The sequence below is a fragment of the Amycolatopsis plumensis genome (assembly GCF_042652605.1).
Taxonomy (GTDB): Bacteria; Actinomycetota; Actinomycetes; order Mycobacteriales; family Pseudonocardiaceae; genus Amycolatopsis; species Amycolatopsis plumensis.
On sequence record NZ_JBHSJY010000001.1, the window covers coordinates 9,050,681 to 9,104,932 of the forward strand.

Genomic DNA, 54,252 nt, shown 5'->3' on the forward strand with positions numbered 1-54,252 from the left:
GCGATGTACGACCCGGGCCGGTACGCCGCGCTCGGCCGCGGCGCGTCGCAGCAGTACCTGCCGACGCTGGTGTCGTTCTGCCCGCCGCACTGGCCGGAGCGGCGCAAGCTCGAGGTCGCCGAGATGATCCTCGCGACGCTGCGCGGTTTCCTGGTGGATCTGCTGACCAGCCCGGACGGCGAAGGCGCGGAGGCCGGCGTCGCGGCCCTGCTGCGGGCGGTCGAACGGGAGGAAGCGGCTCCCTGAGCCTCGACAGTTTGCGAACCACGTGGTTCACTTCTGCCCGGGGGGGGACGTCACTGGGAGGCTGGCATGCAGGTCGCGCTGTCCGCGGGCACCGTCGAGTACACCGACACGGGCGGGACGGGTCCGGCCGTCGTCTTCGTCCACGGCCTCCTGATGGACGGCTCACTCTGGGACGGCCCGGTCGCCGCCCTCGACGGCCTGCGCTGCGTCGTCCCGACGCTGCCGTTCGGCGCGCACCGGCACCCGATGCGGGACGGCGCCGACCTGTCGATGCGGGGACTCGCGCGGTTGCTCGGGGAGTTCCTGGAGCGGCTCGACCTGCGGGACGTCACCCTGGTCGGCGTCGACACCGGCGGCGCGCTGGTGCAGCTGCTCATGACGGAAGACGCCCCGCGGGTCGGCCGGGTCGTGCTCGCTTCATGCGACGCGTTCGACAACTTCCCGCCCGGCCTCACCGGCAAAACGCTGTTCCTGGCCGGGAAACTGCCGCCCCGCCTGTTCGGCGTGTTCGTGCAGCAGCTGCGGCTGCGCGCGGTGCGGCGGCTCCCGATCGCGTTCGGGTGGCTGACGAAGCGCGGGGACGCGGCCACGGCCCGCTGGCTCCGGCCGCTGCTGAGCCAGGCCGGCGTCCGCCGCGACACGGTCCGCGTCCTGCGGGCGGCCGCCGCGACACCGGACATCCTCCGGGAAGCGGCCGAACGGCTCCCAGGCTTCGACCGGCCGGCGCTGGTCGTCTGGGCCACCGAAGACCGCGTGATGCCGCTCGAGCACGGCCGCCGCCTGGCGGCCCTGCTGCCCAAGGGGCAGCTCGCCGAGGTGGCCGACAGCTACACGCTGCTGCCGCTCGACCAGCCGGTGGAGTTCGCGCGGCTGGTCCGGGAGTTCACAGCCGGCTGAGGCCGTGCAGGATGCGTTTCATCAGGTCCATGCTCGGCCGGTTGCCGTTGCCCTTCTTCGCGGTGTGCACGGCGACGAGCCCGCGGTCGGCGAGGTCGGAGAGCAGGACCCGCGCCACGCCGAGCGGCAGCCGCCGCCGCGCGGCCACCTCGGCCACGGACTGCGAAGTGCAGCACAGCACGCAGATTTCCGACTCCTCCGCCGTGCTGTTGCGCGTCATGGCCCGCCCGCGCGGCGTGGTCGAGACGAGCGTCTCGACCGGGAGGTCGCGCGTCGGGCGCGTCCGGCCGTGGGTGCGGAAGTACGGACGGACAAGCCCCGCCGCCCCTCCGTCTTCGAGCGCGGTCCCCCAGTGCACAGCCAGCTCCTCACGGCGATTAATCCTTGTAGGCGATTATTCGACACCGTGATCGACTCCACCGCAATCGTCCGAACAGGCTAACGGACGGTAAACTGCAGGTCGGAGCAGCGCCGTTGACCGACACCACTCCGAGGGAGGAAGGTCATCCAGGCGGATTATCAGTGTTCTGACAACTCCGCCGGCTTCGGCGCCTTCCGGCGGCGGACCCGCAGCCTGCGCAGCCAGGCCCGCGCGGCGGCGAACTCCTGCTGGACCTCGGCGATGCGTGCGCGGAGGTAGGCGTCGGAAATCATCTCGGGGCTCCCCTCGGTCGTCCGTGCCGTCACGGTGCGCGGGGGCCGTTGGGGAAATCTTGAACAGACCTTGCCAGGGTGTCGCGGATCCGCTACGCCTGAGGCGAGGGAGGGTGGCGTGGTGGATTTGCGGGTGCTGGGGCCGGTCGAGGTCCTGGCCGGTGGCACCCGGCTCGACATCGGGCACGCGCGGCAGCGTGACGTGCTGGCGGTGCTGCTCCTCGACGTCGGCCGGGCGGTCCCGGTCGACCGCCTGGTCGACCGCGTGTGGGGCGAGCGGCCGCCCCGGCAGCCGCGGAACTCGCTGTACGCCTACGTCTCGCGGCTGCGGACGCTGCTGGGTGCGCTGGACGGCGTGACGATCGAGCGGGAGAGGGACGGCTACGTCCTCGTGGCCGACCCGCAGACGGTGGACGTCCACCGGTTCGAGAGCCTCCTGCAGCAGGCGAAGAAGACAACGGACGACCACACCGCGCTCGCCCTGTACGACGAAGCACTGGCGCTCTGGCGCGGGACGCCGCTCAGCGAGCTGGACTCGCCGTGGGTGGCCGAGGTCCGCGCTGCCCTGGAGCGCAAGCGGGAGACGGCCGTGCTCGACCGTGACGACCTGCGGCTGCGCACCGGCGCCCACGCCGCCGTGCTCGCCGAGCCTGCCCCGGACGCCGGCGAACGGGCGGCGGCCCAGCGGATCGAGGCGTTGTTCCTCGACGGGCGTCCGGCCGACGCGCTCCGGGAGTACGAAGAGGTCCGGTCGCGCTTGGCCGACGAGCTCGGCGCCGACCCGGGTCCGCGGTTGCGCGGCCTGCACGAGCGGATCCTGACCGGCGGCGGCCCGGAACCGCGGCAGCTCCCGGCCGCGGCGCCGTCGTTCTCCGGACGTGCGGCCGAGCTGGCGGCGCTCGACCGCCTGCTGGCCCCGGACGGCGCGGTCGCGGTGATCTCCGGCGCGGGCGGCCTCGGGAAGACGTGGCTGGCGGTGCGGTGGGCGACCGACCACGCGAGCCGGTTCCCCGACGGCCAGCTGTACGTCGACCTGCACGGCTTCGACCCGGCGCACGAGCCGGTGCCGGCCGAGCGCGCGGTCCGGGGGTTCCTCGGCGCGCTGGGTGTCGCACCGGCGTCGCTCCCGCCGGAGCCGGACGGGCAGGCGGCGCTCTACCGCAGCCTGACGGCCCGGCGCCGGCTGCTGATCGTGCTCGACAACGCGCAGGACACCCGGCACGTGACGCCGTTGCTGCCCGGCGGGTCGTCGTGTTCGGTCCTCGTCACCAGCCGGCACGAGCTGGGCGGCCTGCTCACCACGCACGGCGCTCGCGCCTTGCCGCTGCGCACCCTCGACGAGGGCCAGGCGCGGGAACTGCTGGCGCACCGGCTGGGCGCCGCCCGCTTGGCCGCGGAACCCGAGGCGGTGCAGGACATCCTCGCCCGGTGCGGCGGAATGGCGCTGGCGCTGGCCATCGTCGCGGCGCGCGTCGCGGCCCACCCGGACCGGCGGCTGGCCGCGCTGGCGGCCGAGCTGCGCGAAAGCCGGCTGGACGCCCTGGACACCGGGGAGCTGACGGCGAGCCTGCGCGCGGTGTTCGACGCGTCCTATCGTGCCCTGCCCCCGGCCGCCGCAACGGCCTTCCGCCTCCTCGGCCTGGTCCCCACCGAGGACATCGGCCGCGCGGCCGCGACGGCCCTGCTCGGCGACGCGCGGGCAGTGCGCGTGCTGTGCGCGGCCCGCCTCCTGGAGGAACACCAGCCGGGCCGTTTCCGCATGCACGACCTGGTCAAGCTGTACGCGGCCGAGCTCGTCGCCGCCGACGACCCCGCCACCCGCCTGGCCGCGTCGACCAGGCTGTTCGACCACTACCTGAGCTGGGCCTCGGCGGCGATGGACCGGTTTTCCCCGCACGAGCCCTACGTGCGCCCGCGGGTGGACGGCCCGCGTCCCGACTTCGCGGAAGTCCAGTCCGACCGAGCCTGGCTCGACGCCGAGCGGGCGTCGATGCTGGCGTTGGCGACGAGCGCCCCGGAGGCGCTGGCGGACCACGTCGTCCGCTTGGCAGCAACGCTGTGGCGCTACCTGTACGTCGCGGCGCACCACAACGAGGCGCTCACCCTCCACACGACCGCCCTCGCGCTGGCCACGCCCGGCACGAAGGAGTGGGGCTTCGCGCAGCACGCGGTGGGCATGACCTTGATCTTCCTGGGCCGGTTCGACGCGGCCGCCGCGCATCTCGAGCAGGCGCTTCCCCTGGCGTTGCGGCTTCGGAACGATCTGCTGGAGAGCATGACCCGCAACAGCATCGCCACGATCGAGGACATCCGAGGCCGCCGCCCGGAGGCTCGCAGGCAGTACGACGCGGCCTTGGCCGCAGCGCGCCGGACGGGGTATGCGCTGCTGGAGGGAATCGCGTTGTGCAACATGGGAGAGCACCACCGCTGGTGCGGCAACCACCAGGAGGCGGCGAAGTACCTGCACCAGAGCGGCCGCATAGCGGAAGACCTCGGTTCAGCAGGCCTGGGTGGTCCGGTGTTGGCGGCGCTGGGCAGCGCGTATGCGGGGTTGGGCCGCCCGGAGGACGCTGACGCGTATTTCCGCCGTGCGCTGGAGTACGCCCGAGAGGGCGGAAACACGAACCTCGAGGTGACGGCACTGAACGACTTCGCGGCGACGAAGTCTGGTTCTGAGGCGATTCCGTTGTACGAGAAGGCTTTGGCGCTGGCGCGCCGGGCTGGTCACCTTCGTGAGCAGGCCTTCGCGCAGCACGGGCTGGGAGTGGCGCACCGGGCAGCGGGGAACGACGCCGAGGCCGTGGCTCACCTGGAGGCGGCTTTGGTGGCGTATACGGAGTTGGGGGCGCCGGAGGCCGAGGAGGTGCGCGCCCTGCTGGCCGAGAGCTGAGGCGGTGGCTGCCTTCATCCGGCCAGGTACGCCGCCACCCGGATCCGCAGACCGCGGATGTGCGGCAGCGCGATGGTGAACGCCGTCGCCGGGCGATAGCCGGGCCACGGGTCGCCGTGGGTGCAAGGGCCGGCGAAGTAGACGAAGCCGTCCTCATCGTCGTAGCGGCCCGGCGTCCAGACCGCCGTGTCACCCTCGTGACGAGCCCGGGCGATCCAGTAAGCCTCATGCTTCATGACACGCCTCAGCTGCCCGGCGAACCCCGCCAACTCCGCTTCCGGCAGGCCGAGACCGCGTCCGCTCCACACCCGGGGCGTGCGTTCCGACGTGCGTGCCGGGCAGCCGAACGTGACTGCCGTGGCCGTGTACTGCCGGGTCCAGCGGGCGTTTTCGGGGCCTGCGCGGCGAAATCGGGTCCGCCGGTGAGTTCCAGCGTCATGGGGGAACGATGGTCGATCAAGCGGTGACGGGTACCGCCGCGCGGGTGTCGACGACGGCTCACATGCTGTATACAGTATCCAGTAGCCTGGCAGAGGAGGCCGCTTTGTACACAGTCACCAACCCGGCGACGGGCGAGCTGGTCGACGAGATCCCGAACGCGGCCGACGCGGAGGTCCGCGTCGCGATCGATCAGGTGCACCGCGGGTATGCGGCCTGGCGGGCCCGGCCGGTCGCCGAGCGGGCCGCGATCGTGCTGCGTGCGGCGGAGCTGTTCGCCGAACGCGCGGACGAGCTCGCCGCGATCATGACCCTGGAGATGGGCAAGCGGATCAACGAAGGCCGCGGCGAAGTGGGCGTCGTCGCGGACATCTTCCGGTACTACGGCGAGCGCGGTCCGGACCTGCTGGCGGACGAGCCCCTGACGCTCCGCGGCGGCGAGGCGGTGCTGACGAAGGAGCCGATCGGCGCGCTGCTGGGCGTGATGCCGTGGAACTTCCCGTGCTACCAGGTCGCCCGGTTCGTGGCGCCGAACCTGGTGCTGGGCAACACGATCCTGCTGAAGCACGCGTCGATCTGCCCGCGGTCGGCGGTCGCGATCGAGTCGGTGCTGCGGGACGCCGGGGTGCCCGCGGACGCGTACGTGAACGTGTTCGCGTCGAGCCGTCAGGTCCCGTGGATGCTCGCGGACCCACGCCTGGCCGGGGTGTCGCTCACGGGCAGTGAGCAGGCGGGCATCTCGGTGGCGGCCGAGGCCGGCCGGAACCTCAAGAAGTGCGTCCTGGAACTGGGCGGCTCCGACCCGCTGATCGTCCTGGACACCGACGACCTGGACGAAACGGTCAAGATCACGGCCACGGCCCGCATGCGCAACGGCGGCCAGTCCTGCAACGCGCCGAAGCGCATCATCGTCCTGGGCGAGCTGTACGAGGAGTTCGCCGACCGGTTCGCCAAGCGCGTGACGGAGTACTACGTCCCGGGCGACCCGGCGGACCCGTCGACAACCCTCCCCCCGCTCGCCTCAACGTCGGCGGCCGACGAAGTGGCGGGCCAGATCGAGACAGCGATCCGCGAAGGGGCAACCCTGCGCGCGGGCGGCCGCCGGGTTCCGGGCCCGGGCGCGTATGTGGAGGCCACGGTCCTGACGGACGTGACACCGGAAATGGCGGCGTACCACGAGGAGATCTTCGGCCCGGTGGCGCTGCTGTTCTGCGCGTCGTCGGAAGCCGAGGCGATCGAGCTGGCGAACGACACGCCTTTCGGACTGGGGGCGAGCGTGTTCGCCACCGACCGAGCGCGCGCGGCGCGTGTGGCGCGGGGGATCGAGGCGGGGATGGTGTACGTGAACAAGTCGGGCGGGTCGGAGGCGGATCTGCCGTTCGGGGGGATCAAGCGGTCGGGGATGGGGCGGGAGCTGGGAGCTTTGGGTATCGAGGAGTTCATGAACAAGAAGCCCATCCGGCTCTGACGGGTTAGCCTGGCCGCCGCTCAGTGAGTCGGCTAGGAGCCTCCGATGAAAGACGAGTACGCGCACCCTCGCGCGGGTATCGAGTTCGACTGGCTCGCAGTCGACTCCTCCGGCGCTCTTGCCGTGCTCACTTCCGCCGGCTACGGCCCGGTTCCCAAGGCAGTCAGCGAGCACGCTGAGGCCGTCGACGCGGCGCTGGAACGGATCAACACCTGGCCCCAGGTGGGTGACTCCATCAGTCAGCCCAGCGAAACCGGTGATTACACCGACTGGCGGGATCTCGCGGCCCGAGGCTTCTACGCCTACGACTGGAAGGACTCATCCGGGCCGTACGTACGGCTCGCAGTACCCACGACACCGCTCACAGTCGACAACCTGACTGACACAGGGATCATGCAGATCGTCGTCCTGGCCAGGTTCACAGTCGACTTCGCCTCGGCCACCCGGCTTACCCTCACCGACCTGGACGACGATTGCCGCACATGACTTGCGGCAGGCGCCGCATCGGTCCGAGATATACCGTCGACCGGAGGTGACCTTCAGATGAAACCAGCCACCGCCGGCGCGATCGCCGCAGTAGTCAGCGGCATCCCCTCGACCGCCCACGCGCTCCTCACCGGCACCGACGTCCTGGCGGCCACCAAAGCGGCGGGCACCCTCCTGCCCGGCCGCCGCAACCGGCCCGGCATCGCCGCCGGGCTGATCGCGCACCTCCTCGTCTCCGCCGCCTGGACCACGGTGCTCACCGCGCTCTCGCGGCGCCACCCGCTCAGGGCCGGTGGTGGCGCCGCCGCGGGACTGGCCATCGCGGCGCTGGATCTCGGGATCGCGGCCCGCGCATACCCCGCCGTGCGGGTGTTGCCGCGCGGGCCGCAGATCCTGGATCACCTCGTGTTCGGTACCGTCGCCGGCGCGCTGCTGGAACGCACCCGTCAGGAAACGACTTCGACGACGTCACCCGGGTGCAGCGAGTTGTAGAACGTCACCGCGGCGTCGTGCGAAAGGTGCACGCACCCGTGGGACTTGGCCTTCAGGCTGCCCTGGTGGAACGCGACCCCGGTGGTGGTGAAGAACACCGAGTACGGCATCGGCCCGTTGAACTGCTTGCTGTAGTGGTCGATGTCCTTGTACTGCACGTGGAACTTCCCCAGCGGGGTCGGGTACTTCGGCAGCCCCACGGTGATCGGGACGCCGCCGTAGGTGACGTTCCCGGCGCCGTCGGTCAGCCACGCGGTATTCGAACTGCGCTGGACGCAGGCCTTCGCTTCGGCACTGCACGGCGTCGACGCCGCTTCGGCCGTACCCGCGAACGCCACGGTCCCCGCCATCGCGGCGACCCCGCCCAGAAGTGCGATCATCCTCCGGTTCATCGTGTGCCTCCCGTTGTCGTTCGGCTACCCAACGAGAGTGCCCACTCGGGCGATCTTCGAATCACTCCTGGGGCTGCGAAAGCCGAAGGAACTCAGTCTGCTCCCGGTCGTAGCGGCGAGTCAGGCCGTTTCCGTAGCGGTCCCACCAGTTCTGCGTGTGGCCGCCCTGGGTGGTCGTCGTCCCGCCGTAGACCTGCCGGTCGTACTCGACGCGGGCGTCGCGGAACTCCTGCTGGAACTGCTCCGGCGTCAGGCCCTGGACGTGCTGGATGGTCGCGTCGCTCAGCGTCCGGGAGCTGCGCACGATGTCCTCGCCCGCCATGTGGTTGAGGATCGCGCGCACGCCGCCGGCGCCGCGCATGTGCGCGCCGGACATGATCGCCGCCTGGGTGCCGGGATCGGTGAAGTTGAGCGCGCCGGCCGTGCGCGCGTTCGCGGTCATCAGGTCGGCGACGACCGCGCGTTCCTCGGCGCTGCCGATCCCGTACTGCTCGCGCGCGGCGATGATCCGGTCGTAGCCGTTGTGCATGTTCTGCCGGAAGCCGTAGGCCTCGGGCACGCCCCCCTGCTCCCCCGTCGCGCCTTCGGACCGCATGATCGAGTCGACGACCCGGGGGTCCAGCTGCTGCGGCGCCGCCACGGCGGCGGCACCTCCCCCGGTCTGCCCACCGCCGCCGTAGGCCTGGGCGACGTCGGAGTCGGCGGCGCGGTAGCCGTCCGCGGCCGTCTGGACGTTCTGGTTCACGTTCGTCAGGAGGTGCAGCAGTTTCTGCAGGGCGCTGCCCAGCGTCGAGTGCAGGGCCGAGTTCGCGGCCGCGACGCCGCTGCCGATCCCGGCGAAGGACAACGCGTCGAGCACCAGGCCTTCCAGGTCGCGGGTGGCCGAGAGGAAGGACGACCCGACGTCCTCGACCGCGCGGACGACCGACCCCATCTCCGCCGTTTCGGCGCGGTAGGCCCCGGCACTCATGGTTTGCTCCCTCCGGACACCGGCTGTTCGCGTCGAGGGTTCCCCACCGCGCCACCCCGGTCCACGGCCGAATTACCCACTGGTCACGGCAGGACTGCCCACACCGGCGCTAAGGTCGGGAGATGAGCAAACCCGACGGCGACCCGAACGTGGTCGAGGGCGAGATCGTCGACGACACCCCCACCGCGGCACTGGCGATCCCGTCGCCGCCGCTGCCGGACCCGGACTACAGCGAGGGCGGCGTGCCCAGCTTCGACTTCGTCCGCGACAAGATCGAAAACCGGTACACCAGCTCGCTCGGCTCGGTCGACGTCGCCGGCCTCGGCACCGAGAACACCGCCGAGGCTCTCGACAAGAAGATCGCCGACCGCGACCAGGCGGCGAAAGACCGGCTGGCCGAGATCCGCCGCTCGATGCGCGGCGAGTGAGTGTCGGTGAGTGACCGCCCGCTCACCGGCTCAGCCGTGATCATGGCCGGCGAGGCCCCTACGTCCTTGCCGCGCCGGTGGCGGCCGGAGTTTCGAAATGGGGGATTCCCAGCCGCCGCACGATGACCTCGCTGGCGTTGCGTCCGCCCGATTTCCGCACGAGAACCACCAAGTATTCGAAGTAAACGAGGAAGCCGACCGGCGCGTCTACCGGGCACACGCGTTCCCGGTAAACGCGTTCCGCCACGATGTAAGGCTGCAGCAGGTACCAGACGCGCATGATATGCGTCCCCAAGGCGCTCACGATGACGTCTTTCTCTATCATGCCGAAAGCCAGGAGAACGCCCAAGTAGTCAAATAAGTAACAAACCGTATACACGCTGTCGCGATATTTCGACGACAGGGCTTCGATCCCCTCTCGCTCGGAAGGTTCCTCGTCTATTCCGGCCAGCACCGTGGTCAAGTGCCCACGGAATTCCACCGAGCGGACCTGCTGAAAGATTTCAGTCGTCACACGGAGAGAATTCGCCTTGAGCAAAGACCGACTGTTTCGACGGGTGGCCCAGATTGCCACCCCGACAGCGCCGATAGAAGCCATCAGGGAAATCCAGGAGACCAGGATGTTCATCATCGACCGACCCCATCTCGTGCAGCACCACATCTGATCACCAGTAATCGACGGCAAGCTCGAAAAGTAAAGAAGGATGCCGGATTCGTGATGAAACAGTCCTGACCTCGACACTCAAGCAACGGGCACAAGGTACGTAGGGTTTCTCTTCGCAAGTTTCGGAGGCACAGCGCGCGTCGTGCAAGTGTTAGGATGCTTTCTTGCAGGACGGGAATCCCACTGCGGGTTCCCGTCGACCGGCCCTCACGCAGCTCAGAATGAGGTCCCATGGCTCCCACGCAAGGTCCGATCGTGCCGCGCCGCCGGATCGCGGACACGCTCAGGAGCCTGCGCGACGAGTCCGGGCGCACTCTCGAAGAGGTGGCCGAGGCGCTGCTGATCTCGACGTCGAAACTGTCCCGGTTCGAGAACGCGCAGGGCAGCCCGCAAGCCAGGGACGTCCGCGACCTGATCCGCTTCTACGGCATCGAGGACACGCAGCTGGCCGAGCGGCTGATGCGCTGGGTGAAGGCCTCCGGCAGGCAGGGCTGGTGGACCGATTACTCGCAGATCACGGCAACCCCCGGGCTCGACGCCCACCTCGCCTACGAGTCCGAAGCGACGGTGGCTCGGATCTACACGATCCCGCTGCTGCCGGTGCTCCTGCAGACCCCGGACTACGCCCGCGCCCAGTACTCGACGCACGAACCGTGGTGGTCGGCCGAAGAGGTCGACCGGCTCGTCGACCTGCGAGAGCACCGCAAGCACGTGCTCGCCGAGCGCGAGGACATGGAGCCGCTGCGACTGGTCGCGGTGACCCACGAGGCCGCCCTGCGGCAGTTCGTCGGCTCCCGCGAGATCATGCGCGCCCAGCTGGACCACCTGGTCGAACGGTCGGCCGCGCCGAACATCGAGCTGCGCGTCTTTCCCTTCGCCCATCCCCCGCTGTTCTCGATGAGCTGCATGTACGCCTACTTCGAGTTCGAGAACGAGCTCGACCGGGACATCGTGCACATCGAAACCCACGCCGGGTTCCGGCACATCGAGACGGCCAAGACGGTCGAGTACTACCGCGGCTACCACGACGCCCTCGTAGCCGCCTCGCTGGAGCCCGACGAGAGCCGCGCACTGATCCGCGAAGTTCAGGCGGCGCAGTTCAGGTGACGTTTCACCAGGTGAAGCAGCCGCGCACCGGCCTGTGACGTTACGATGACGCTCAGCAAGGCAGCCAGCGCACCTCGACCGGCTGGTAGGCGACGATCGTCGCCAGGCGGTCCGGGAACACCGGGACGCGCTCGACCAGCCGGGTGCGGCGGACCACCCGCTCGACGCCGGTCCCGGGCGGGGCGACGAGGCATCCTGACAGGCCCCGGTCGCGGCAGCGGTCGAACGCCTCGAGCAGGCCGCGGACGCCGCCGTCGGAGAGGAAGTCCAGCCGGCCGAGGTCGATGACCAGGAGCCGGGGCCACGGCAGTTCGCACACGGCGGTCTCGAGCACCGTCGCCCAGCGCAGCAGCGTCGTGATCCCCGGCTCACCGCGCATCTCGACGACCAGCACGCCGGCGGAGCGTTCCGAGGCGATGTCGTCGCGCATCGCGCCTCCCGGGAGTCATCCCGTCCCGGGACCATCGTCCCACGTGACGTCAGGCTTCCGTAATACCCGCATGGAATCATCGGGAGTCCGGGACAGTTGTAACGGTCGGTAGCACCGCACGAGAAGAAGGAGTGACGCCGTGACCACGTCAACCGAAAGGGCCGTCCTGGCCGGCGGCTGCTTCTGGGGCATGCAGGAGCTGTTCCGCCGCCAGCCCGGGGTGATCTCGACCCGGGTCGGTTACAGCGGCGGCGACGTCCCCAACGCCACGTACCGCAACCACGGCACGCACGCCGAGGCCATCGAGGTGATCTACGACCCCGCGCAGACCACGTTCCGCGACCTGCTCGAGTTCTTCTTCCAGGTGCACGACCCGACGACGAAGAACCGCCAGGGCAACGACATCGGCCTGAGCTACCGCTCGGCGATCTTCTTCGAGAACGACGAGCAGAAGCGGGTCGCCGAGGACACGATCGCCGACGTCGACGCGTCGGGGCTGTGGCCGGGCAAGGTCGTCACCGAGGTCGCCCCGGTGGGTGACTTCTGGGAGGCCGAGCCGGAGCACCAGGACTACCTGCAGCGCATCCCGAACGGGTACACGTGCCACTTCGTGCGCCCGGGCTGGAAGCTCCCGAAGCGCGAGAAGACCGCCTGACCTTCAGCACCCCGAAGGCCCCTTCGCCATCCGGCGAAGGGGCCTTCGTCGTCTCGGACGCAGGAAAGATCGTCCGAACGGCGGTGATCTTCCTTCAGTACACAATGGACAGTGAACACGTGGAATCCCAATAGCGTTGAATGTCCTATTTGGGACGTATTGCGACATGCCGATAAGACCGTACGTTCGTCGCTTGTTCACGAGCCTTCCACCCCGGATGCTGATTTTCGCTAAGCCGCACCATTTTTCCCCGTCGTCCCCGTTCTCGGCCCGGCTCGACCCCGGGCCGGTTCGCCCTGCCCGGAGGAGATCCTTCGATGCAACTGAGACGTCCATTCGTCTTGGCCGCGAGCGGCGCCCTCATCGCCGCGGTGTGCACGACCACCACCGCCCAGGCCCAGCCCACCACCCCGAACGCCGTCCCCGACGCCCAGACCCTGGCCGTGTCGGCGGCGGCCGGGCTCGTGGCGAGCCGTCCCGCCGCGCTGCACGCGAGCGCGGACGACGTTTTCGTGGCCCAGAAAGCGATTTCCGCTACCAACGGGCTGAAGTACATCCCCTACGAGCGCAGCTACAAGGGCCTGGCCGTGGTGGGCGGCGACTTCGTCGTCGCCACCGACTCGACGGGCCAGGTGCTCGGCACCTCCGTCGCGCAGGACCAGACGATCAACCTCGCCACCACCACGGCGAAGGTCTCGAAGGACGCCGCCGAGGCGACCGCCCGGCAGCAGCTGTCCGCGGTGGACAGCGTCAGCCCCGCGCAGCAGGTCGTCTACGCCCTCGGCACGCCGACGCTGGCCTGGAAGAGCACGGTCGTCGGCCGCGACGCCGAGGGCCCGAGCCGGCTCGACGTCATCGTCGACGCCGCCACCGGGAAGGTGCTCAAAACCCAGGAGCACGTCCTCAACGGCGACGGCACCAGCGCGTGGAACGGCCCGAACGGTGCACCTCGACACCACGCACTCGGGCAGCACGTACTCGATGAAGGACCCGACGATCACCAACACGTCCTGCCAGGACGCGGCCAACAACACCACCTTTAGCGGACCGGACGACCTCTGGGGCAACGGCACCGCCAGCAACCGCGAAACCGGCTGCGTCGACGCGCTATTCGCCGCCCAGACCGAGAACAAGATGCTCTCGCAGTGGCTGGGCCGCAACGGCTTCGACGGCAACGGCGGCGGCTGGCCGATCCGCGTCGGCCTCAACGACCAGAACGCCTACTACGACGGCAGCCAGGTCCAGATCGGCAAGAACACCGCCGGCGGCTGGATCGGCTCGATCGACGTCGTCGCGCACGAGCACGGCCACGGCATCGACGACCACACCCCGGGCGGCATCTCCGGCGCGGGCACCCAGGAGTTCGTCGCGGACGTCTTCGGCGCCTCGACCGAGTGGTTCGCGAACGAGCCGGCTCCCTACGACCAGCCGGACTTCCTCGTCGGCGAGCAGGTGAACCTGGTCGGCTCCGGCCCGATCCGCAACATGTACAACCCGTCGGCGCTGGGCGACAAGAACTGCTACGACAGCAGCGTCCCCAACGGTGAGGTGCACGCGGCCGCCGGCCCCGGCAACCACTGGTTCTACCTGCTGGCCGAGGGCACGAACCCGAGCAACGGCCAGCCGACCAGCACCACGTGCAACAACTCCACCATCACCGGCCTCGGCGTCCAGACCGCGGTGAAGATCTTCTACAACGCGATGCTGCTCAAGACCTCCAGCAGCTCGTACCTGAAGTACCGCACCTGGACCCTGACCGCGGCGAAGAACCTCTTCCCGGGCAGCTGCACCGAGTTCAACACCGTCAAGGCGGCGTGGGACGCGATCAGCGTGCCGGCGCAGTCGGCCGACCCGACCTGCTCGGCGACCGGCACGGTCACCGTTTCCAACCCGGGCAACCAGTCGACCGTGACCGGCGCTTCGGTCAACCTGCCGCTGTCGGCTTCCGGCGGCACCGCGCCGTACACCTGGTCGGCCACCGGCCTCCCGGCCGGCCTGTCGATCAACGCCTCCACCGGCACGATCTCGGGCACCGCGACCACCGCGGGCACCTCGAACGTCACGGTGACGGCGAAGGACAGCGCCAACCGCACCGGCTCGGCGTCGTTCACCTGGACCGTCGGCACCACCGGCGGCTGCTCCGGCCAGAAGATCGCCAACGGCGGCTTCGAGTCGGGTGCTTCCAGCTGGACCGGCGACACCGGCGCCATCGGCCAGTGGGCGTCCTCGGGTGAGGCGGCGCACGGCGGCACGTACAGCGCCTACCTCGACGGCTACGGCTCGACCCACACCGAAGCCGTCGCCCAGTCGGTGAGCATCCCGGCGGGCTGCCACGCCAGCCTGACGTTCTACCTGCACATCGACACCGCGGAGACGACCACCACCACTGCCTACGACAAGCTGACCGTCACCAACGGCAGCACGACTCTGGGCAGCTACTCCAACCTGAACAAGGGCACCGGGTACACGCTCAAGACGATCGACGTCTCGTCGGCCGCCGGTGGCACCCTGGCGCTGAAGTTCAGCGGCACCGAAGACAGCTCGCTGCAGACCTCGTTCGTCATCGACGACGTGGCCGTGACCCTGAGCTGAAGCTGAACCACTGATCCGAAGCGGGGAGACCACGCGGTCTCCCCGCTTCGGCGTTTCCGGAGCAGAATCGGCGGATGGACACCGAAGAGCTGCGCGCGACACAGGCACCGCTGAAGGACAAGTACCGCGAGCGGCCGGAGAGCGCGCTCGTCACGCTGCACGCCGACGCCGAACTGGACGGCCTCGGCATCTCCTGCAAGGTCGAAACCGGCCGCGCGGTCGTCGAGGCCGGCCTGCACCCGGCCACCGGCGGCGACGGCACTCTCGCCTGCTCGGGCGACATGCTGCTCGAAGCGCTCGCCGCCTGTGCGGGGGTGACGTTGCGGGCCGTGGCGACGTCGCTGGGTCTCGCCGTCCGCGGCGGGCGCGTCCGGGCCGAGGGCGATCTCGACTTCCGCGGCACGCTGGCCGTCGCCAAGGACGCGCCGGTGGGCTTCCGGGCCATCCGGCTGTCGTTCGACCTGGACACCGACGCTTCCGAAGAGCAGCTCGCCACGCTGAAGAAGCTGACCGAGCGCTACTGCGTCGTGTTCCAGACGCTGCGGACGCCGCCGGAGTTCGCCGTCACGCTCGCCGCGAACCAGGGATAAACCCGGAGGACAAACCGGGCAGCTTGGCCTAGCTTGTCGGGGTCACGTGAAGGGGGAGCCGACATGCCACAGCCGGAGCCGGACACCGCCGTCCGGGTACGCGGGCTCGTGAAGACCTACGGCTCGACGCGCGCGCTCGACGGCGTCGACCTCGACATCCCGGCCGGGCAGGTGCTCGGCCTGCTCGGCCCGAACGGCGCCGGCAAAACCACCACCGTGCGCATCCTGACCACGCTGCTGCGCCCGGACTCCGGATCGGCGTACGTGGCCGGGTACGACGTGCTGGCCGAGCCGGACGAGGTGCGGCAGCGGATCGGGCTGTCCGGCCAGTACGCGGCCGTCGACGAGAACCTCACCGGCTTCGAGAACCTCTACATGGTCGGACGGCTCTACGGCCGCAAGAAGGCCGCGGCCCGCTCGCGAGCCCGCGAGCTGCTCAGCCGCTTCCGGCTCGAGGAGGCCGCCGACCGGCCGGCGAAGGGCTACTCCGGTGGCATGCGCCGCCGGCTCGACCTGGCCGGCGCGCTGGTCGCGGAGCCGACCGTCGTCGTGCTGGACGAGCCGACCACCGGCCTCGACCCGGGCGGCCGGCTCGACACCTGGGCGGTCATCAAGGAGCTCGTGGCCGACGGCACGACCGTGCTGCTGACCACGCAGTACCTCGAAGAGGCCGACCACCTCGCCGACTCCATCGTGGTGATCGACCACGGCCGGGTCATCGCGCGCGGCACCGCGGACGAGCTCAAGGCCCAGATCGGCGGGGAGCGCCTGGAGCTGGTCGTCGCGTCGGCGCAGGACCTGCCGGCGACGCTGGAGGTCCTGCGCGAGGTGGGCACCGGCGAGCCGTCCGGTGACGGTCACACGCGGCGGGCCGAGATCCTGGTCGACACCGGGCCGAAGGCGCTGATCGAGGCGTTGCGGCGGCTCGACTCCCACGGCATCACGGTCCAGGACGTCGGCCTGCACCGCCCGACCCTGGACGACGTCTTCCTGTCCCTGACCGGCCACGGTGCTTCGGCTGAGGAGGCCGCGAAGTGAACGCGATCGCCAAAGGCATCTCCGACGGCGGCATCGTCACGTGGCGCAACCTGGTGAACGTGCGCCGCAACCCCGACTGGCTGATGGCGGCGACGCTGCAGCCGATCATGTTCGTCCTGCTGTTCGCCTACGTCTTCGGCAACGCGATCGGCGGCGAAGCGGGCGGCGCCGCGTACCGCGAGTTCCTGATCGCCGGCATCTTCGCCCAGACGGTGGCGTTCAACTCGGCGTTCACGGTCATCGGCTTCGCCAACGACCTGCAGAAGGGCATCATCGACCGGTTCCGCTCGCTGCCGATGTCCCGCATCGCGGTGGTCCTCGGCCGCACGACGTCGGACCTGGTCGTGAGCGTGGTGGCGCTGGTGGTGATGTCGGCGTGCGGCCTGCTGGTCGGCTGGCGCATCCGCGGCAGCTTCTGGGACGCGCTGCTCGGCTACCTGGTGATGCTGATGTTCGCGTGGGCCCTGTCCTGGGTCGGCGCGCTGATCGGCCTGGCGGCGCGCAGCGTCGAGGTGGCGCAGAGCGCGGGGCTGATCTGGATGTTCCCGCTGAGCTTCATCTCCTCGGCGTTCGTCCCGACGGACACGCTCCCGGCGTTCCTGAAGGCGATCGCGGACTGGAACCCGTTCACGGCGGTGATCAACGCGACGCGCGACCTGTTCGGCAACCGGTTCGGGGCGCCGCCGACGGGCTGGCCGGCGGAGCACGCGGCGCTGTACGCGATCCTGTGCTGCTTGGCGATCATCGCAATCTTCGCCCCGCTGGCCACGGCCCGGTACCGCCGGGTGGCGAGCAAGTAGGCGTTCGCCGCAACGCAATGAATGACTCATTCCTGGCGTCCGACGCCAGGAATGAGTCATTCACTGCACCCGGCCGACCGGTGTCAGTCCTCTTCGGACAGCTCCACGATCGGGATCACCCGCTTGGCCTTCCGCGCCTTGGCCTGGTGGTCGGCCAGGAACGGGTAGTGCTGCTCCAGTTCGGCCCACATCCGCACGTAGTCCGCGCCCAGCAGGGGCAGCGCCTCCGCCTCGAACTCGCGGCCGTCGACCTCCACCTTCACCCGCGAATCCTCCGCGAGGTTCAGGTACCAGTCCGGGTGCTTCGGCGCCCCGATGTTCGACGCCACCACCAGCAGCCGGTCGCCGTCGCGGTGGTACATCATCGGGACCGTGCGCGGCTCGCCCGAGCGGCGGCCCGTCGTCGTGAGCAGGACCAGCCGCTCGCGGTGCATGCCCTCGACCTCACCGCCCGCCCGGAACTGCTCGATCACGCGACGGTTCGTCGCCCGCACGTCGGCGGTGTCCACGGTCACTGGTCGTAGTAGCGGGTCGGCGGGGGCTGCTGCTGCGGGTACTGCCGGGTCGGCGGCGGCGCCGCGCTCTGCTGGGTGCGCCGCCGGTGCAGCGTGCGGGCGCTGGCCGCCATGCTGTTCACCACCGCGGCGATGACCAGGCCGATCACCAGGTTGATCACCGCCGTGGCGATCTTCGCGCTCGGTGCGACCGTCAGGGTCAGCGGCAGCACCACCGCGATCAGCGTGACCAGCACCATGATCCAGCCGAAGAACTGGGACGGCGCCGGCGTCGCCACGCTCAGCAGGTGCATCAGCCCGGTGGCGAGCAGGGCCACCGCGGCGGCGACCAGCGCGTACGTCGTGGTGCTCGCGTTGCCCCAGACGCCTTCGCCTTTTGGGGCGAGCACTTCGACCTCGAAGATCCCGCGTGCGACCAGCAGCCCGACGACCGCGAGCAGGGCCGCGACCACCGCCGTCGCCACGCCGCCCGCCCACAGGCGGCGCGCGTCGATCCCCGGGCGGACGTCCTGGGGCTGGTTCCCGTAGTAGTCGGACATCAGAGCCTTCCTGGGTCGGCTGCGCCTCTCCCCGCGATTGTCCCCCGTTTCGGCCCGGTCCGCGATTTGCGCTGGAGTGCACTCCAGCTCGTAGCGTCGGATTCATGACCACCGCACAGCACAAGATCGGTTCGGGCTTCGGCGCCACCACCACGGCCGCCGAAGCCGTCGCAGGCGTCGACCTCACCGGGAAGCTCGCCGTCGTCACCGGCGGGTACTCCGGGATCGGCCTCGAAACCACCCGCGCGCTGACCGGCGCCGGCGCCCACGTCGTCGTCCCGGCCCGCCGCCGCGAGACCGCCGGGGAGGCGCTCGCCGGGATCGGGAACGTCGAGGTCGACGAGCTGGACCTGGGCGACCTCGAGAGCGTCCGCGCGTTCGCCGACCGGTTCCTGGCGACCGGGCGGCGGATCGACCTGCTCATCGCCAACGCGGGCATCATGGCCTGCCCCGAGACCCGCGTCGGGCCGGGCTGGGAAGCCCAGTTCGCCACCAACCACCTCGGCCACTTCGCGCTGGTCAACCGGCTGTGGCCGGCGGTCGCCGAGGGCGCCCGCGTGGTCTCGCTGTCCTCGCGCGGTCACCACTACTCGCCGATCCGCTGGGACGACGTCCAGTTCGAGCACGGCTACGAGAAGTGGCAGGCCTACGGCCAGGCGAAGACGGCGAACGTGCTCTTCGCCGTCCAGCTCGACCAGCTGGGCGCGGAGAAGGACGTCCACGCGTTCGCGCTGCACCCCGGCGGCATCATGACGCCGCTGCAGCGGCACCTGCCGCGGGAGGAGATGATCGAACGCGGCTGGATCGACGAGGCCGGGAACGTCCTGATGCAGTTCAAGACGCCCGAGCAGGGCGCCGCGACCACGGTCTGGGCCGCCACCTCGCCCCAGCTGGCCGGGCTCGGCGGGCTGTACCTGGAGGACTGCGACGTCGCCGAGCTCGCGCCGGAGGACGCCGAGGGCCTCGCCGCCTCGGGTGTCCGCCGGTACGCCGTCGACCGCGAGCAGGCCGCGCGCCTGTGGACGCTGTCGGCCCAGCTCACCGGCGTGGACGCGTTCGCGCGGCCCTGACTGTCACGCCGGCGGGCCCCCGGACGATACTTTCTTCGTGATCTTCCGACGTTTGCCGTCCACCGTGCCGGGGTACCTGGCGCCCGTGGCCGACGAAGCCGGGAGAACGGGGCGCCCGCCGACTGACGACGGGGCGGAGGTCACCCGTGGCCGTTACGCGATGGGGGAATTCACCATCACCCCGCGCAGCGCTCTCGACGACGAGCGGCCGCCGGGCCTGCTGGGCGGCCGCTACGAAGTCGGCAGGCTGATCGGCAGCGGCGGCACCGCCCGCGTCTACCGGGCCTACGACGTGCGGCTGACCCGCGAGGTCGCCGTCAAGATCTACGACCGCGACGCGGTGGCGCTCGACCAGCGGCGCCGGCTGCGCGAGTTGACCATCCAGGGCAGCATCAGCCACCCGGGCGTGGTGGCGCTGCTGGACAGCGGCACCGAGAACGGCCGGACGTACCTGGTGATGCAGCTCGTCGAGGGCGAGAACCTCGCCGAGCGCCTGCTGGGCGGCCCGATGCCGGCCGCGGACGTGACGGCGCTGGCCGACGGGCTCGCCGAGGCACTGGCGCACGTCCACGCGCAGCGGATCGTGCACCGCGACCTGAAGCCGGCCAACGTGTTCCTGTCCGCGGACGGTCCGCTGATCGGCGACTTCGGCATCGCCCACGCCCTCGACACCACCCACATCACCGGTACCGGCCTGATCCCGGGCACGGCGGCGTACCTGGCGCCGGAACAGGTGTCGGGCGAGCCGGCCGGCCCGCCGGCGGACGTGTACGCGCTGGGCTTGATCCTGCTGGAATGCCTGACGGGCCAACGGGAGTATCCGGGCACCATGGTCGAGGCGGCCATGGCGCGGCTGACGCGACCGCCGCGGATCCCGGACGACGCACCGGCGACGCTGGCGTACACGCTGCGCCGGATGACGCAGCGCGAACCCGCCGACCGGCCGACGGCCGCGAAGGTCCTGGACATGCTGCACGCGCCGCCGCCGACGTTGCCGTGGAGCAGAACGCAGCGCAGTCCGCGCTGGCGCCGCCGCGCGGTCCCGGTGGCGGGCGCTGCGGGAGGCGACCTGGCATCGGCTGCCGGTTCAGCGGGACACGCGACCACCCTTGGCCCGGCTGGCGGCGACCCGGCGTCGGGTGCCGGTTCAGCGGGGCAGGCGACCGCCCTCGGCCCAGCGGGCGACCCGGCGTCGGTTGCGGGGCACGCGAGCGCCCTCGGCCCGGCCGGCGGCGACCTGGCATCGGCTGCCGGTTCAGCGGGGCACGCGAGCGCACTCAGCCCAACTGGCGGCGACCTGGCATCGGCTGCCGGTTCAGCGGGGCACGCGACCACCCTCGGCCCAGCTGGCGACCCGGCGTCGGTTGCGGGGCACGCGAGCACCCTCGGCCCAGCTGGCGGCGACCCGGCGTCGGTTGCGGGCCACGCGACCGCCCTCGGCCCAGCTCCCGCGGCGGGCGACGCCCCGGCAACGGTCGCCGGTTCCGCACAGCACGACACGACCGCCCTCAGCCCCGCTCGCGGCGCGCTGATCCCCGCCCCGGCGGTCGGCGCGCCCCTGGTTCCCAGCCCCACCCGCCGAGGCGCAGCCGTCGCTTCTTCCCCGGCCGAGAACCCGAACCGCCGCCGGTGGGCCGCCGCGGCCGGGCTGACGGCCGCCGCCGTGGCCGCCGCGGCCGCCATGGTGCTGTTCGAGCAGGAAAGCGGGACCGGTTCCCCCGCTCAGCCCGCGGTGAACCCGCCCGCCGCTTCCGCCACGCCCGCGTCGTCCACCCCGCTCGCCGACAGCGGCACCGCGCCGCACTCCGGTTCCGATTCGCGGCCGGGCACCGGCGGGCCGGAGCCGCTCGAACCCGCCGCCGTCACCCACGAGAACCCGGCCACGACCGCGCAGCCGCCCGCCGCCGGGCCGCCGTCCCAGGCCGGGCAGCCGCCGAAACAGGACAAGCCGCCGAAGACCGATCCGCCCGGCAAGACCAAGGGCAAGGGTCCCGGCCACGACTCCTGAGCGGGACCTCCGGCGCGCGGATCCGGGCCGAACGGCCCTGGTGCGGAAAACGGCCGGGAATGGCGGGTAATTCGATTTCGTGAATTGGGACTCGAACCAATAACGACAGGTAACCGGGAGCCGGTCCGGCCCGACTGACTCCACGGTGCCGCCGCCGGGAATCCCCTCCCGGCTGGTTCGACGAACATTCCCGGAGGTCTGGATGAGTGTCCACGCTGCCCTCGCGCGGCCGGTTTTCCGCACACCGAGCGGCCGGCACGCCAAGCCCCGTCCCGCGTGGCCGCGGGTCGCCGGGCGGGCAGTCTTCCTGCTCTCCGCCCTGTTCTGCGTCGCCGCGGTGGCCGGCTTCGGGTGGCCGCCCGTGCTGCTGGTCGTGCCCGCCGCCGCAGTGGTGCTGCTCGTCGCGGCCGTGGCGAAACTGCGGGCCGCGAGCCGGAAGATCGACACGATCTTCGCCGAAGAACTGTCGGAGGAGTCCGGGGATCCGGTCGATCAAGCGAGCGCGTAGCTCGCGATACTCGTCCCATGGAGTTCTTCTGCTACCACCGCGACCGCCCGGGGTCCTCGGCGCTGCGGCAGCGCACGCTGGAGGCGCACTGGTCCTACATGGACACCTACGCGGACCGGATGATCGCCCGCGGCCCGACCCTGGACAGCGACGGCACCCCCACCGGCAGCGTGCACGTCCTCGACCTGCCGGACCCGGCCGCCGCCCGTGCGTTCGCCTTCGACGAGCCCACCTACCAGGCCGGCGGCTACCGGGACGTCCTGCTGCGCCGGTGGCGCAACACCCTCGGGACCACCATGTGGGACTCCCCCGGCGAGCCGTCGGGCTACCTGGTCCTCGGCCTCGCCGAAGGGCCGCCCGCCGACGCCGGACGCCCGGACGGGCACGACCTGATCGCCTACGGTCCGCTCCTGTCCGACGACGGCAACACCTGGCTCGGCACGGCCGCGCTGACCAGGGCGGCCACCCCCGGCGCGGCCCGCAGCCTCCTCACGCAAGGCCGGTACGCCGCCATCGAGGTTCACTCCTGGCGGTTCGGCGGGCGGGTCACCGCAAGTCCAGCCACATGATGCGCAGCCCGACGTCGCCCGCGGACGGGTGGCGGAACGCGCCGGGCGCCGTTCCGAGCGTCACGAACCCCAGGCTCTCGTACAGGCGGATCGCGGCCACGTTCACCTCGACCACCGCGTTGAACTGGATGGCCGCGAACCCGCTCCGCCGGGCCCACTCGATCAGGTCCGTCGTCAGCGCCCGCCCGACTCCCGTGCCCCGCGCCTCCTTCGCGACCATCAGGCTGCCGGAGGCCACGTGGCTGCCGGGTCCCGGCCGGTTGGCGTACATGTTGGCCGTCCCGGTCACGCGGTCGCCGTCGAGGGCGACGACCACCCGGGCCGGTGGGTCGCGCAGCCACGTCTCCCGCGCCTCGCGCTCGGTCATCGCCGGGTCGTAGGGGAACGTCCGCTGCTCGGTGACGACGTCGTGGATGATCGGCCAGATCGCGGGCCAGTCGTCGCCGCGGGCTTCGCGGATCACCGGGTCACCGCCGCGCAGAGTTCCGGCACGGCTTCCCCGATGTCTTCCCGCAGCACGAAATCGGCGTCCTCGTCGTACGGGGTCGGGTCGCGGTTGACGACGACCAGCGTCGCTCCGGCCTGCACGGCGACCGTGCACAGCGACGCCGCCGGCTCCACCTGCAGCGTGCTGCCGATGGCCAGGAACAGCTCGCTCGCCGCCGCGATGCTCCTGGCCCGCCCGAGGACTTCGGCGTCCAGCAACTGTCCGAAGAGGACGACGTCGGGCTTGAGGATCCCGCCGCAGCGAGGGCACGCCGGGTCGTCCTGGCCGACCGCGAGGATCTCCGTGGTCGGGAAACCGGCCGCGCAGCCGGTGCAGCGCGTGGTGTGCATGCTGCCGTGCAGTTCGAGGACCTTCCGCGCGGCGAGCCCGGCCCGCTGGTGGAGGCCGTCGACGTTCTGGGTGAGCACGCGGACGGCGAGCCCCGCGCCGTCGAGTTCCGCCAGCGCCCGGTGGGCCGCGTTGGGTTCGGCGCGCCAAGCGGCGTGCTCCGCGTAGCTGCGCCAGAATTCGCGGCGCACGGCGGCGTCGGCCATGAAGTTCTCGAGCGTGAAGGCGTTGACGGCGCTGGGCGTGCGCGTCCACACCCCTTCGGGACCGCGGTAGTCGGGGATCCCGGAGGCGGTGGAAATCCCCGCCCCGGTCAGCGCGGCGACGCGCCGGGCGCCGCGGATCCGGTCGATGAGCTTGCCGTCCATGGTGCCGAAGGCTAACGGCACCGCGATCCTCGCACGACCGGTTTACCGCTGCAGCCGCAACGCCAGTGCCGGGCACGCCGCGGCCGCGCGCCGGGCCTCGGTCACCAGTTCCGCCGGCACCTCGCCCGGCGCCACCACCGGGTAGCCCCATTCGTCGAGGCGCACGAGCTCCGGCAGCAGGTCCGCGCACAAGCCGTGCGCGCGGCACCCGATCGGGTCCACCGTCACCTTCACGCCACACCCACCGGGACCCGGCACCGGCCGCCGGCCTGGTGCGCGCGGACGTCGGCGTCGAACACCTGCAGGGCGCTCGCCGCGAGCCGGGCCGCGCCGTCCGGGTGGGCGCACGCGCCGCGGCCGGTGAGCAGCGGGAGGCGGCGGGCCAGCCGGGCCGTCGCCGGGCCGCCGTGGACCAGCTCCGCGAAGTCCGCCGCGATCGACGGCAGGCCGAACGTGCACGGGCCGCACTGCCGGGCCGACTCGGCCGCCAGGAACGCCAGCACCTTCGCCGTGTACTCCAGCCCGCAGGCACGCGCCGGGAGTGCGTAGACCGCCGCGAGCCCGGTCAGGCCACCGCCGAGGTCCGCGGTCCACGTTCCGCCGGCGAGCACCGCCGGCACCGGTTCCGCTTCGCCGCCCGCCGCGGCCAGCACGCCGGCCAGGGACGTCCCGGGGGCCACCTCGACGACGCCGGGCCGCCGGACCGCGCCGGTCACCGTGACCAGTTCGGTCCGGGACGCGCGATAGTGGTGCGGGCCCAGGAGAACCACCGACGCCAGCTGCGCCAGGGTCTCCACATTGGACACCAGGGTCGGCCGCCCGCGCACGCCGCGTTCGGCGGGCCGGGGCCGCTTGCCCAGCGGCCGCGCGTCGCCCGACGTCAGGTACCGGACGAGCGCGGTCTCCTCGCTGGCGACGTACCGGCGCGGCACCTCCGCGATCCGCACCGGCACCCGGTCTTCGCGCTCGGCGAGCGCGGCGGCCACGCTCGGCAGCGCCGGGCTGCCCGCGTGCACGCAGAGGACGGCCTCGGCGGCACCGGTCGCGTGCGCGGCGAGCTGCAGGCCGTCGAGCACGAGGTGCGGCGAAAGCGTCAGCAGGACAACGTCTTTCCGGCTGAGCGGGTCGCCTTCACACCCGTTCGCGACGACGATCGAGCGGTTCGAGCAGGCCGCGCGCAGCTTCACCGCCGTCGGGAACCCGCCTCCACCGCGGCCGCGCAGGTCCGCCGCCTCGACGGCGGCGATCAGCCGGTCGCGGCCGTCGTCGCCGTGGTAGGCGACCCACGGCACGACGCCGTTGCGACGCCGGTGGCCGGCCAGGTCGAGCCGGTGCGGGGGCAGGATGCTCATCGGAGGCCTCCCAGGGCAGCGAACTTGCGGGCGCGGGTGGCGCGGTAGCCGGCGGAACCGAGCACGGCCAGCACGCAGAGGACGTCGAGCGCGACGATCCAGCCGAAGGCGGCGTCGTTTTCGGCCATGCCGAAGCCGTGCACCAGCGCGACCGGCCAGCAGAAGTAGGCCAGCCAGTGCACCGCCCGCCAAGCCCGCGCGGGGAGGCGGGTGCGCACGAGACTGGTGACGACGATGGCGATCAGCAGGTCGATCGCGACGGCGCCGAGCCCCACCCACAGCGGCTGGTAACCGGCGCCGAACGGGACGACGACGTCGAGCCAGCCGAGCGGGACGTACCCGTCGAGGATCGCCGACGCGATGTGCGCGGCGAGGAAGGCCAGGCTGGTCAGCGCGAGGTTCCGGTGCACGGCGGCGACGGCGAACCGAGGCCATTCGCGCGTGGCGAACCGGCCGGCGCCGAGCGCGCCGAGGACGACGACGCCGGTGAAGAGCACCAGCGAAACGAGCCCGCTCGCGCGGCTGAAGTACCACACGGCGGAGCTCATGCCGCCTGCCGTTCCGCGGGCCACCCGGACGTCGTGACGACGTCGCCGTCGACGCCGACGAGCCGCGCGGGGAGGTGCCTTCGCTCGAGCCAGCCGGGTGCGTCCGCGCCGAGGACGATCGCCGCGGTGCTCGCGGTGTTGGCGTCCACAGTGGACTTCGCGGCGACGGTGACGGTGCGCCAGTGCGTGGCGGCGACGTCGCCAGTGCGCGGATCGACGATGTGGTGCACGGTCCGGCCGCGGTGCCGCCAGCGCCGCCGGACGGTGCCGGAGGTCGCGAGCGCGCCGTCACGCTGGAGGGCGACGGTGGTGTCCGGCCGGGCGACGGCCTCGGTGTGGTCGTCGCCGAGCGCGATCTGCCAGCCGCCGGCGGGAGCGGGCCCGGCGGCGCGCAGATCCCCGCCCAGGTTCACCAGGACGCCGCAGCCGACGGTGCCGTGGATCCGCCGGGCAGCCCGGTCGGCGGCGAGGGCCTTGGCGGTCGCGCCGAGGTCGAGGTGGACACCCCGCGGGAGGACGACGAGCCGCTGGGCGGCATCGAAGAGAACCCGATGCCAGCCAGGCACAGCACTCGCCCCCGGTCGTGAGTGAGAAACAGTGTTAGAACACTGTTTCTCACTCACGAGCCGTTGCGCGACCGAAGCGAAGTCGCGGTCGTAGCCCAGTGCCCGCACCGCCGTCCCGACCGTCGGGTCGACCAGGCCGTCCGTCAGCCGGGCCGCCCGCAACGCCACCCCCAGCGCTTCCGCCAGCAACGGCCCCACCCGGACCTGCCGCCCGGCCGTCTCGTGCAGCCGCGAAATCTCCGAGTCGGACCGGAACCGGCTACAGGCCGCGTCGATCGCGGCCAGCTCCTCGCGCAGGACCGCGAGGGCCTCCCCCAGCCGGGTGGGATCCGTGACGACCAGCTCGGCCGTCGTGCCCAGGGCCGGGAACGCCGTGGTCACGACGCACCCGAGCCGGTGTGGGCGTGCCCGGATCCGCTGCTCAAGCCGCTGTCCGGCGCCTGCAGGCCGTCCGAGGAGCCGGTCGGGTCGGTGGCCGTCGAATCCGAGGTGGAGGTGGTGGCCGAAGCGGTCGAGAGGCCGAAGCCGATGGCGCCGACCGCGGCCGCGCCCAGTACCGCGGCGGCCGCCGTGGCCAGTGCGGCCTTGCGGCGTCCGTGCTCGCGGCGGGCGGGTCCGGCCGGGGTAGTGGGTTCCATGGCACCGAGTGTCGGCGCCGTTCCTTTGAACGAGCTGGGAACGGCCTGTCAAAGCCCTGGCGCCCCCGACCAAAGGAGGTTGACACCGGAAAGCCATTCACCCACTCTTTCCGTTGTCCGCCGGAGGTTTCCTGGTGTTCACGCGCCGGACCACAGCACCTCACGAACCGGTCCCCTGCCGTGGGCACCATGAGGCGCCCACCCCCTCAGTGCTGGAGGACCCATGATCCGCAAGCGGATCTTCGCCGCGTTCGCCGCGGCCTCCCTGGTCACCGCCGGTGCGGTCACCGCGGCCGTCGTGACCGGACCGGACGCACCCGCCGCCGTCCGGCCGGCCGCCGCGGTCGTGCCGTCGTTCGACCACATCGTCCTGGTGATGTTCGAGAACAAGAAGTACTCCTCGATCAACGGCAGCTCCAGCGCGCCCTACTTCAACACCCTCGCCTCGCAGAGCGCGAAGTTCACGAGCTCCTACGCGATCACCCACCCGAGCCAGCCCAACTACGTCGCCCTCTTCTCCGGCGCGACGCAGGGCGTCACCGACGACAGCTGCCCGGCCAACCTCGGCGCGAAGGCCAACCTCGGCCGTCAGCTGCTCGACGCGGGCAAGACCTTCAAGGGCTACTCCGAAGCCATGCCCTCGGACGGCTACACCGGCTGCTCCAGCGGCACCTACCGCCGCAAGCACAACAGCTGGGTCGACTTCTCGAACGTCCCGGCCGCGAGCAACGTCCGGTTCTCGAGCTTCCCGTCCGACTTCACCCAGCTGCCGACCGTTTCCTTCGTCACGCCGGACATGTGCAACGACATGCACGACTGCAGCATCGGCACCGGCGACACCTGGCTGAAGCAGAACCTCGACGCCTACGCCCAGTGGGCCAAGACGCACAACAGCCTGCTGATCACGACGTTCGACGAAGACAGCAACACGTCGGTCAACCAGATCTTCACGAGCTTCACCGGCGCGCACGTCAAGGTCGGCAGCTACAGCGAAACGATCAACCACTACACCGTGCTGCGCACCATCGAGGCGTCCTACGGCCTGCCCGGCATCGGCAACGCCGCGAGCAAGTCGCCGATCCTCGACGTCTGGCAGTAACCGCGTGTACCTGTCCACCATCGGCCGCCGGGAGCATGCTGGGACGGTGTCCCGGCGCAAGCTCTCGGCGGTCGGCGCGAACGTCTTCGCGCTGGGCGCCGTCAGCCTGGTCACCGACGTCTCCTCGGAGATGGTCACCGCGGTCCTGCCCGTGTACCTCGTCCTCGGCCTGCACCTGAGCCCGGCCGCGTACGGCCTGGTCGACGGCCTCTACACCGGCGCGACGGCGTTGCTGCGGATCGTCGGCGGGTACGTCGCCGACCGGATCCGGCGGCGCAAGGTCGTGGCCGGCGCCGGCTACGCGCTGTCCGCGGTGGCGAAGCTCGGCCTGCTCGCCGCGGGGGCGTCGGCGGCCGCGATCGGCGCGGTGATCACCCTCGACCGCACGGGCAAGGGCCTGCGGACCGCGCCGCGTGACGCCTTGATCACGTTGTCGGCGCCCGAACCGCTGCTCGGGCGCGCTTTCGGTGTGCACCGCGCGATGGACAGCGTGGGCGCGTTCGCCGGGCCGCTGGTCGCGCTCGCCGTGCTGGCCGCCGTCGGGGCCACCGATCCCGAGGCGTTCGACGCCGTGTTCGTCGTCAGCTTCTGCATCGCCGCGATCGGGGTGCTGCTGCTGGTGCTGTTCGTCCGCGACCGCCGGACGCCGAAAGCGGCCGCGACACCGGTTTCGCCGCGGGCGGCGGCCGCGTTGCTGCGCGGCAGCGGCGTGCGGCGGCTGTTGGTGGCCGCCTGCGTGCTCGGGTTGGCCACGGTCGGCGACGGGTTCGTCTACCTGCTGCTGCAGCACAAGGAGGACATCGCCACCGGCTGGTTCCCGCTGCTCGCGGTCGGCACGAACCTCGGCTACCTGCTGCTCGCCGCGCCGCTGGGCGCGCTCGCCGACCGGATCGGGCGGCTGCCGGTGGTGCTCGGCGGGTACGGCGCCCTCGCGCTGGTCTACCTGCTGCTGGCCGGCCCGGTGTCCGGGTGGCCGCTCATCGCGCTCTCGCCGGCGTTGTACGGCACGTTCTACGCGGCGACCGACGGCGTGCTCATGGCCCTGGCCGGCCCGCTGCTGCCGGAATCGTTGCGCACCACCGGGATTTCGCTCGTCCAGACCGCGCAGGCGCTCGCCTACTTCACCTCGTCCGTCCTGTTCGGACTCGCCTGGCAGTTCTGGGGTGCGGACCTCGCGATCGCCGTGGCCGCGGGTGGCGCGGTGGTCGCGATCGCCGTGACGTTCACCGTGCTGCGGAAGGCGACGGCGTGAAGACCCGGATCATCGTCGCGGTCGTCGGCGTGCTCGTGCTGGCCGGGGCCGCGATCGCGTACGTCGGGTTCGCGAGCGCGCGCAGCCACGACGTCACCGCGACCGGCGCGGTCAGCCTCGCCCCCGGCCCGCGGCTGCTGTTCCGCAGCACCGCCGACGCCGACCGCGGGCACGTCGCCACGGTGTCCGCCGCCGAGCCCGGCGGACCGCGGACGGTGTCGCCGCTGTCGTGCGCGCGGGTGTACGCCGCCGGCGGCACCGGGCTGTGCCTGCGCCAGGACGGCGACCTGACCACCTACCAGCTGGCGGTGCTCGACTCCGGCCTCGGAGTGCAGCGCGAGATCCCGCTGGTCGGACTGCCGAACCGGGCGCGGGTGTCGGCGAGCGGCCGGATGCTCGCGTGGACGGTTTTCGTCACCGGCGACTCCTACAACGGCGGCATGTTCTCCACCCGCGCCGGCATCCTCGACACGGCGACCGGCGACCTCGCGGGCACGCTGGAGGACTACGCGGTGACCCTCGACGGCCGGCCGTACCAGGCCGCGGACCTCAACTTCTGGGGCGTGACGTTCACCGGCGACGACCGCCACTTCTACGCGACGATGTCGACGGCCGGCCGTCGTTACCTGGTCGCGGGCGACTTCACCGCGCACACGATCCGCACCCTGCGCGAGAACGTCGAATGCCCGTCGCTGTCCCCGGACGGAACCCGGGTGGCGTTCAAGTCCGCTGTGGACGGCGACCCAGCCCGCGGCTGGCGGCTGTCGGTGCTGGACCTGGCGGCGTCGAAGGTGACGCCGTTGGCGGAGACCCGCAGCGTCGACGACCAGCCCGCCTGGCTCGACGACCACACGATCGGTTACGGCCTCCCCCGCGGCCCGGGCCACGCGGACGTCTGGTCGGCCCCGGCGGACGGCTCGGGCCCGCCCCGGCTGCTGATCCCGGACGCCGAGTCGCCGGCCGCGCTGCAGCCGTGATCGCGGTACAGCCTCGGCGGCCCGATTGACCGCTGCCACCCAGGCCCCAACACGGCGGCCTACCGACTGTCTCGCCGGGCCGGACGGTCGAAACGGCCTCACCGTCTGGCCGATCGCATGACGCCCGGAGTACCTGGTCGAGGTGTTCACGAGCGAGTCACGCCACTGCTCGGCCAGGGAAGATGCCACGACCTCCCTGGTCAGCGCGGCGCCTTGCGTCACCGGGCTACTAGCGCGTACGTGATTACTCCCGACTTGCTCACCGCCATAGCCGCATTGCTCGGCCCGTTCTCCGGCGTCCTGGCCGGCCTGTTCTCCGCCCGCCGTGCCGTGCGTAACGCGCGCAGCGCCGGTGAGCGACAGGCACTGGCGGCACTCCACACCGGATACCAGAACCTGCTCCGCGAGCGTGCCGCCTACACCCGCGACTTGCTCGACGAACTCACCTCGGTCAACCGCGATCTTGCCGCGCTGCGCCGGGAAAACGCGGAACTACTCGGAGAGATCCGCGCCCTGCGCGGCAACGGCCCCGAACGTCGCGGCTAATCCAGCTTGCGCAGACCGTCGAGGATGCGGCGCATCAGGTCCGTGTCCGGGGGTGCGAACGCGAACCGCGGGGCCGGGAATCCGACGGTCACCGGGGCCGGCGGTGGGAGGATGCCCGCCACCCGGCACGGCAGGCGGGTCGGGGCCGGTTCGCGGCGGGTCTGGGCCGGGATCGGCAACGTCGGCAGGGCGACCGTGCCCGCGTCGGCCAGCTTCCGCGCGGCCACCTCGCGGCGGAGGCGCGACTGGATGCCGGCCACGGTGAAGTCCGGTTCCGGGTCGGGGACGGCCGGGGGACGCCCCGGCCGCCGGCGTTCCAGGCTGATCGCCCAGGCCGCCGCGGCGAAGGCAGGCAGCAGCAGCCCGGCGACGATCGCGAGGCCCGGCAGGTCGACGGCCATCAGGCGGCCCCGGGCACAGGTAGGAGCATGACGTTCACTTCCGGACGGACGATTCTTCCGCAGCATGGCCGACACCTGGATATTCGACATCAACGAATTTCGCGAACCCCGAAGACCATCATGAATGACGGCCACCGCTCCCGCAAGCGGCCGAACGGGGTCGACCGTCCGGACGGTGAAACTGCAGCTCAGCGGGTATGCGCGGCGGGTACACCGCGCCCCTCACCCACTAATACGGCTGCTGGTTCGATCCGGTTCACCGCAATTTACGTCCATTCACAACTTCAGCGCCGGTCAGCCCAATGCGCACGACCGCGCCAGTTCCGCCGGGGTCGCTCCGGCCGGGCGGGCGATCGTCGCCGAGGCCGGCGGACGCACCCCGCGCAGCCAGCCGGCGAGGGCGTCGAACGCCGTCCGGAAGCACGGGCCGAGGGGGCGCAGGCGGTCCGGGAAGGCGTCGACGAGCCCGTCGACGTGGTTGCCGCCCTCGATGCGGTAGTACCGGTGCAGTGCCCCGCGTCCCGAATCGCGGATCATCCGGTCGTAGACGTCGGAGTCGCGGGTGATCGGCAGGAGCGTGTCGAGCGTGCCGTGGAGGGTCAGCAGCGGCTTGCCGATCCGCCCGGTCAGCGAGATCCGCTCCACCGCGCGCGTCACGGACGGCGGCCGGGACGCGTACTCGTAGTCGGCGTCACAGGCCGGCGTTCCCGAAGCGCAGAACGGGGTCCCGGCCTCCAGGGCACCGTCGAACGCGGGATCGACTTCTTCACGGTAGATCCGCTGGGTCAGGTCCCAGTAGACGCGGTAGTGGTAGTCCCACAGGAACTCCGACCCGGGCGCGAACCCGGCGTCCAAAATGGACTGGTGGGCGGCCTCCGACCCGGCCGCGTAGGCCGGGTACGCCCGCAGCGCCGGCGGCAGGAACGTGAGCAGGTTCGGCCCGTCGGGCCGCCACAGCGTCCCCTCCCAGTCGACCCCGCCGTCGTAGAGCCACGGCCGGTTCTCCAGCTGCCACCGCACCAGGTACCCGCCGTTGGACAGCCCGGCGGCGAGGGTCTTCGTGACCGGGCGGCCGTAGTGCCGGGCCGCCGCGGACCGGGCGGCGAGCGTCAGCTGCGTGACGCGCGAATTCCACTCGGCCAGCGCGTCGCCCGGCCGGACGCCGTCGGTGAAGAAGGCCGCGCCGGTGTTGCCCTTGTCGGTCGCGGCGAACGCGTAGCCCCCCGCGAGCGCCTGGTCACCGATCGCGCGGTCGTTCGCGTACTGGCGCCGGACGCCGGGCGAGCCGGAGACGACCAGGCCGCCGTTCCACCGGTCCGGCAGGCGCAGCACGAACTGGGCGTCGTGGTTCCAGCCGTGGTTGGTGTTCGCCGTCGAGGAATCCGGGAAGTAGCCGTCGACCTGGACGCCGGGCACCGCGCCGAACGTGGGCAGCCCCGCCGACGTCAGCCCGGCCCAGTCCGCCTCGACGGTGTGCCCGGACGCGAGCGTGCCGGTCGTCGTCAGGTCGTCCAGGCACGCGGCCACCGACAGCTGGGCGCCGGGCACCCGCACCGAGCAGCCCCCGGCCGAAGCCGAAGCCGACGCCGGCGCGGGCAGCGCCGCCGCGAGCGCGCCCGCCAGAACCCAAGCCAGCCAACCCCGCACGGTTCACCTCCGGTCTCGACTGTCCCCAAGCCAAGCGCGTGCCGCGCCCGCGAGCCATCCCGCCGGTCACCATGATGCGGCGAGCCGTTGTGGTGGACGGCCACATGGTCTCGGCCGCGAAGCCGTCTTAGCGTCGCTGAAACCCCTCTCAACGACGAGAAGGAACTGACATGCGCAAGCTCGCCTTCGCGGGACTCGCCGCGATCACCGCGGCCGTGCTCACCACCGTCGGGGTGGCGGCCGCCGACCCGCCGCCGTCGTCCCTGGTCCAGGTGCCGGATTTCGGCGCCAACCCCGGCAACCTGGCGATGTACACCTACACCCCCGCCGGGCTCGGGACCGGCCGTCCGGTGGTCGTCGCCCTGCACGGCTGCACGCAGAGCGCCGCGGACTACCACGCCCATTCCGGCTGGCCCGAGCTGGCCGACCGGTGGCGGTTCGAGGTGGTGTTCCCGCAGACGTCGACGGCGAACAACTCGCTGAAGTGCTTCACCTGGTTCGACCCCGCCGACGACACGCGCGGGAAGGGCGAAGCCGCGTCGATCAAGTCCATGGTGGACAAGGCGGTCGCCGACCACGGCTCCGACCGCTCCCGGGTGTTCGTGACCGGCTTGTCGGCCGGCGGCGGGATGGCGGCCGACCTGCTCGCCGCCTACCCGGACGTCTTCGCAGGCGGCGGCATCGACGCCGGGCTGCCCGCGCAGTGCGCCACCAGCATCACGCAGGCCTCGAGCTGCCAGCAGAACGACCAGCGCCTGACACCGGCGCAGTGGGCGTCGAAGGTCAAGGCGCAGTACCCCGGCTACGGCGGGCCCTGGCCGCGGGTGGCGATCTGGCAGGGCACCGGCGACTACACCGTCTACCCGGTCAACGGAACCGAGCTGCGCGACCAGTGGACCGCGGTGCACGGCGTGTCCCAGACGCCGACGAGCACGCAGTCCCTGCCCGGCGGCACGACGCTGACGACGTACGCGGACAAGGTCCAGCTGTACTCGATCGCCGGGATGGGCCACGGCACCGCGGTCGACCCCGGAAGCGGCCCGGCGCAGTGCGGCAGCACGGGCGCGTACTTCCTGGCCGGGATCTGCTCCAGTTACTACACGGGCGTGTTCTTCGGCCTGGACAACGGATCGGGCACCACCACCCCGCCGCCACCCACGACGACGACCACCACCACCGCTCCGGCCGGCACTTGCGTGAGCGCCAGCAACTACGCCCACACCCAGGCGGGCCGCGCGCACCAGAGCGCCGGGCAGACTTACGCGAACGGTTCGAACCAGGCCATGGGGCTGTGGAACACCTTCACCGTCCACGCGCTGAGGGAGACGTCTCCGGGGTACTGGGTCCTCGCCGACGGGCAGTGCTAGACGGGTAGAGCCAGCGGAAGATCGGCCACGGCGTCATGAATGACTCATTCCTGGCCGCGGACGCCAGGAATGAGTCATTCACTGCGCCCCGGCGGAGTCAGCGCGGCGACGCGAGCCGGTGCAACCGCAGGGCCAGCTGGATTTCCAGGGCTCGGTCCGGCGCCTGCCAGTCCTCCCCCAGCAGCGACGCCACCCGCTCCAGCCGCTGCACCACCGTGTTCACGTGGACGTGCAGCACGTCCTTCGTCCGCGCCAGCTGCGAGCCGTTCGCGAAGTACGCCCGCAGCGTCGCCACCAGCTCGGTGCCTCGGCGCGAGTCGTAGTCCAGCACCGGTCCGAGCGTCTGGCGGACGAACGCGTCCAGGTCCGCGCGGTCGCCGAGGAGCTGGCCGAGGAAGCCGAGCCCGGCCATGGCCGCGCCTTCGCCCGTGCGGCCGAGCGCCAGCAACGCCCGGACGCAGCGCGCCGCCTCCGCGTGGGCGTCCGCGATCGCCGACGGGCCGCTCGCCGGGCCCGCCGCGCCCACCGTGACCGGGCGGCCGGTCGCGGAACCGAGGTCGGCCGCGACGCGGCGGGCCAGCTCGTCCGGGTCGCCGGTCGCGAGCAGCACGACTTCCTCCGCGTGCACCCCGACCAGCGTCGCGTGCCGGGCCGCCGCGCTCGCCACCCGGCGGCGGGAGCCGCCGTCCGCGTGGGCGACCAGGACCGCGTGCGGGGCCGACAGGTCGATCCCGAGCCGTCGGCCGCGGGCCAGCAGCGCCCGCGGGTTGCGGTCGGGCGCGGTGAGCAGGTCGGTCAGCAGCTCGCCGCGGACCTCGTCCTCGGCGCGCACCACGGACCGCCGCAGCATCAGCAGCAACGCCGTCACGACGCCGGCGCGTTCGAACAGCCGCCGGTCGGGATCGCCGAGGCCCGCGCGACCGGCCAGCACCAGGCTGCCGAGGAGTTCCGGGCCGGCCTGGACCGCGCACACCCAGTTGTCCTTTGTGGACACCGCGCGCCCGGTGGTGCGGGCCGCGGCGAGCGCGTCCGGGTCGAGCGGCACCGGGGCCGCCGAACTCGCCAGGAGCGTGCCGTCGGCGTCGTAGACGGTGAGGTCTCCGTGCAGCACGGCGGCGACCGCGTCGGCGACGTCCGGCAGGTCGCCCCCGCGCAGGACGAGGTCGGTCAGCCGGTCGTGGGCGTCCTCGGCGCGTTCCATCGTCGCGTTGGCCTCGTTGAGCTCCGCGACCGCGCGGCGGGTCTGGTCGAGCAGGTTCGCGCTGTCCAGGGCGATCGCGGCGTGGTCGGCCAGCGACGACAGCAGCGCCACCTCGTCCGCGGAGAACTCCCGGGTGGCCCGGTCGGACGCGAAGAGCACGCCCAGCACCTTCGGGCCGATCGCCAGCGGGACGCCGAGGATCGCGGTCAGGCCCTCGTCTTCGACGCCGGAGTCGATGTGCCGCGTGTGCTTGAACCGGTCGTCGTTGAAGTAGTCCGACGTCGCGTACGGCCGCGCGGTCTGCGCGACCAGCCCGCCCAGGCCCTCGCCCATCCCGAGCACGATCTGCTGGAACTCCGCCGACACCGAGCCGTCGCTGACCCGGATGTAGGTCTTGCCCTCGGCCTCGTTGTTGAGGCTGAGGTAGGAGACGTCGACGCCGAGCAGCGCCCGCGCCCGCCGGACGATCGAGCGCAGCACGGTGTCCGGATCGGACAGTGCGGCGAGCTCGCTCGCGGTCTCGAACAGCGCGGTGAGCTGGGCCTCGCGCCGCCGGTGCTCGGCCAGCGTCTCGCGGATCCGCAGGGCGAGCTCGCCCGCGCTGGCCAGCGCGGCCAGGTCGGCCGCGTCGAGGGCGCCCTCGGCGCGGGCGGCCACGACGACGTGCGCCAGCTGCTCGGTGCTCGCCCCGGAGGCGAGCAGGTCGAGCAGCCGGCGCAGCGCGTCCGAGGGTGCGGTCACGGCCGTCATGTTAGGGCGAAACGGCCGCCTTCTCGGCCTCGACGTCGTCGTGCAGCGATTCGCCGCGGGTCTCGCGGGCGGCAAGCAGCGCGATCGTCGTGATCAGGCACATCGCCGCGACGTACAGCGACACCGGCACGGTGCTGTGCCAGGCCGAGAACAGCGCGACGGCGATCAGCGGCGCGACGGCCCCGGCGGCGATCGACGACAGCTGCCCGCCGACGGAAAGGCCGGTGTAGCGCACCCGGGTCGGGAACTGCTCGGCGAAGAAAGCGGCCTGCGGGCCGTACATCGCGCCGTGCAGCACCAGCCCGATGGTCGCGGCCAGCACGATCACCGCCGACGACTTCGTGTCCAGCAGCATGAAAAACGCGAAGCCCCACACGGCCATCCCGATCGCGCCGAACAGGTAGACCGGACGACGGCCGACGCGGTCGGACTGCGCACCCCACACCGGGATGGTCACGAAGTGCACGGCCGAGCCGATGAGCACGGCGGTCAGGCCGACGCCCTTCGGCAGGTGCAGCCCGGTCGTGACGTACACCAGGATGAACGCGGTGATCACGTAGTACGAGACGTTCTCCGCCATCCGGGCGCCGATGGTGATCAGCACCTGCCGCCAGCTGTTGCGGAAGACGTCGACGACCGGGACGTGCTTGTCGGCGCGCGCCTCGGCCTGGCGCTGCGCGGCGAGGAACACCGGCGACTCGGCGACGGCCAGCCGGATCCACAGCCCGATCAGCAGCAGCACCCCGGAGAGCAGGAACGGGACGCGCCAGCCCCACGACATGAACGTGGCATCGGACTGCGTGGCCGACAGGACGGCCAGCACGGCGGTGGCCAGCAGGTTCCCGCCGGGCGCGCCGCACTGCGGCCAGCTCGCCCAGAACCCGCGGCGGCGGTCGTCACCGTGTTCGGAGACGATCAGGACGGCCCCGCCCCATTCCCCGCCGAGCGCGAAGCCCTGCACGAGCCGCAGCAGCGTGAGGAGCAGAGGGGCCGCGACACCGGCGGTCGCGTACGTCGGCAGGACACCCATCAGGCAGGTCGAGCCGCCCATCAGCACGAGGCTGACGACCAGCAGTTTCTTGCGGCCGAGCCGGTCGCCGAAGTGGCCGAAGACCAGCCCGCCGATCGGGCGGGCCAGGAACCCGACGGCGTAGGTCAGGAACGCCAGCAGCGTGCCGGTGAGCGGGTCCGCCGTCGGGAAGAACAGCTTGTTGAAGACGAGGGCGGCGGCCGAGGTGTAGAGGAAGAAGTCGTACCACTCGATGGTGGTGCCGATCAGGCTCGCGCCGACGATCTTGGCGATCGCCGACCGATGGGGTTGGCTCACTGCGGGCTCCACTTCCTTGTGGTTGTGCGGGCGGTTAAGCGGCGGTCCAACCGCCATCGAGGGGAACTGAGGCCCCGGTGACGTGACCGGCGTGCGGCGAGCACAGCCACACCACCAGGGAAGCGACGTCTTCGGGTTCGATGAGCTTCTTGATCGCGGCCCGCTTGAGGAGCACTTCGGAGACGACGTCCTCACGCGGGATGTCGTGCTCGGCGGCCTGGGCGTCGATCTGCCCGTCGACGAGCGGGGTGCGCACGTAACCCGGGTTCACGCAGTTGCTGGTGACGCCGTGCTCAGCGCCTTCGAGCGCGGCGACCTTGGACAGGCCTTCGAGCCCGTGCTTGGCGGCGACGTACGCGGACTTGTAGGCGGAGGCGCGCAGCCCGTGGACGCTCGACATGTTGACGATCCGCCCCCACCCCCGGGCGTACATGGCCGGAAGCGTGTGCCGGACGAGCAGGAAGGGAGCGGTAACCATCAGGGTCTGGATCCGCGTGAAGACCTCCGGCGGGAAGTCTTCGAGGGGCGCGACGTGCTGGATCCCGGCGTTGTTGACCAGGATGTCGACCTCGGCGGGGAGACCGGCGACGGAGGAGGGATCGGTGAGGTCGGCGACGTGCGCCCACCCGCCGACCTCGGCGGCGGCGGCTTCGGTGCGGCGCTCGTCGATGTCGACGACGTGCACCTTGGCCCCGGCCGCGGCGAGGGCGCGGACGCAGGCGAGGCCGATACCGCCGGCACCGCCGGTGACGAGGGCGGTGCGCCCGTCCAGATCGCTGGTCATGGACGGGAACGGTAAGCGTGACCCCGGTCGCTAGCTATGTGTGCGGCAACTACACCTTCGGAAGATCCAGTGTGGTCGGGCGACACAGTGCGGAGAGTAAGGCTTCCCACGATCGGGTGGAGATTTCGAGGGTGCCGCCGGAGCGGTCCTTGGTGTCGCGGATTTTTGCCGCAGGTCCCAGCGCCACTTCGACGCAGTTGATGTCTTCGGAATAGCGGGAAGTCCGCCACTCACTCATCCGGCCCTCCGAGTTCGGCGATCACCTCCCTGATCAGCGCGCAGCTGTCCTGCTCGCTGAGGGCGAGGGCCGCTAAGTTCTTCGCCGCCGCCTTGTAGTCGGCGACCTGATCCTCAGCGTAGAGGTATCCGGTCGCCTGGTACTGCTCCAGGAACACGATCGGCGGCAGCTGCGGAAAGTCCAAAATCACGAAAGGCCCGGAAAGTCCGGGCTGGTAGCTCGAACTGCCGCGGAACACCTGCGCGCTGACGTTCCGCCGCCGCATCAGGCCGAGCATGAACCGCAACTGTTCGACCATCACCGAAGGCTCGATGAAGGGCGGCCGCAGCACCGCCTCGCCGATGACCACGTGCAAAAAAGTCGCCCTCGGCCCACTGAGCAAGTCGCGACGCACCTGCCGGAGCAAGAGCAGCTTTTCGAGCTCATCACCGGAAACGCCGAGGTCGCCCAGCACCCTCCGGGCATAGGCGGGCGTCTGAAGCAGCCCGGGAACCAGCACCGGTTCCCACCCGAACAGCTCGCTCGCCTCCCGCTCGTACTGGACATAGACCTGGTTCTTCGAGGACGTGAGCCAACTGGTCTCGTGGGCGGTCCGAGCCAGGTCCAGCAACCTCGCCCGCTCCCCCGGCTCCACCACGAGGAACCCCAAGAGCAGCGCCACCTGCTCCACCTTGGGAATCCGCTTTCCGTACTCCCAATTGGACAGTTCCTGCGCATGCACGCCGATCTTCCGGGCCAGCTGCCGCACACCGAGGTTCTTTGCCTCGCGGCAGGTGCGCAGCCCGAACCCGAGCGCTCTCGCCCGGGGTGTCGCGAAGGGTGTTGCCATGACCGCATTGTGTCATCGGGGCCCGACATTTCCGCTGCCCCGCCCGTCGGCTGGTGTCGCGGATCCGCGTCAGTTTCGCTGCTGGTCATGGACCCGGACCACGCACTCCTGACCCGTCTTCGCGACCTCGCCGAAACGCTCCCCGGCGACGTCACCTGGCTGACCGGCCCGCCCCTGCGCGCCGACGGCCTGCGCGACCTCGGCGAGCGCCTGAGCTGTCTCGGCGCGGACCTGATCAGCCGCGCGGGCGTCCTCGACGAGATCGCCGCCGCCCGGCTGCCTTCCCACGGCTGGATCCCCGAGTGCGGGCCGGAACCGCGTCGCCGGCTCAGCCACTACGTCGGCCGCGGCGAGGTGCGGCTCGGCCTCATCTACTTCGCGAGCTGCGGCGCGGGTTGCTTCCCCTTCTACGGCACCGATCCCGCGGGCAAGACCGCGCGGCACGAGCGGTGCGAGAAGTGCGTCAAAGAGGCGTACCGGCTCATGAGCGTTCCGCCAGCACCGCGAGATAGTGCACGTTCGTCATGATCCCGAGGACGTTGCCGAACGGGTCGACGACCGAGGCCGTCACGAAACCCGGCCCGCGTTCGATGATCGGCTCGTACTCCTGCGCGCCCAGCTCCAGCAGGCGGGCGAAGGTCGCTTCGAGGTCGTCGACGTGCCAGCGGACGATCTCGCCGCCCGGCTCGGTGTGCGTGAAGGGGGCGTACGTGCGGTCGATGATCCCGAGTTCGTGCCGGTAGTCGCCGATCCGGAACTCGAAGTACCCCGGGACCTCGTAGTACGGCGCCATCCCGAGGAACTCCGTGTACCAGGCCTTCGCGGCCTCGTGGTCTTCGGCGTAGTAGGTGACGGTGGCCATTCCTCGCAGCATGTCCTGCTCCTCTCCAGCGGTGTGGAGCCATCATGCGGCGGAAAAGTGCTCATCGAGTGACTACTTTTCCTGCGACACTTTTCCCATGCGCGCGGACCGCCTCGTGGCCACCCTCCTGCTGATGCAGACGCGCGGCCGCGTCACGGCCGCCGAACTGGCCACCGAGCTGGAGATCTCCGTCGCGACCGCCCGCCGCGACCTCGAAGCCCTCTCGGCCGCCGGCGTGCCCGTCTACCCGCAGCCGGGCCGCGGCGGGGGCTGGCAGCTCGTCGGCGGGGCACGCACCGACCTCTCGGGCCTGAGCGCGCGCGAGGCCCAGGCGCTGTTCCTGCTGGCCGGCCCGGCCGCGGCGGCCGCACCCGAGGTCAAGTCGGCGCTGCGGAAGCTGATGGGCGCGCTGCCGGGCACGTTCCGGGCGGACGCCGAGGCGGCGGCGGACGCGGTCGTCGTCGACCAGGTGGGCTGGGGTGAACGGCCGAAGGAACGGCCGCCGATGGTCACGCTGCTGCGGGACGCCGTCATCGCGCGCCGCCGCGTCCGCCTCGCGTACGCCGGGCGCGAGAAGTCCGAGCGGCTCGTGGACCCGTGGGGCCTGGTCGACAAGGACGAGGTCTGGTACTTCGTCGCGGGAACGGCGAAGGGCCGGCGCACCTTCCGCGTCGACCGGATCGTCTCGGCCACCCCGACCGATGAGCCCGCGGACCGTCCGTCGGACCTGGAGCTGGCCCGGGTGTGGCGGGACGTCGTCGAGGAGATGGAACAGCGGCGTTCGCTGCTCAGCGCGGACGTGGTGCTCGACCGGCGGCACTTCGGGGTGTTCCAGGGACGGTTCGGGCGGCACTGCGAACTGGTCGCGGAGCTGCCCGGGGAGCGGGTCCGCGCCCGGGTGGCCGCGGCGGCGCCGGTGATGATCGCGCAGGAGCTGGCGGGGTGGGGTGCGCTGGTCGAGGTGGAGGGCCCGGAGTCGGTGAAGGCGGAGCTGGCGCGGCTGGGCGCGGAACTCGTCGCCCGCTACGGAACGTGATCACGCGCCCGCCGGTCCACTTTGGCCATGATGTCGGAAATGTCCCACTCGACATCTCCCCCTCTTCCAGGGCGCCCACGACGTCTTCGAACCCCGACTGTCGATCACGTCGAACGGCCGGACCGCCACTATGCATGGTGAACGCCCTTCATGGGTCTACATTGGACACGCGGAGGACCTACTGCGAGTGTCCGTTACCCGCTGGTATCTGGCCGTTCGGAGTATCCCCGATCACCCGTTTGCTGCTATTGTGACGCCTCCGTTATCTGAACGTGCGTTCGGTGACACTTCGGTGAGGGCAGACAATGCGTGACGATGTGGTCGAAGCGAGTGCCGTGGTGGGGCACCCGCCGGACGTGGTCTGGCAGATCGTCGGATCGCCGGAGTGGTACTCGCGGTTCGTGCCGGAGATCAGCTGGTGCGAAATCCAGGAGCCGGCCGCGCGCGGACGCGGCCCGCGGGGCGTGATCCGGATCGTCCCCGCGCGGGGACCGATGCTCGAGACCCAGATGCAGGCCGTCGTCTACCGGCCGGGCGAGCACGTCGTGTGGTGCGGCGTCCCGGACGAGGGCACCTGGGTCTCCCTGGAGCTGAGACCGCTGGCCGGCGGCAAGACCGAGCTGTTCGTGCGGATGATGCTGCCGCCGTCGCACCTGGAACTCGTCTCGTCGATCAAAAAGGACGTCCGCGCCCTCGCCCGCCGCCTCGACCTGCACCTGGCCGGCGAGCACGACCCCGAGACCGACGGCGAGACCAACAAGGCCACCAAGCTGCGCACCACGAGCATCCTGCTGCGCGCCGGCGTGCTCAGCGCCGGACGGCCGGACAAGCTCGCGCGGCAGCTGAACTCCCTCGCCCAGTGGGGCGCCACGGTCGCGGGCGGCTACCAGGCCGCGGCGGCCCGCGTCCCGGACGAGCTCGCCCTGCACGACGAACGCAGCGTCCGCACGTTCCGCCAGGTCCAGGAGCGCAGCGACCGGCTCGCCAACGCGCTGAGCGAACTCGGCGTCGTCGAGCGCGACCGGATCGCGCTGATGTGCCGCAACCACGCCGCGATGATCGAGTCGTTCGTCGCCGCCAGCAAGCTCGGTGCCGACGTCATCCTGCTCAACACCGGCCTGTCCGCCGCCTCGGTCAAGGACGTGCTCGCCGAGCACCGGCCCTCCGCCGTGCTGGCCGACGACGAGTTCGCGCAGACCATCGCGAACGTGCCCGGCGACTTCGCGCGGATCAGCACCTGGCCGGACGCCGACGCCGGCTACCCGACCGTCGACGAGCTGATCCAGGCCGCGCCCGCCGACCGCCCGAAGCCGGTCGAGCGGCCGGGCCGGCTGATCGTGCTCACCTCCGGCACCACCGGGACGCCGAAGGGTGCGCGCCGCCCCACGCCGAAGGGGCTGGGCACCGCCGCGGCGATCCTCGACCGGATCCCGCTGCGGGCCGGCGACCGGCTGCTCGTCGCGGCGCCGCTGTTCCACACGTGGGGCCTCGCCGCGATGCAGATCGGGATGGCGCTGCGGGCGTCGCTCGCGCTGATCCGCAAGTTCGACGCCGAAGAGACGTTGCGGACGATCGCCGAGCAGAAGTGCGACGCGCTGTTCGCCGTGCCGATCATGCTGCAGCGGATCATGGACCTGCCCGAACGCGTCCGCGCGCGCTACGACGTGTCGTCGCTGCGGATCGTGGCCAGCAGCGGCTCGGCGATGTCCGGGTCGTTCGTCACGCAGTTCATGGACACCTTCGGCGACGTCCTCTACAACTTCTACGGCTCGACCGAGGTGTCCTGGGCGAGCATCGCCGACCCGGCCGACCTGCGCGCCGCGCCGACGACGGCCGGCCGCTGCCCGCTCGGCACGCGGCTGGCGATCCTGGACGAGGACCGCAAGCCGGTGCCGCCGGGCGGCGAAGGCCAGATCTTCGTCGGCAACGACATGCTGTTCGAGGGCTACACGAGCGGAACGGACCCGGCCCGTGCGGCCGACATGATGGCCAGCGGCGACGTGGGCTATCTCGACGCGGCCGGCCGCCTGTTCGTCACCGGCCGGGCCGACGAAATGATCGTCTCGGGCGGCGAAAACGTGTTCCCGAGGCCGGTCGAGGAGGCCTTGGTGGCCCTTCCGGGCGTCCACGACGCGGCGGTGGTCGGCGTGGCGGACGCGGAGTGGGGCCAGCGCCTGGCGGCGTACGTCGTCCCGCGCCGGGGCGCGTCGCTGCACGCGGAGGACATCCGCCAGTACATCCACCACCGGCTGGCCCGGTTCGCGGTGCCGCGGGACGTGTATTTCGTCCCGGACCTGCCGCGCAACGCGACGGGCAAGATCCTCAAGCGGCTGCTGCACGACGACACCTGGCCGGCGACCAGCGAATACTGATGCCCGAACACACACCGGACGGCCGGTACATCATCGTCAACGGCCGCCGCTGGCGCGCGACGGACCCGGAGATCCCCGCCGACGTCCGCGACCGCCTGCAGAAGCACCTGATGGCGGCCCGGCGCGTGCAGGACCGCGCCCGCGTCCAGGCGGCGAAGGTCGCGCTGGGCGAGCGCGGTGAGCCGTGGTGGGAGCAGACGTCCGCACAACGCCGGGCGCGGTGGGAGCGCGGCCTGGCCGAGCTGGATCAGCCGACCGGCTGACGCAGCACGGTCTTGAGCTTCGCGGGCGCCACACGCCGTGGGTCGCCCAGGTAGACCTCGTGGTGCAACCCGGTGAGCTTCAATCCGTGCTCCACAACGTATTCGTCGTGCAGGCGGGCCAATAGCGGGCCTTCGTCGTCGTACGAGCCGACATGGAGAACCTGCGCGCACCGGCCCTCGTGCAGCTTCTCGAACCGGACCGGCGCATCGATCTTCTTCTTGCGCCACACGGTTTCCCGGGCCTCCTCGACCGCGTCCTCCCCGATCCACGGCGGCTGCGCGATGAGCATCGTCCACTGCCAGGAGTCCTTGGCGCGCACGGTGAAGGCCGTGTAGTCGTCCGCCCACCACAGCCCTTCCAGGGGGCCCACGACGAAGTCCTCACCGCGTTGTTTCGCCGAAAACTTGATCGTGTACGCGAAGGCGTAGAGCGCTTCGACGGCCTTCCGGTGGCTCTCCGCGGTGTTCGGGTTGCCCCGGCCGTCGATGGCGAGGAACCGCTGCTCGGGGACGTCGAGCAACGCCCAGTCGCGGTTCTTCGGGGCGTAGAGCTCCTTGAGTTCCTTCTTGAGGTCGTACGGCATCAGGTCATTCCTTCCAGCCAGCGGGCTTCCGCCTCGAGTTGTGCGATGGAGTAGTCGAAGATCGCCCGGACGAACGGCGGGGCGTGGTCCTGGGCCGCGGCGGCGCGCCGGACCTCGGCCAGCCGCTCGCCGACCGCCTCCGCGCGCCGGGCCAGCGCGGCCGCGAGCCGTTCGGGCGGGACGGCCGGGCTGTTGGCCAAGCCGACCAGCACCGGCGGGTGCACCGGCCGCAGCTCCGCGATGGCGGCTTCGGCGGCCGCCGCGCACGCCTGGCGGCCCGCTTCGGTGACGGTGAACGTCTTCTTGGCCTTGGCGTGCGCTCGTTCCGCTTCGACCTCGGCGACCAGGCCTTTCTCGCGGAGCTTCCCCAGGACGTAGTAGATCGAGCTGAAGCCGAGCGCCGTCCAGTCGCGCATGCCGCGTTCCGAGACGACCTCGTCCAGCTCGTAGCCGTGCCTCGGCCGCTCGGCCACCAGGCCCAGCACCGTCAGCTCCGCATCGGTCAGCACGGTCGTACTCTAGCACTAGAATAGTCGCCTTCCCGAAATTGTCGGTGGCGACTGGCATGCTTCACCTCGTACCGGAAAGCGAGGGAGAGCAGTGGGGGGACAGGTGGTGACGGCGGTGCCGTGGACCGCGGAACGCGTGGCCGGGCTGGCGCCGGATCCCGCGTCGGAAAAGGCGGGCCGGGCGCTCGCCACGCCGGCGAGGTGGTCGGGCGCGGGTGCGTCCGAAGACGCCGTGTGGGGCTTCTGCCGGGGAAGCGGCAAGAAGCCGTACCAGACGTGCGTCGAGCTCGCCGAGCCCGCGTTCCGGTGTTCCTGTCCCAGCCGGAAGTTCCCGTGCAAGCACGCGCTGGGGCTGCTGCTGCTCTGGGCGGCCGGCCAGGTCGACGCCGCGGAACCACCCGAGTGGGTGCACACGTGGCTGGCCGAACGCGCCGACCGCGCACGGCGAGCGGAGAAACGCGCCGAGGCGGCGGGGCCGAAAGACGAGGAGGCGGCCGCCCGGCGTGCTGCCGAGCGGGCGGCGCGTGTCGAAGGCGGTGTCGCGGAGCTGAAGGTCTGGCTCACCGACCGGATCGGCGCGGGTTTCGCGGGCTTCGAGCGCACCGGCGGCGAAGAGCTGCGCACGGTCGCGGCGCGGATGGTCGACGCCCAGGCGTCGGGTCTCGCGGGCGGATTGCGCCGGGCGGCGGGCCTCGTCGGCCGGCGCGACTGGCCGGAAGCGCTCCTGGCCGAGCTGTCCCAGCTGTACCTGCTCGCCGACGCGGCCACCCGCCTGGACTCGCTGCCACCCGCGCTGGCGGAAACGGTCCGCACGAGGCTCGGTTTCTCGGTGGAAACGGCCCGGGTCCTGGAAAGCGGCGAGCGCGTCGCGGACGAATGGCTGATCACGGGCGCGGCCGACGAGGAGAACGACCGCCTGCTCACCCGCCGGACGTGGCTGCGCGGCCTCGCCACGGGCCGGGACGCGCTGGTGCTGTCGTTCGCACCGCCGGGCCGTCCCCTCGACGCGACGTTGCCACCGGGCCACCGGCTGACCGCGCACCTGGCGTTCTACCCGGGCGCGGCCCCGATGCGCGCCCTGGTAGCGGAGCGCGGCATCCCGTTGCCGTCCCCCACGGCCGAAGGCGGTTCCATCGCGGACGCCTTGGCGGCCCACGCGCGGGCGATGGCGGCGGACCCCTGGCTGGAGCGCTGGCCGGTGCTGCTGTCGGGCGTCACCCCGGCCGAACACGCGGGCGGCTGGTGTCTGTCCGAACCGGACGGAACGGCGCTGCCGCTGGTGCCCTCCGCGTTCCCCTGGTCGTTGCTGGCGCTGTCGGCGGGCCGTCCGCTGACGGTGGCTGGCGAGTGGAGCCAAGCGGGGTTGCGGCCGTTGACCTGCTGGCACGAAGGCCGGGCGGTGCGGCTGTGAATTCCGAAGCCACGCCGAGTGGTCCCGATCCGCGCCCGAGTCGGGCGCTGCGGCCACGCACCTCGAAGCCCCAACCGTCCCCACTCCGAAACGCCGAGCGGTACCCGTGTCCGGCGCTGCGGCCGCGCACCTCGAAGCCCCGACCATCCCGAACCCATCTACTCCGAAAGGCGGTGAAGCCGTGAAAGCCTGGGAAGATCTCGTCGGCACCGCCCTCCTCGGCACCCGCCGGCGCACCCTGGACCCGTCCGCGCAGCCGGCCGCCGTCCAGGAGCTCGTCGCCGATCGCCGCGATCCGGCCGAGCAGCTGCTCGCCGCCGCGGCCGTGCTCGCCACCTTTCGGCGGGCCGGGCGGCAGCCGCTGCGCGACGTCCGGCCGCTGCCCGTGGCACCCGAAGACGAGCGCCCGTTCGTCCCCGCGCTCGCCCGGGACCGGCTCGGGCGCCTGCTCGCCGCCAGCCACCCCGATCTCCTCCTCGAGTGGCTCGGCATCGTGGCCGGCACCGGCTACCGCGTCCCGCCGGAAGCCCTGCCGCTGCTCGCCGAGGCCGCCCGCACCAAAGCCGCCCTGCGCGGGCCGCTCGCCGCCGTGGCCGGGCCTGTCGGGGCCTGGCTCGGCCAGCGGAACCCCGACTGGGCGTTCCTGGCCGCGCCGCCGGAAGAATCCGGCGACGTCTGGCAGTACGGCAGCCTCGCCCAGCGCCGCCGGTGGCTCGCCGACCGGCTCGCCCGAGACCCGGACGCCGCCCGCGAAGCCCTCACCTCCTCCTGGAAGACCGAGCCCGCCGACGTCCGGGCCGACTTCCTCGGTGTCCTCTCCGGACACGTGCGCCCCCAAGACGAAGCCTTCCTCGAAGCCGCGCTCACCGATCGGGCCGCCGCCGTCCGGGAACAGGCCGCCGATCTGCTCGGCCGGCTGCCCGGCACGCGCTATGGCGAGAGCATGGCCGAACGGCTGCGTCCGCTGGTCCGCCGCCGGGGCCGGGTCCTCGAAGTCACCGTCCCGCAAGGGGAACGCGGTGACGGCACGGTCCGGCTGCGCACCCTCGTCGCGTCCGCTCCCCTGGCGTTCTGGACGGAGTTCGGCCCGCCGGCCGAGGTCGTGCGGATGACCGTCGAAGGCTGCCCGGCCGCCGTGTTGCGGGACTCGTGGGCCACCGCTGCCCTGCGCCAGCGCGACGAAACCTGGGCGCAGGCGCTGATCGGCGCCGACCCCGGCGGGCGCACCACCCCGCCGCTGCTCGGCGTGCTGAGCCCGGGCAGCCAGGCCGCCACCGCCGGGCACCTGATCAGCCGGCTGCCCGTCGAATCCTTCGCGCGGCTGGTGCACGAGCTGCCGCGGCCGTGGACGAAGGAGCTCGGCACCGCGCTGCTCGACTGGATCGCCCGCCAGGACGACCACCGCCTGGTTTCGCACGCCGCCGTCGTGATCGCCCGTGCGGTCCCGGCGGAGTGCCTGCGCCACCCGCTGGCCACCACCCGCCTGACCATGGACGCCGGGCCGTGGCGCCGGGCGCTCACCGAAACGCTGAACTTCCGCCGCGAAATGTACGAGGAGCTCGCATGACCGCCCCCACCGTCCTCCGGCCGCACGCCGAACAGGACCACGCCGCCGAGTTGGCCGCCCTGGCCGCCGCCGACGACCGGGCGAAGCCGCCCAACTGGAACCTGTCGCCGTGGGCCGTCGTCGAGTATCTGCTCGGCGGCACGCTGCCGGACGGCACCGTCATCACCCCGAAGTACGTCGGCCCGCGGCGGCTGATCGAGGTCGCCGTCGCCACCCTCGCCACCGACCGCGCGCTGCTGCTGCTCGGCGTGCCCGGCACGGCGAAGACGTGGGTGTCCGAGCACCTCTCGGCCGCCATCAGCGGGGATTCGACGCTGCTGGTGCAGGGCACCGCGGGCACGTCGGAGGAGTCGATCCGCTACGGCTGGAACTACGCCCGGCTGATCGCCGAGGGCCCGAGCCCCGCCGCCCTGGTCGAAAGCCCGGTGCTGCGCGCGATGCGCGACGGCAAGCTGGCCCGGCTCGAGGAGCTGACGCGCATCCCTGCCGACGTCCAGGACTCGCTCATCACGATCCTCTCGGAGAAGACGCTGCCGATTCCCGAGCTGGGCACCGAGGTGCAGGCGCGGCCGGGCTTCAACCTGATCGCGACGGCGAACAACCGAGACAAGGGCGTCAACGAGCTGTCCAGCGCGCTGCGGCGGCGGTTCAACACGGTCGTGCTGCCGTTGCCGGACAGCGCCGAGGCCGAGGTGGAGATCGTCAGCAGGCGGGTCGCCGAGCTGGGCGCGTCGCTGAAGCTGCCCGCCGAAGCCGCCGAGCTGAACGAGATCCGCCGCGTGGTCACGGTGTTCCGCGAGCTCCGCTCGGGCCGCACCGAAGACGGCCGCACGGCGGTGAAGTCGCCGTCCGGCACGCTGTCCACCGCAGAGGCGATCAGCGTGCTCACCGGCGGGCTCGCCCTGGCCGCCCACTTCGGCGACGGCGTCCTGCGCCCGCACGACATCGCGGCGGGCATCCACGGCGCCGTGGTCAAGGACCCGGTGGCCGACCGCGCGATCTGGATCGAATACCTGGAGACCGTGGTCCGCGAACGCGACGGCTGGGCCGACTTCTACCGGGCGGGCCAGGAGATCTCTTGACCACCCACCTGCTCGGCATCCGCCACCACGGCCCGGGGTCCGCCCGGGCCGTGGCGACGCGGCTCGCCGAAGTCGAACCCGACGTCGTCCTCATCGAGGGGCCACCCGAGGCCGACGCACTGGTCGAGCTCACCGAGGACCCGGCCATGCAGCCGCCGGTCGCGCTCCTGGCGTACGCGACCGACGACGTCTCGCGGGCCGCGTTCTGGCCGTTCGCCGTCTTCAGCCCCGAATGGCAGGCGCTCACCTACGCCCGCGAGGCCGGGATTCCGGTGCGGTTCTGCGACCTCCCGGCCGCCAACACGTTCGCCGCGCCGCCGGACGAGCACGCCGGCCCGCCGGTCGATCCCCTCGCCTTGCTGGCTTCCGCGGGCGGCTACGACGACCCGGAACGCTGGTGGGACGACGTCGTCGAATCGCGGCGGGACAGCGAAAGCCCGTTCGAGGTGATCGCCGACGCGATGACCGCGGTGCGCGAGGACGAGAAACCCCCGCAGGGCAACGAAGCCCGTCGCGAGGCCTACATGCGCTCGGTGCTGCGCCGCACCCGCAAGGACGGCTTCGAGAACATCGCCGTCGTCTGCGGCGCCTGGCACGTGCCCGCGCTGGCCGACCCGTTGCCGCCTGCCTCGCACGACCAGGCCGTCCTCAAGGGACTGCCGAAGCGGAAGGTCGCGTGCACTTGGGTGCCGTGGACTCACGGGCGCCTCGCCACGGCCAGCGGCTACGGCGCGGGCGTGCGGTCGCCGGGCTGGTACCACCACCTGTTCACCACGGCCGACGACGTCACCGCGCGCTGGCTCGCCGAGGTCGCGGGCGTGCTGCGGGAGGAGGACCTGCCCGTCTCGACCGCGCACGTGATCGAGGCGGTCCGCCTGGCCGAAACCCTGGCCACGCTGCGGGGCCGGTCGTCGGCCGGGCTGGCGGAGGTCACCGAAGCCACCCGGGCCGTGCTGTGCGGCGGCGACGAGGTGCAGGTCGAGCTCGTCACGCGGCGGCTGGTGGTCGGCGAACGGCTCGGCGAAGTGCCGGACAGCGTCCCGCAGCCGCCGCTGGCCGCGGACCTGACCGCCACCGCGAAACGCCTGCGGCTCAAGAAGGACCCGGTCGTCAAGGAGCTCGACCTCGACCTGCGGACCCCGGGCGGGCTCGACCGGTCGAAGCTGCTGCACCGGCTGCGGATCCTCGGCATCGAGTGGGGCAGCCGGGAGGCGTCGGCCCGGCGGAACAAGGGCACCTTCCGCGAGACGTGGGCGCTGGCCTGGGAACCGTCGTTCGAGGTCGACCTCGTCGCGGCGGCCGTGTACGGCACCACCGTGCCGTCGGCGGCCACCGCGGTGATCCGCGGCACCGTCGAAGGCACGCCACCGCTCGACGAGGTCACCACGGCCGTCGAAAACTGCCTGCTCGCCGACCTGCCAGAGGCGCTGCCCGAAGCGCTCGCGGCGCTCGACGCCCGGGCGGCGGCGGACGCGGACGTCGCCCGGCTGATGTCGGCCCTGCCCGCACTGGCCAGGGCGACCCGGTACGGCAACGTCCGCGGAACCGACACCGGCGCGCTGCGGGCGGTCGCCGACCGGATGCTGGACCGGATCTGCGCCGGCCTGCCCCCGGCCGCCCACGGCATCGACGACGACGCCGCGGCCCGGCTGGCCCAGCTCGTCGACGGCGTCCACGACGCCACCTCCCTGCTGGGCGACGAGGCGAAGGAACGCTGGCTGGCGGCGCTGGCCCGGCTGGCCGAACGGCCGTCACTCCCCCCGCTCCTGGCCGGACGCCTCACCCGGATCCTGCACGACGCCGGGCTGTTCGACGCGCTCGACATCGAACTGCGGCTGGGCCGGGCCCTCACGCCGGGCGTCACGCCGTCGGCCGGCGCGGCGTACGTCGAGGGCTTCTTCGACGGCGGCGCGCTGCTGCTGGTGCACGACGAAGGCCTGCTGCGGGTGATCGACGCCTGGCTGGCGGCGATCGCCGACGACGTCTTCACCGAGGTGCTCCCGTTGCTGCGCCGCACGTTCGGCGCGTTCAGCGGGCCCGAGAAGCGGGCGATCGGACAGCGCGCGGCCGGGCTCACCGGCACCGCGCGGGTCGTGGCGGTGGCCGACGAACTGGACGAGGACCGGGCCGAGCGCGTGCTGCCGGTCCTGGCGACGCTGCTGGGGGTGGGAGCATGAGCACCGATACCGATCGCGTGCGGCGCTGGCGGCTGGTGCTGGGCGGGGACGGCGCCGGGCCGGGATCGGGCCTGGAGGACGCTCAGCTGTCCGATGAGGACAGTGGGGTGGACGCGGTGCTGGCCGCCCTCTACGACAAACCCGACGAGGAGGCCGCGGGCGGACCGCGCAGCGCGAACCTGGGCGCGTCGGCGCCGCGGGTCGCCCGCTGGCTGGGCGACATCCGGCGTTACTTCCCGAGCACCGTCGTGCAGGTCATGCAGCGCGACGCGGTCGACCGGCTCGGGCTCACCCGGATGCTGCTGGAGAAGGAGCTGCTGTCGGCGGTCGAGCCGGACGTCCACCTGGTCGGCACGCTGCTGTCACTGAACAGCGTGCTGCCGGAGGAGACGAAGGAGACCGCCCGCGAGGTGGTCCGCAAGGTCGTCACGGAGCTGGAGGAACGGCTCGCCGAACGCACCCGCGCGGCGATCCGCGGCGCGCTGGACAAGGCGTCGCGCACGCACCGGCCGCGTCCCGGCGACGTCGACTGGGCGCGCACGATCCACGCGAACCTCAAGCACTACTCCCCCGACCTGCGCACGATCGTCCCGGAAATGCTGATCGGTTTCGGACGGCGGCAGCAGGCGGTGCAGCGGGACGTGATCCTGGCCGTCGACCAGTCCGGCTCGATGGCGGAGTCGGTGGTGTACTCGGGGTTGTTCGGCGCGGTACTGGCGTCGATGCGGGCGCTGAAGACGTCGTTCGTCGCGTTCGACACGGAGGTCGCGGACCTCACCGAGCACCTCGCCGACCCGGTGGACGTCCTGTTCGGCACCCAGCTGGGCGGCGGCACGGACATCAACCGCGCGATCGCGTACTGCCAGGGCCTGGTCGAGCGCCCGGAGCGGACGCTGCTGGTGCTGATCAGCGACCTCTACGAGGGCGGCGACGAAGACGAGCTGCTGCACCGCATCGCCGAGCTGGCCGGCGCGGGGGTCCAGGTGGTGACGCTGCTGGCGCTGTCGGACTCGGGCGCACCCGCGTACGACCACGAGAACGCGGCGGCCCTGGCCGAGCTGGGCATCCCGGCCTTCGCATGCACCCCCGACCAGTTCCCGGACCTGATGGCCGCCGCCATCCGCGGCGACGACCTCCAGAGCTGGGTGGCCCGGGAGACCAGCTGAGTTGCGGAATGAAACCGACGGGTGAGCGGTTGAAGCGAGTGCGGGGAAGACGGTCCCGCAGGAAGGACGGCTCACCATGAAGGTCCGCAGCTCGCTCCGCTCGCTCGCCCGCCAGCCGGGTGCCCAGGTCATCCGCCGGGGGACGAAGGTCGTGGTGATCAACAAGGACAACCCGCGCTCGAAGGCCCGCCAGGGCTGACCGGCACGCGACGCACCTGGGCCCGGAACCTCGCGAGGTTCCGGGCCCAGGTGGTGCTCATCCTTCCTTTCGGCTCCGGCCGAGGAAGCGGCCCACGACACCGCTGCCGACACCGATGACGGCGACGATGACGACCGGGGTCAAGTAGTGCCGGTAACCGGTCAGATATTCACTGCTGGCCAGCTGGTAAGTACCCAGCCACCGGAGCCGGTTGGCGAGCCCGCCGAGCCGGCGGCCGGTCGGCGGCCTCAGGCTACTTCTCGGGGCGGACGGCGATCCAGGCCATCAGCAGCATGAGGGCAAGCCCGACGACCGCAGCCAGGATGCCCACCCACCAGGTCGGAGGATCCGAGAGCGTGTAGTAGAAGCCGACTGCCGCCACCGGGATCAAGGTGAGGGCGATGATCCAGTTCTTTTGGTTCTTGCTCACGTTTCCTCTCCTGGATGCGGTTCCTGCCTACTTTCGCAGGAAGCGGAAGGCCTTGCCGACCGCGCCGCCGGCGAAGCCCTTCGTCGCGCCGGAGATCGCGCCGTCGATGAGGGCGTCGCCGACATCAGCTCCGCGAGCGCCGCCGATAGCCGCGCCGATGCCGGCGCCGGCAGCGCCCAGCAAGGCACCCCCCACCACCCCGGCGACCAGGCAGCCGGCACCCGCGGTCGCGCCGCAGGCCGCAGCGGTGACGACGCCGGCGACATAGCCGCCGATCTGGCCACCGAGGTTCTGCCCGAGGTCGCCCATGCTGTAGTCGCCGTTCGGGTCGCTGCTGTTGATCGGGTCGCCGTTGCCGTAGGCGTAGGCATTCGCTTCCTGACCGGTCGGGTCAGGCTGGGTGAACCGGGCGTAGGCCGGGTTGTAGTGCCGGTAACCGGTCAAGTATTCACTGCTGGCCAGCTGGTAGGTACCCAGCCACCGCAGCCGGTTGGCCGAGCCCGCCGCCCCGGTGATGCCGGTGTTGAACCCGTACGGCGTGTACGTGTAACCAGCGGTCACCGCCCCGGCATCGTCCACCAAGGCGATCACGCTGCCCTGGTAATCGGTGATGGCGTTGTGGTGCTTACCCGCGGCATCGACCAGCCCGGTGAGCTTGCCGTCGATGTCGTGGGCGTACGTGGTGCCCGCGCCGTTGTCCACGGTCCGGGAAATGCCCAACGCCGTGCGGGTGAAAACGTGCGTGACATCGCTCGACCCGACCCGCTCGGTGATCGAGGCTGGCTGGGTCTGGTCGAGCGTGTCGTAGCCGGCGGTGAACAGCGTGCCGGAACTCGACGTGACCGAGGTCCGCTGGTTGGTGTCGCTGTAGTGGGCTTCACCGCCGGGGTTGGTGGTGGTCAGGTTCCCTGCGCCGTCGTAGCCCACTGTGATGCTGTCGATCTTGGTCATCTGGTCGGCGTCGTTGACGGTGTAGGTGCGCCCGTCGCCGGAGGTGATGTTGCCGGCGTTGTCGTAGCTGTAGGTGCGGGCGCCGGCCTTGGTGAGGCGGCCGAAGCCGTCGTAGCTGTTGTCCGCGGTGCCGGTGGAGTCGGTGCGGGACTGGATCTGGCCGGTGTCGGTGCCGTCCGGCTTGGTGTAGCGGTAACTGACCGAGAGCAGCGTCGTGCCCGCGGAGTTCTTGACCGTGATCCCCGTCTGGCGGCCGGACTTGTCGACGCCGATGGTCTGCGTGCTGCCACCGGGCAGGGTGGCCGACGTGCGGTGGTCGGCGTTGTCGTAGCCGTACGTGGTGGTCGCGTTCGCCTGGTCCTTGACCGAGGTCAGCCGGTCGGCGGCGTCGTAGCCGTAGTAGATCCAGCCGGTGGGGTCGTCGACCGCGGTGACGTTCCCGGCCCGGTCGTAGTGATAGGTCGCGGTTCCG

The 54,252-nt window shown here is 71.7% G+C and carries 59 protein-coding genes and 1 pseudogene (2 of these 60 only partly in view); 32 read left to right on the plus strand and 28 right to left on the minus strand.

The window, feature by feature from the left end; translation table 11 throughout:
* Together ACFPLC_RS43600 and ACFPLC_RS43605 are read left to right on the plus strand one after the other, a co-directional pair.
* Positions 1-246 carry the 3' end of a TetR/AcrR family transcriptional regulator gene (locus tag ACFPLC_RS43600; RefSeq protein ID WP_378192123.1) on the plus strand. 378 nt of this gene lie to the left of the window's left edge, so 246 of the gene's 624 nt are visible here — the last part of the coding sequence; its start codon lies beyond the left edge, outside the window; the stop codon is at positions 244-246.
* Positions 247-312: 66 nt separating this feature from the next.
* Positions 313-1,143: an alpha/beta fold hydrolase gene (locus ACFPLC_RS43605; RefSeq protein ID WP_378192125.1), complete on the plus strand. Its 831-nt coding sequence runs from the start codon at positions 313-315 to the stop codon at positions 1,141-1,143.
* Here the strand turns inward: ACFPLC_RS43605 and ACFPLC_RS43610 are convergent.
* Both ACFPLC_RS43610 and ACFPLC_RS43615 read right to left on the minus strand, forming a co-directional pair.
* Positions 1,130-1,501, minus strand: a complete 372-nt coding sequence (locus tag ACFPLC_RS43610; RefSeq protein ID WP_191309681.1) for a DUF742 domain-containing protein — start codon at positions 1,499-1,501, stop codon at positions 1,130-1,132. The two genes, ACFPLC_RS43605 and ACFPLC_RS43610, sit on opposite strands and share 14 nt — an antisense overlap.
* A gap of 161 nt (positions 1,502-1,662) precedes the next feature.
* Positions 1,663-1,797 carry a hypothetical protein gene (locus tag ACFPLC_RS43615; RefSeq protein ID WP_268246871.1) on the minus strand — a complete coding sequence of 45 codons (135 nt, stop codon included), beginning with the start codon at positions 1,795-1,797 and terminating at the stop codon, positions 1,663-1,665.
* A gap of 118 nt (positions 1,798-1,915) precedes the next feature.
* Here ACFPLC_RS43615 and ACFPLC_RS43620 point away from each other — a divergent pair, with 118 nt between their 5' ends.
* Positions 1,916-4,687, plus strand: a complete 2,772-nt coding sequence (locus ACFPLC_RS43620; RefSeq protein WP_378236191.1) for an AfsR/SARP family transcriptional regulator — start codon at positions 1,916-1,918, stop codon at positions 4,685-4,687.
* Positions 4,688-4,701: 14 nt separating this feature from the next.
* On the opposite strand, the gene ACFPLC_RS43625 is transcribed toward ACFPLC_RS43620, so the two are convergent.
* On the minus strand, positions 4,702-4,923 hold the full coding sequence (locus ACFPLC_RS43625; protein ID WP_378192128.1) for a hypothetical protein: 222 nt from the start codon (positions 4,921-4,923) through the stop codon (positions 4,702-4,704).
* A 308-nt stretch (positions 4,924-5,231) separates the two neighbouring features.
* Here ACFPLC_RS43625 and ACFPLC_RS43630 point away from each other — a divergent pair, with 308 nt between their 5' ends.
* From ACFPLC_RS43630 to ACFPLC_RS43640, 3 genes are read left to right on the plus strand one after another with little or no spacing between them, the layout of a single operon-like run.
* Entirely contained in the window at positions 5,232-6,593 is a 1,362-nt protein-coding gene (locus ACFPLC_RS43630) for an NAD-dependent succinate-semialdehyde dehydrogenase (RefSeq protein WP_378192129.1), read from the plus strand.
* A 45-nt stretch (positions 6,594-6,638) separates the two neighbouring features.
* Positions 6,639-7,079, plus strand: a complete 441-nt coding sequence (locus ACFPLC_RS43635; RefSeq protein WP_378192131.1) for a hypothetical protein — start codon at positions 6,639-6,641, stop codon at positions 7,077-7,079.
* Between the two features lie 57 nt (positions 7,080-7,136).
* Complete coding sequence (locus tag ACFPLC_RS43640; RefSeq protein WP_378192133.1) at positions 7,137-7,571, plus strand: hypothetical protein; 435 nt, start codon at positions 7,137-7,139, stop codon at positions 7,569-7,571.
* Here the strand turns inward: ACFPLC_RS43640 and ACFPLC_RS43645 are convergent.
* Positions 7,526-7,963, minus strand: coding sequence for a L,D-transpeptidase (locus tag ACFPLC_RS43645; protein WP_378192135.1), 438 nt, complete (start codon positions 7,961-7,963; stop codon positions 7,526-7,528). The genes ACFPLC_RS43640 and ACFPLC_RS43645 overlap by 46 nt on opposite strands.
* Positions 7,964-8,024: 61 nt before the next feature.
* Entirely contained in the window at positions 8,025-8,933 is a 909-nt protein-coding gene (locus ACFPLC_RS43650) for a hypothetical protein (protein WP_378192137.1), read from the minus strand.
* A 122-nt stretch (positions 8,934-9,055) separates the two neighbouring features.
* Here ACFPLC_RS43650 and ACFPLC_RS43655 point away from each other — a divergent pair, with 122 nt between their 5' ends.
* A complete protein-coding gene (locus tag ACFPLC_RS43655) occupies positions 9,056-9,361 on the plus strand; it encodes a hypothetical protein (RefSeq protein WP_378192138.1) in 306 nt (101 codons plus the stop codon).
* A 58-nt stretch (positions 9,362-9,419) separates the two neighbouring features.
* Here ACFPLC_RS43655 and ACFPLC_RS43660 read toward each other — a convergent pair whose 3' ends face one another.
* Positions 9,420-9,992 carry a DUF4760 domain-containing protein gene (locus tag ACFPLC_RS43660; protein ID WP_378192140.1) on the minus strand — a complete coding sequence of 191 codons (573 nt, stop codon included), beginning with the start codon at positions 9,990-9,992 and terminating at the stop codon, positions 9,420-9,422.
* Positions 9,993-10,256: 264 nt separating this feature from the next.
* Between ACFPLC_RS43660 and ACFPLC_RS43665 the strand changes: the two genes are divergently transcribed.
* Entirely contained in the window at positions 10,257-11,132 is an 876-nt protein-coding gene (locus tag ACFPLC_RS43665) for a helix-turn-helix domain-containing protein (protein ID WP_378192142.1), read from the plus strand.
* 52 nt (positions 11,133-11,184) lie between these two features.
* Here the strand turns inward: ACFPLC_RS43665 and ACFPLC_RS43670 are convergent, their stop codons facing one another.
* On the minus strand, positions 11,185-11,562 hold the full coding sequence (locus tag ACFPLC_RS43670) for an STAS domain-containing protein (protein WP_378192144.1): 378 nt from the start codon (positions 11,560-11,562) through the stop codon (positions 11,185-11,187).
* Positions 11,563-11,701: 139 nt separating this feature from the next.
* Here ACFPLC_RS43670 and msrA point away from each other — a divergent pair, with 139 nt between their 5' ends.
* From msrA to ACFPLC_RS43695, 5 genes and pseudogenes are all read left to right on the plus strand, one after another.
* The gene (gene msrA / locus ACFPLC_RS43675; protein WP_206794529.1) at positions 11,702-12,217 is read left to right on the plus strand and encodes a peptide-methionine (S)-S-oxide reductase MsrA; all 516 of its coding nucleotides are present in this window, start codon (positions 11,702-11,704) and stop codon (positions 12,215-12,217) included.
* Between the two features lie 317 nt (positions 12,218-12,534).
* A pseudogene (locus tag ACFPLC_RS43680) lies at positions 12,535-14,809 on the plus strand (M4 family metallopeptidase).
* A gap of 74 nt (positions 14,810-14,883) precedes the next feature.
* Complete coding sequence (locus ACFPLC_RS43685; RefSeq protein WP_378192147.1) at positions 14,884-15,399, plus strand: OsmC family protein; 516 nt, start codon at positions 14,884-14,886, stop codon at positions 15,397-15,399.
* A gap of 63 nt (positions 15,400-15,462) precedes the next feature.
* Entirely contained in the window at positions 15,463-16,437 is a 975-nt protein-coding gene (locus tag ACFPLC_RS43690) for an ATP-binding cassette domain-containing protein (RefSeq protein ID WP_378192149.1), read from the plus strand.
* Positions 16,434-17,237: an ABC transporter permease gene (locus ACFPLC_RS43695; RefSeq protein WP_378192151.1), complete on the plus strand. Its 804-nt coding sequence runs from the start codon at positions 16,434-16,436 to the stop codon at positions 17,235-17,237. The genes ACFPLC_RS43690 and ACFPLC_RS43695 overlap by 4 nt, the downstream gene beginning before the upstream one ends.
* Before the next feature lie 83 nt (positions 17,238-17,320).
* Here the strand turns inward: ACFPLC_RS43695 and ACFPLC_RS43700 are convergent, their stop codons facing one another.
* Positions 17,321-17,752, minus strand: coding sequence for a nitroreductase/quinone reductase family protein (locus ACFPLC_RS43700; RefSeq protein ID WP_378192153.1), 432 nt, complete (start codon positions 17,750-17,752; stop codon positions 17,321-17,323).
* A complete protein-coding gene (locus ACFPLC_RS43705; RefSeq protein ID WP_378192155.1) occupies positions 17,749-18,291 on the minus strand; it encodes a DUF6069 family protein in 543 nt (180 codons plus the stop codon). The genes ACFPLC_RS43700 and ACFPLC_RS43705 overlap by 4 nt, the downstream gene beginning before the upstream one ends.
* Before the next feature lie 104 nt (positions 18,292-18,395).
* Between ACFPLC_RS43705 and ACFPLC_RS43710 the strand changes: the two genes are divergently transcribed.
* The 4 genes from ACFPLC_RS43710 (at position 18,396) to ACFPLC_RS43725 (ending at position 22,446) form a co-directional block, all read left to right on the plus strand.
* Positions 18,396-19,361 (plus strand): SDR family NAD(P)-dependent oxidoreductase, encoded by a 966-nt coding sequence (locus tag ACFPLC_RS43710; RefSeq protein ID WP_378192157.1) that lies wholly within the window; start codon positions 18,396-18,398, stop codon positions 19,359-19,361.
* A gap of 37 nt (positions 19,362-19,398) precedes the next feature.
* Positions 19,399-21,369, plus strand: coding sequence for a serine/threonine-protein kinase (locus ACFPLC_RS43715; RefSeq protein ID WP_378236192.1), 1,971 nt, complete (start codon positions 19,399-19,401; stop codon positions 21,367-21,369).
* 202 nt (positions 21,370-21,571) lie between these two features.
* Positions 21,572-21,877 carry a hypothetical protein gene (locus ACFPLC_RS43720; RefSeq protein ID WP_378192161.1) on the plus strand — a complete coding sequence of 102 codons (306 nt, stop codon included), beginning with the start codon at positions 21,572-21,574 and terminating at the stop codon, positions 21,875-21,877.
* 17 nt (positions 21,878-21,894) lie between these two features.
* On the plus strand, positions 21,895-22,446 hold the full coding sequence (locus ACFPLC_RS43725) for a YciI family protein (protein WP_378192163.1): 552 nt from the start codon (positions 21,895-21,897) through the stop codon (positions 22,444-22,446).
* On the opposite strand, the gene ACFPLC_RS43730 is transcribed toward ACFPLC_RS43725, so the two are convergent.
* Genes ACFPLC_RS43730 through ACFPLC_RS43760 form a run of 7 tightly spaced genes read right to left on the minus strand, consistent with a single transcriptional unit; the run spans position 22,424 to position 26,753 of the window.
* Entirely contained in the window at positions 22,424-22,909 is a 486-nt protein-coding gene (locus ACFPLC_RS43730; protein WP_378192165.1) for a GNAT family N-acetyltransferase, read from the minus strand. The genes ACFPLC_RS43725 and ACFPLC_RS43730 overlap by 23 nt on opposite strands.
* Positions 22,906-23,649 carry an SIR2 family NAD-dependent protein deacylase gene (locus tag ACFPLC_RS43735; protein ID WP_378192167.1) on the minus strand — a complete coding sequence of 248 codons (744 nt, stop codon included), beginning with the start codon at positions 23,647-23,649 and terminating at the stop codon, positions 22,906-22,908. The genes ACFPLC_RS43730 and ACFPLC_RS43735 overlap by 4 nt, the downstream gene beginning before the upstream one ends.
* Positions 23,650-23,691: 42 nt before the next feature.
* Complete coding sequence (locus ACFPLC_RS43740; protein ID WP_378192169.1) at positions 23,692-23,883, minus strand: ferredoxin; 192 nt, start codon at positions 23,881-23,883, stop codon at positions 23,692-23,694.
* Entirely contained in the window at positions 23,880-25,001 is a 1,122-nt protein-coding gene (locus tag ACFPLC_RS43745; RefSeq protein WP_378192171.1) for an NADH-ubiquinone oxidoreductase-F iron-sulfur binding region domain-containing protein, read from the minus strand. Before ACFPLC_RS43745 ends, ACFPLC_RS43740 begins: the two co-directional genes overlap by 4 nt.
* Entirely contained in the window at positions 24,998-25,549 is a 552-nt protein-coding gene (locus ACFPLC_RS43750) for a ferric reductase-like transmembrane domain-containing protein (protein WP_378192173.1), read from the minus strand. Before ACFPLC_RS43750 ends, ACFPLC_RS43745 begins: the two co-directional genes overlap by 4 nt.
* Positions 25,546-26,496, minus strand: a complete 951-nt coding sequence (locus ACFPLC_RS43755; protein ID WP_378192175.1) for an FAD:protein FMN transferase — start codon at positions 26,494-26,496, stop codon at positions 25,546-25,548. The genes ACFPLC_RS43750 and ACFPLC_RS43755 overlap by 4 nt, the downstream gene beginning before the upstream one ends.
* A complete protein-coding gene (locus ACFPLC_RS43760; RefSeq protein WP_378192177.1) occupies positions 26,493-26,753 on the minus strand; it encodes a hypothetical protein in 261 nt (86 codons plus the stop codon). Before ACFPLC_RS43760 ends, ACFPLC_RS43755 begins: the two co-directional genes overlap by 4 nt.
* Positions 26,754-26,976: 223 nt before the next feature.
* On the opposite strand from ACFPLC_RS43760, the gene ACFPLC_RS43765 reads away from it, so the two are divergent.
* The 4 genes from ACFPLC_RS43765 to ACFPLC_RS43780 all read left to right on the plus strand — a co-directional run bounded on the left by ACFPLC_RS43765 (position 26,977) and on the right by ACFPLC_RS43780 (position 30,627).
* A complete protein-coding gene (locus ACFPLC_RS43765; RefSeq protein ID WP_378192179.1) occupies positions 26,977-27,852 on the plus strand; it encodes an alkaline phosphatase family protein in 876 nt (291 codons plus the stop codon).
* 4 nt (positions 27,853-27,856) lie between these two features.
* Positions 27,857-29,104 carry an MFS transporter gene (locus ACFPLC_RS43770; RefSeq protein WP_378192181.1) on the plus strand — a complete coding sequence of 416 codons (1,248 nt, stop codon included), beginning with the start codon at positions 27,857-27,859 and terminating at the stop codon, positions 29,102-29,104.
* Positions 29,101-30,081, plus strand: a complete 981-nt coding sequence (locus tag ACFPLC_RS43775) for a TolB family protein (protein WP_378192183.1) — start codon at positions 29,101-29,103, stop codon at positions 30,079-30,081. Before ACFPLC_RS43770 ends, ACFPLC_RS43775 begins: the two co-directional genes overlap by 4 nt.
* A gap of 255 nt (positions 30,082-30,336) precedes the next feature.
* Positions 30,337-30,627 (plus strand): hypothetical protein, encoded by a 291-nt coding sequence (locus tag ACFPLC_RS43780; RefSeq protein WP_378236193.1) that lies wholly within the window; start codon positions 30,337-30,339, stop codon positions 30,625-30,627.
* Here ACFPLC_RS43780 and ACFPLC_RS43785 read toward each other — a convergent pair.
* Together ACFPLC_RS43785 and ACFPLC_RS43790 are read right to left on the minus strand one after the other, a co-directional pair.
* Positions 30,624-31,094 carry a hypothetical protein gene (locus ACFPLC_RS43785; RefSeq protein ID WP_378236194.1) on the minus strand — a complete coding sequence of 157 codons (471 nt, stop codon included), beginning with the start codon at positions 31,092-31,094 and terminating at the stop codon, positions 30,624-30,626. The genes ACFPLC_RS43780 and ACFPLC_RS43785 overlap by 4 nt on opposite strands.
* Before the next feature lie 228 nt (positions 31,095-31,322).
* On the minus strand, positions 31,323-32,627 hold the full coding sequence (locus ACFPLC_RS43790; protein WP_378192392.1) for a 3-hydroxybutyrate oligomer hydrolase family protein: 1,305 nt from the start codon (positions 32,625-32,627) through the stop codon (positions 31,323-31,325).
* Between the two features lie 218 nt (positions 32,628-32,845).
* On the opposite strand from ACFPLC_RS43790, the gene ACFPLC_RS43795 reads away from it, so the two are divergent.
* Positions 32,846-34,042: an extracellular catalytic domain type 1 short-chain-length polyhydroxyalkanoate depolymerase gene (locus tag ACFPLC_RS43795; RefSeq protein ID WP_378192191.1), complete on the plus strand. Its 1,197-nt coding sequence runs from the start codon at positions 32,846-32,848 to the stop codon at positions 34,040-34,042.
* Between the two features lie 97 nt (positions 34,043-34,139).
* Here ACFPLC_RS43795 and ACFPLC_RS43800 read toward each other — a convergent pair whose 3' ends face one another.
* From ACFPLC_RS43800 to ACFPLC_RS43820, 5 genes are read right to left on the minus strand one after another with little or no spacing between them, the layout of a single operon-like run.
* Positions 34,140-35,993, minus strand: a complete 1,854-nt coding sequence (locus tag ACFPLC_RS43800; RefSeq protein ID WP_191309627.1) for a helix-turn-helix domain-containing protein — start codon at positions 35,991-35,993, stop codon at positions 34,140-34,142.
* Between the two features lies 1 nt (position 35,994).
* Positions 35,995-37,320: an MFS transporter gene (locus tag ACFPLC_RS43805; RefSeq protein ID WP_378192195.1), complete on the minus strand. Its 1,326-nt coding sequence runs from the start codon at positions 37,318-37,320 to the stop codon at positions 35,995-35,997.
* A gap of 34 nt (positions 37,321-37,354) precedes the next feature.
* Positions 37,355-38,104, minus strand: coding sequence for a 3-hydroxybutyrate dehydrogenase (locus tag ACFPLC_RS43810; RefSeq protein ID WP_378192197.1), 750 nt, complete (start codon positions 38,102-38,104; stop codon positions 37,355-37,357).
* A 49-nt stretch (positions 38,105-38,153) separates the two neighbouring features.
* Positions 38,154-38,342, minus strand: coding sequence for a DUF397 domain-containing protein (locus tag ACFPLC_RS43815; protein ID WP_378192199.1), 189 nt, complete (start codon positions 38,340-38,342; stop codon positions 38,154-38,156).
* Positions 38,335-39,171: a helix-turn-helix domain-containing protein gene (locus ACFPLC_RS43820; protein WP_378192201.1), complete on the minus strand. Its 837-nt coding sequence runs from the start codon at positions 39,169-39,171 to the stop codon at positions 38,335-38,337. The genes ACFPLC_RS43815 and ACFPLC_RS43820 overlap by 8 nt, the downstream gene beginning before the upstream one ends.
* 87 nt (positions 39,172-39,258) lie before the next feature.
* Between ACFPLC_RS43820 and ACFPLC_RS43825 the strand changes: the two genes are divergently transcribed.
* Complete coding sequence (locus ACFPLC_RS43825; RefSeq protein ID WP_191309618.1) at positions 39,259-39,699, plus strand: DarP family protein; 441 nt, start codon at positions 39,259-39,261, stop codon at positions 39,697-39,699.
* Here the strand turns inward: ACFPLC_RS43825 and ACFPLC_RS43830 are convergent.
* Positions 39,653-40,045 carry a VOC family protein gene (locus ACFPLC_RS43830; RefSeq protein WP_378192203.1) on the minus strand — a complete coding sequence of 131 codons (393 nt, stop codon included), beginning with the start codon at positions 40,043-40,045 and terminating at the stop codon, positions 39,653-39,655. The genes ACFPLC_RS43825 and ACFPLC_RS43830 overlap by 47 nt on opposite strands.
* 85 nt (positions 40,046-40,130) lie before the next feature.
* Between ACFPLC_RS43830 and ACFPLC_RS43835 the strand changes: the two genes are divergently transcribed.
* The 3 genes from ACFPLC_RS43835 (at position 40,131) to ACFPLC_RS43845 (ending at position 43,704) form a co-directional block, all read left to right on the plus strand.
* On the plus strand, positions 40,131-41,069 hold the full coding sequence (locus ACFPLC_RS43835) for a helix-turn-helix transcriptional regulator (protein ID WP_378192204.1): 939 nt from the start codon (positions 40,131-40,133) through the stop codon (positions 41,067-41,069).
* 305 nt (positions 41,070-41,374) lie between these two features.
* Entirely contained in the window at positions 41,375-43,441 is a 2,067-nt protein-coding gene (locus ACFPLC_RS43840) for an AMP-binding protein (RefSeq protein ID WP_378192206.1), read from the plus strand.
* Positions 43,441-43,704 (plus strand): ParB N-terminal domain-containing protein, encoded by a 264-nt coding sequence (locus ACFPLC_RS43845; RefSeq protein WP_378192208.1) that lies wholly within the window; start codon positions 43,441-43,443, stop codon positions 43,702-43,704. Before ACFPLC_RS43840 ends, ACFPLC_RS43845 begins: the two co-directional genes overlap by 1 nt.
* Here the strand turns inward: ACFPLC_RS43845 and ACFPLC_RS43850 are convergent.
* Positions 43,689-44,288: a GyrI-like domain-containing protein gene (locus ACFPLC_RS43850; RefSeq protein WP_378192210.1), complete on the minus strand. Its 600-nt coding sequence runs from the start codon at positions 44,286-44,288 to the stop codon at positions 43,689-43,691. The two genes, ACFPLC_RS43845 and ACFPLC_RS43850, sit on opposite strands and share 16 nt — an antisense overlap.
* Positions 44,288-44,797, minus strand: a complete 510-nt coding sequence (locus ACFPLC_RS43855; RefSeq protein WP_191309611.1) for a PadR family transcriptional regulator — start codon at positions 44,795-44,797, stop codon at positions 44,288-44,290. The genes ACFPLC_RS43850 and ACFPLC_RS43855 overlap by 1 nt, the downstream gene beginning before the upstream one ends.
* Before the next feature lie 91 nt (positions 44,798-44,888).
* Here ACFPLC_RS43855 and ACFPLC_RS43860 point away from each other — a divergent pair, with 91 nt between their 5' ends.
* From ACFPLC_RS43860 to ACFPLC_RS43885, 6 genes are all read left to right on the plus strand, one after another.
* Complete coding sequence (locus ACFPLC_RS43860; protein ID WP_446681635.1) at positions 44,889-46,208, plus strand: SWIM zinc finger family protein; 1,320 nt, start codon at positions 44,889-44,891, stop codon at positions 46,206-46,208.
* Between the two features lie 181 nt (positions 46,209-46,389).
* Entirely contained in the window at positions 46,390-47,775 is a 1,386-nt protein-coding gene (locus ACFPLC_RS43865) for a DUF5691 domain-containing protein (protein WP_378192212.1), read from the plus strand.
* Positions 47,772-48,857, plus strand: coding sequence for an ATP-binding protein (locus tag ACFPLC_RS43870; protein ID WP_378192213.1), 1,086 nt, complete (start codon positions 47,772-47,774; stop codon positions 48,855-48,857). Before ACFPLC_RS43865 ends, ACFPLC_RS43870 begins: the two co-directional genes overlap by 4 nt.
* Positions 48,854-51,034: a DUF5682 family protein gene (locus ACFPLC_RS43875; protein ID WP_378192215.1), complete on the plus strand. Its 2,181-nt coding sequence runs from the start codon at positions 48,854-48,856 to the stop codon at positions 51,032-51,034. The genes ACFPLC_RS43870 and ACFPLC_RS43875 overlap by 4 nt, the downstream gene beginning before the upstream one ends.
* Complete coding sequence (locus tag ACFPLC_RS43880; protein WP_378192217.1) at positions 51,031-52,200, plus strand: VWA domain-containing protein; 1,170 nt, start codon at positions 51,031-51,033, stop codon at positions 52,198-52,200. The genes ACFPLC_RS43875 and ACFPLC_RS43880 overlap by 4 nt, the downstream gene beginning before the upstream one ends.
* A gap of 76 nt (positions 52,201-52,276) precedes the next feature.
* Positions 52,277-52,399 (plus strand): ribosomal protein bL36, encoded by a 123-nt coding sequence (locus ACFPLC_RS43885; protein WP_378192219.1) that lies wholly within the window; start codon positions 52,277-52,279, stop codon positions 52,397-52,399.
* Positions 52,400-52,652: 253 nt separating this feature from the next.
* Here ACFPLC_RS43885 and ACFPLC_RS43890 read toward each other — a convergent pair whose 3' ends face one another.
* On the minus strand, positions 52,653-52,829 hold the full coding sequence (locus ACFPLC_RS43890) for a hypothetical protein (protein WP_378204679.1): 177 nt from the start codon (positions 52,827-52,829) through the stop codon (positions 52,653-52,655).
* A 27-nt stretch (positions 52,830-52,856) separates the two neighbouring features.
* Positions 52,857-54,252: the 3' portion of an RHS repeat-associated core domain-containing protein gene (locus ACFPLC_RS43895; RefSeq protein WP_378204676.1), read on the minus strand. Its footprint extends 1,811 nt past the window's final position; the window shows 1,396 of its 3,207 coding nt (coding positions 1,812-3,207); its start codon lies off the right edge, out of view — the gene reads right to left on this strand; the stop codon is at positions 52,857-52,859.

Bases quoted from the DNA above. Each gene is read 5' to 3' on its own strand.
- ACFPLC_RS43625 (WP_378192128.1), bottom strand. From the start codon at position 4,923: ATGAAGCATGAGGCTTACTGGATCGCCCGGGCTCGTCACGAGGGTGAC.
- ACFPLC_RS43705 (WP_378192155.1), bottom strand. From the start codon at position 18,291: ATGTCCGACTACTACGGGAACCAGCCCCAGGACGTCCGCCCGGGGATC.
- ACFPLC_RS43720 (WP_378192161.1), top strand. From the start codon at position 21,572: ATGAGTGTCCACGCTGCCCTCGCGCGGCCGGTTTTCCGCACACCGAGC.
- ACFPLC_RS43825 (WP_191309618.1), top strand. From the start codon at position 39,259: ATGGACCCGGACCACGCACTCCTGACCCGTCTTCGCGACCTCGCCGAA.
- ACFPLC_RS43835 (WP_378192204.1), top strand. From the start codon at position 40,131: ATGCGCGCGGACCGCCTCGTGGCCACCCTCCTGCTGATGCAGACGCGC.
- ACFPLC_RS43765 (WP_378192179.1), top strand. From the start codon at position 26,977: ATGATCCGCAAGCGGATCTTCGCCGCGTTCGCCGCGGCCTCCCTGGTC.
- ACFPLC_RS43615 (WP_268246871.1), bottom strand. From the start codon at position 1,797: ATGATTTCCGACGCCTACCTCCGCGCACGCATCGCCGAGGTCCAGCAG.
- ACFPLC_RS43710 (WP_378192157.1), top strand. From the start codon at position 18,396: ATGACCACCGCACAGCACAAGATCGGTTCGGGCTTCGGCGCCACCACC.
- ACFPLC_RS43800 (WP_191309627.1), bottom strand. From the start codon at position 35,993: ATGACGGCCGTGACCGCACCCTCGGACGCGCTGCGCCGGCTGCTCGAC.
- ACFPLC_RS43820 (WP_378192201.1), bottom strand. From the start codon at position 39,171: ATGGCAACACCCTTCGCGACACCCCGGGCGAGAGCGCTCGGGTTCGGG.
- ACFPLC_RS43725 (WP_378192163.1), top strand. From the start codon at position 21,895: ATGGAGTTCTTCTGCTACCACCGCGACCGCCCGGGGTCCTCGGCGCTG.
- ACFPLC_RS43880 (WP_378192217.1), top strand. From the start codon at position 51,031: ATGAGCACCGATACCGATCGCGTGCGGCGCTGGCGGCTGGTGCTGGGC.
- ACFPLC_RS43660 (WP_378192140.1), bottom strand. From the start codon at position 9,992: ATGATGAACATCCTGGTCTCCTGGATTTCCCTGATGGCTTCTATCGGC.
- ACFPLC_RS43840 (WP_378192206.1), top strand. From the start codon at position 41,375: ATGCGTGACGATGTGGTCGAAGCGAGTGCCGTGGTGGGGCACCCGCCG.
- ACFPLC_RS43670 (WP_378192144.1), bottom strand. From the start codon at position 11,562: ATGCGCGACGACATCGCCTCGGAACGCTCCGCCGGCGTGCTGGTCGTC.
- ACFPLC_RS43745 (WP_378192171.1), bottom strand. From the start codon at position 25,001: ATGAGCATCCTGCCCCCGCACCGGCTCGACCTGGCCGGCCACCGGCGT.
- ACFPLC_RS43870 (WP_378192213.1), top strand. From the start codon at position 47,772: ATGACCGCCCCCACCGTCCTCCGGCCGCACGCCGAACAGGACCACGCC.
- ACFPLC_RS43665 (WP_378192142.1), top strand. From the start codon at position 10,257: ATGGCTCCCACGCAAGGTCCGATCGTGCCGCGCCGCCGGATCGCGGAC.
- ACFPLC_RS43605 (WP_378192125.1), top strand. From the start codon at position 313: ATGCAGGTCGCGCTGTCCGCGGGCACCGTCGAGTACACCGACACGGGC.
- ACFPLC_RS43785 (WP_378236194.1), bottom strand. From the start codon at position 31,094: ATGCTGCGGAAGAATCGTCCGTCCGGAAGTGAACGTCATGCTCCTACC.
- ACFPLC_RS43735 (WP_378192167.1), bottom strand. From the start codon at position 23,649: ATGGACGGCAAGCTCATCGACCGGATCCGCGGCGCCCGGCGCGTCGCC.
- ACFPLC_RS43885 (WP_378192219.1), top strand. From the start codon at position 52,277: ATGAAGGTCCGCAGCTCGCTCCGCTCGCTCGCCCGCCAGCCGGGTGCC.
- ACFPLC_RS43830 (WP_378192203.1), bottom strand. From the start codon at position 40,045: ATGCTGCGAGGAATGGCCACCGTCACCTACTACGCCGAAGACCACGAG.
- ACFPLC_RS43685 (WP_378192147.1), top strand. From the start codon at position 14,884: ATGGACACCGAAGAGCTGCGCGCGACACAGGCACCGCTGAAGGACAAG.
- ACFPLC_RS43850 (WP_378192210.1), bottom strand. From the start codon at position 44,288: ATGCCGTACGACCTCAAGAAGGAACTCAAGGAGCTCTACGCCCCGAAG.
- ACFPLC_RS43750 (WP_378192173.1), bottom strand. From the start codon at position 25,549: ATGAGCTCCGCCGTGTGGTACTTCAGCCGCGCGAGCGGGCTCGTTTCG.
- ACFPLC_RS43655 (WP_378192138.1), top strand. From the start codon at position 9,056: ATGAGCAAACCCGACGGCGACCCGAACGTGGTCGAGGGCGAGATCGTC.
- ACFPLC_RS43845 (WP_378192208.1), top strand. From the start codon at position 43,441: ATGCCCGAACACACACCGGACGGCCGGTACATCATCGTCAACGGCCGC.
- ACFPLC_RS43810 (WP_378192197.1), bottom strand. From the start codon at position 38,104: ATGACCAGCGATCTGGACGGGCGCACCGCCCTCGTCACCGGCGGTGCC.
- ACFPLC_RS43640 (WP_378192133.1), top strand. From the start codon at position 7,137: ATGAAACCAGCCACCGCCGGCGCGATCGCCGCAGTAGTCAGCGGCATC.
- ACFPLC_RS43650 (WP_378192137.1), bottom strand. From the start codon at position 8,933: ATGAGTGCCGGGGCCTACCGCGCCGAAACGGCGGAGATGGGGTCGGTC.
- ACFPLC_RS43690 (WP_378192149.1), top strand. From the start codon at position 15,463: ATGCCACAGCCGGAGCCGGACACCGCCGTCCGGGTACGCGGGCTCGTG.
- ACFPLC_RS43815 (WP_378192199.1), bottom strand. From the start codon at position 38,342: ATGAGTGAGTGGCGGACTTCCCGCTATTCCGAAGACATCAACTGCGTC.
- ACFPLC_RS43760 (WP_378192177.1), bottom strand. From the start codon at position 26,753: ATGGAACCCACTACCCCGGCCGGACCCGCCCGCCGCGAGCACGGACGC.
- ACFPLC_RS43645 (WP_378192135.1), bottom strand. From the start codon at position 7,963: ATGAACCGGAGGATGATCGCACTTCTGGGCGGGGTCGCCGCGATGGCG.
- ACFPLC_RS43795 (WP_378192191.1), top strand. From the start codon at position 32,846: ATGCGCAAGCTCGCCTTCGCGGGACTCGCCGCGATCACCGCGGCCGTG.
- ACFPLC_RS43635 (WP_378192131.1), top strand. From the start codon at position 6,639: ATGAAAGACGAGTACGCGCACCCTCGCGCGGGTATCGAGTTCGACTGG.